Genomic DNA, 54975 nt, shown 5'->3' on the forward strand with positions numbered 1-54975 from the left:
TTGGGCTCGGACATCCGCTAAGCTTCTTTCAATGGTCATGGTTGCGCAAGCAGCGCGAAAAAGAATCGGCACCGTCGGCCTTGATGCTTTCCGTAGCGCACAATAAATGGAACGCGAAGGAAAGGCCAAACCATGTCCTCTGAAATTGATTCCTCGACGCTTCTCTCCCGCGCCAGCCAGCTGATCGATCTCGCCAGGAAGGCGGGCGCCGATGCCGCCGATGCGGTGGTGGTCCGCTCCCGTTCGCAGTCCGTCAGCGTGCGGCTCGGCAAGGTGGAGGAAACCGAATCCTCCGAGAGTGATGATTTCTCGCTGCGCGTCTTCGTCGGCAAGCGCGTCGCCAGCGTCTCGGCCAATCCGGGCTTCGACATGTCGGTGCTCGCCGAGCGCGCGGTCGCCATGGCCAAGGTCTCGCCGGAAGATCCCTTCGCGTGCCTCGCGGATGAGAGCCGGCTCGCCAAATCCTATCCCGACCTGCAGCTGCTCGACAGCACCGAGGTCTCCGCCGATCAGCTGCGCGAGGCAGCGCTTGCGACGGAAGAAGCCGGCCTTGCGGTCAATGGCGTGACCAATTCCTCGGGCGCCGGCGCTTCGGCCGGTCGCGGCGGCATGGTGCTCGTCACCTCGCACGGGTTTGAAGGCAGCTACATGGGCTCGCGCTTCGGCCGCTCCGTCAGCGTCATCGCCGGCGAGGGCACCGGCATGGAGCGCGATTACGATTTCGACAGCCGCATCTATTTCTGCGAACTGGACGATCCCGCGGAGATCGGCCGCCGCGCCGGCGAGCGCGCCGTCAAGCGCCTGAAGCCGCGCCAGGTCGATACCGGCAAGAACGTCACCGTGATCTTCGATCCACGTATCGCCCGCGGCTTCGTCGGCCACATCGCCGGCGCCATCAACGGTGCCTCGGTCGCCCGCAAGACCAGCTTCCTGCGCGACAAGATGGGCGAGCAGGTGCTGAAATCGGGCCTGTCGATCACCGACGATCCGATGATCGTGCGCGGCCCGGCCTCGCGCCCCTTCGATGGTGAAGGTGTTTCCGGCGAGCGCATGGTGATGATCGAGGACGGTGTTCTGAAGCACTGGTTCCTTTCGACGTCGACCGCCCGCGAGATCGGCATGGAAACCAACGGCCGTGGCGTGCGCGGTGGCAATTCCGTGACCCCCGCCTCGACCAACTTGGCGCTCGAGCCCGGCGACATCTCGCCCGAGGACCTGATCCGCGGCGTCGGCAACGGCTTCTACGTCACCGAGCTGATCGGCCAGGGCGTCAACATGATCACCGGCGAATACAGCCGCGGCGCCACCGGTTTCTGGATCGAAAACGGTGAATTGACCTTCGCGGTCTCGGAAGTGACCATTGCATCGAACCTCAAGGAGATGTTCATGCGGGTGACGCCTGCCAACGATATCGACCGCAAGTACGGGGTAGCCGCCCCGACCATCGCGATCGAGGGAATGACGCTGGCCGGACGGTGATCGCGGGCTAAAGCGCGTCGCGATCTTTCAGATTCGCTCGTTGCGCTTTAGGTCTTTCTTTTACCGCATGTCTTCATCGCAAAACCGCTTCACACTTTTGCGCGACATGCTCTAGCCGCTGACGGATTGGAACTTGGGATGAGCGACGTGGACAATGCCCGCTGGCAGAGCGATCTGGACCTGATCGCCGACGCTGCAAAGCGGGCGGGTGCCGTGGCGCTCAGCCATTTCAACCAGTCGCCGGAGGTCTGGTGGAAGAACGAGGGCCGCTCGCCGGTCAGCGCCGCCGATTTCGCCGCCAATGAAATCCTCGAAACCATGCTGCGCGCCGCCCGGCCGGATTACGGCTGGCTGTCTGAGGAGACCGAGGATAGCGCCGATCGCCTGTCGCGCGATACGCTCTTCATCATCGATCCGATCGACGGCACGCGCGGCTTTCTCGCCGGCCAGAAGCTCTGGTGCGTCAGCGTCGCCGTCGTCCACAAGGGCAGGCCGGTGGCAGGCGTGCTCAACGCGCCGGCACTCGATGAGCTCTATGAAGCGGCCGCTGGTGGCATCGCCTTGAAGAACGGCCTGCCGATCCGCGTATCGGAGCCGAAGCCGCCCGTCCGTTTCGCCATTGCCGAGGATGTGCTGAACGGCTTTAAAGAGCCGCTGCGCGGCAGGATCGAGCGCGTCAAGCACGTGCCCTCGCTCGCCTATCGCGTCGCCATGGTGGCCGATGCGGCGATCGACGGCACCTTCGTGAAGCGCAACTCCCATGACTGGGATCTGGCCGCCGCCGATCTCATTCTGGAACGGGCAGGTGGCCGTCTCGTCAATCTCGATGGAACGGCGCTGACCTATAACCGCGCGGATGTGAGACACGGCGAGCTTTGCGCCGGCTCTGAGCCGCTGTTGAATGAATTTCTATCCCCTATCGCCGCGCGCTGAGCGGTTGACGTTTCCGTCAAAATCCCTCAGATGAAACGGCGGAGGAGCAGATGAAGGAAGTAACTGAAATGACCAAGTCGGGTGAAAAGAAGCAACTGTTGCACCTCGTGTTTGGCGGCGAACTGGAAAGTCTCGATGACGTGCAGTTCCGCGACCTCTCTGGCCTCGATATCGTCGGCATCTTCCCTGATTACGCATCTGCACTGACGGCCTGGAAGTCCAAGGCGCAGTCGACCGTTGATAATGCCCACATGCGCTATTTCATTGTCCATATGCACCGCTTGCTTGATCCCGAAGACAAGTCCGGCAAATAATTTTCGGCCGTCGTGGCCCTGTTTTACCCAGCCGCCTGTCATATCCAGGTACAGGGGCGGTTGTTGACGCATTCTGAACAAACTGATCGGTCATTTCGGCCGCAATGATATTTGGGAATGGGTTGATGTCGATCATCGTTGATCGGAGACGTGTTATATGAGCGGCCGGATGGCGCGTTTGGCGCTGGGCGCTTATCAGGCGGTTGGGACGTTGATTACGCCCTTCGTCGGCGGCTACCTGACCTATCGCGCCGCCAAGGGCAAGGAAGACAGGGCCCGGCGGCTTGAGCGCTCCGGTTACGCGAGCGCCGATCGCCCGGCCGGCCCGCTGGTCTGGTTCCACGCCGCAAGCGTCGGCGAGATGAATGCCGTCATCCCGCTTATCCGCGAAATCCGCCGCCGCGACGTCCACGTCATTTTGACGACGGGCACCGTTACCTCCGCCAAGCTCGCCGCCGAGCGTGTCGGCACCGAAGTCATCCACCAATATGTGCCGCTCGACCTGAAGCCCGCCGTCAGCCGTTTCCTCAATTACTGGCAACCCGACTGCGCGCTGATCGCCGAATCCGAGATCTGGCCGGCAACAGTCCTTGAGCTCGGCCGCCGCCGCATTCCGCAGATCCTCGTCAATGCCCGCATGTCCGATCGCTCCTTCGCCCGCTGGACCCGCCGGCAGGCGCTGGCCGAGGCGCTGTTCGAGAACCTGGCGCTTGTCATCGCCCAGTCGGATGTCGATGCCGAACGTTTCCGCGATTTGGGCGCCCGCCAGGTGCTGATGTCCGGCAATCTAAAGGTCGATACCGACGCGCCGTCCTATGATCCCGCCACCTTCGCCCGCTACCAGCAGCAGGTCGGCGACCGCAAGACTTGGGCGGCGATCTCCACCTTCGATGGCGAGGAGAAGGCGGCCGGCATCGTCCACCGCACGCTGAAGGAGCGCAACGGCCAGCTGACCATCATCGTGCCGCGCCATCCCGAGCGCGCCGATGCCATCGAAGCCGAACTGGTCAAGCAAGGGCTGAAGGTCGCGCGCCGCACCCGCGACGATGCGCTGACGCCCGATATCGATGTCTTCCTTGGCGATACGATCGGCGAGATGGGGCTTTATCTGCGCATGACCGAGGTCGCCTTCGTCGGCCGCTCGCTGTTCGGCGAGGGCGGGCAAAACCCGCTCGAGCCGGCCATGCTCGGCTGCGCGGTGCTATCGGGCAGCAATGTCCAGAATTTCCGCGAGGCCTATCAGCGCCTCGCCCGCCGCGGCAGCGCCCGCATGGTGCGCGATACCGAGATGCTGGCCAAGGGCGTGCATTATTTGCTGACCAACGACCCGGCGCGCCGCAATATGATCGAGGCCGGCGCCGCCGCCGTGCAAGAAATGCGCGGTGCGCTGACGGCGACGATGAAGGGTCTCGAGCCCTACATCAACCCGCTGACGGTGAAGGCCAGACTGCTGCCGAAGACGGCGGCGCAACGCTAGAGACGGATAAGGGCATGCAGGCGATCAAGGGTATCCTGTTCGACAAGGATGGCACGCTTCTCGATTATGACGAGAGCTGGCTGCCCGTGAACCGCGAGCTGGCACGCATCGCCGCCAGGGACGACGCCGCACTTGCCGACCGCCTGCTGCTTGCCTGCGGCATGGATCCCGTCACCGGCCATATCGTTCCCGACAGCCTGCTCGCCGCCGGCAACACGCGCCAGATTTCGGATGGCCTCGTTGCCGCCGGCTCGACGGTTCCGGCCGAAGAGCTGACGGTCAGGCTCGACGAACTCTTTTCCCACGCAGCCGATTTCTCCGTGCCGGTCACCGATCTCGCTTCTTTCTTCGCCCGCCTGCATGCGCGCGGCTTCAAGCTCGGCGTCGCCTCCAGCGACAATGAACGCTCGATCCGCCAGACGGCCAAGCGCTTCGGCTTTGCAGAGTACATCGATTATGTCGCCGGCTACGACAGCGGCCACGGCACCAAGCCGGAGCCAGGCATGGTGCTCGGCTTCTGCGCGGCAACCGGTCTCGACCCCTCGGAAGTCGCTGTCGTCGGCGACAACAACCACGATCTGCACATGGGCCGCAACGCGCATGTCGGCCTGACGGTCGCAGTTTTGACCGGCACCGGATCGCGGGAATCGCTCGCCGCCGCCAGCGATTATTGCCTCAACGATATCACCGAACTCGAAGGGCTGCTGCCCGACCTGCAGTTCGCCTGATCGACCAAAGGCTTGCTTTTTCTTGAAAATTGCCTTCTCTTTTCGCCCGGTTAGGGGTGGCGTCCGCGTTGAGCGGACAGGTGGCGCGAAAGGCAGGACGGCAAAGATGGTATCCGAAGCGCCACCGTTCTGGTGGACGAAAGCCGATTGGCGCGCCTGGACGCTTTATCCGATCTCCTTCCTTTACGGCCGTATCTCGGGCTACCGGATGGTCAACGCCAAGCGCGCCTCCGTGCCGGTCCCCGTCATCTGCGTCGGCAATTTCACCGTCGGAGGCGCCGGCAAGACACCGACCGCGATCGCGATTGCCCGTGCCGCCAAGGCCAAGGGTCTGACCCCTGGTTTCCTCAGCCGGGGATATGGCGGCTCGCTCGATGTGACGACCGTGGTCGATGCCGGCCACCACCGCGCCGTTGCCGTCGGCGACGAACCGCTGCTTCTCGCCCGCGAAGCGCTCACCGTCATCTCCCGCCGCCGTGTCGAGGGTGCCAGGCGCCTCGTCAAGGAGGGCGCCGACCTGATCATCATGGATGACGGCTTCCAAAGCGCGCGCCTCGCCATCGACTACGCGCTGCTCGTCATCGACGCCACGCGCGGCCTCGGCAATGGCCACATCGTCCCGGGCGGCCCGGTGCGCGCGCCGATCAAGCTGCAGCTGCGCTACGCAACAGCGCTTCTGAAAGTCGGCGCGGGTGCTGCCGCCGACCAGATCGTGCGCATCGCGGCGCGCGCCGCCAAGCCCTATTTCACCGCCTCCGTCACCGTCTCCGATGGCGCGGACCTCAAGGGCCGGAAGGTGCTCGCCTTCGCCGGCATCGCCGATCCCTCGAAATTCTTCCGCACGGTGGACGGCATCGGCGCCGAAACCGTCGCCCGCCGTTCCTTCGGCGATCACGAGCACCTGACCGACGACGAGATCGACGACATCCTCGAAACCGCCGCCCGCGACGACCTCCAGATCGTCACCACCTCCAAGGACTTCGTGCGTCTCACCGGTCATCACGGCAAGGCCGAGACGCTGGCCGCGAAGTGCCGGGTGATCGAGGTGGAGATGACATTCGAGGACCATCTGGCGCCTGGGCTGATCATCGACCGCGCGCTGGATGCGTGCAGGGAACGACGGCTGAAGGAGATGGCGGCGGGGTAGGGGCGTTAACGGGCGTTCTACCGTGCAATACCCCCCTCTGTCCTGCCGGACATCTCCCCCACAAGGGGGGAGATCGGCTCGCGGCCTGCTCCCCAATCAAACAATGAAGGTATAGCGAGCGGCTGCGCCCAGCAATCTCCCCACCTGTGGGGGAGATGCCCGGCAGGGCAGAGGGGGGTAATCCTCGCTTAGTGCCTGCCGGAGCACCCTTGCGCCACGCCCGCCTGCTGCAACCCGCGCGCGATGCCCACGTCATCACCCCCACCCCACAACACATGTCGGATGCCGTCGCCCCCAATCGTCTCTACAATAGGTTCAACATGGAGGAGACGTCATGCCCCGCTATCTGGTAGCCATTCACCACCCCGACGACTACGACCCCGCCGTTTCGGAAGATGAGGCGATGCATCGGGCGATCGATGCGCTGAACGACGAGATGGTCGCGGCCGGCATCCGGCTCTTCGTCGGCGGCCTCCATCGGGCGGGCACCGCCAAGTCCTTGCGCGCCGATGCCGATGGAACCGTGTCGGTGAGCGACGGTCCCTATCTCAAGACCAGGGAGCATGTCGGTGGTTTCTGGGTGCTGGAGGTTGATGGCATGGACGAGGCGCTGGCCTGGGGCCGCAAGGCTGCTATTGCTTGTCGGGCTCCTGTCGAGGTTCGGGCGTTTCATTAGAGTGCTGTCGAGCCGAGGCGGTGTTGTGCCGCGTGGCGCCCCCCTCTGTCCTGCCGGACATCTCCCCCACAGGTGGGGAGATTGGCTGGGCTTGCCCGCTCGCTCAACCTTCATTGTTTGGCGTAGACCTCACCACTGGCCGATCTCCCCACCTGTGGGGGAGATGCCCGGCAGGGCAGAGGGGGGTAATCCTCGCTCGGCGCCTAAGCCGCTACTCCACCACCCCAAACACCGGCCCATACCCGCCATGCCAGGAAAAATCACTGCGCCCCAATTCGCCGCTATAGAACCCCGCGCCACCCCCGCCATCGAGAAACAGCGCGTCGGCGCATTGCAGGTGATCGCGAAACAGCCGCGCGAAATCGTGGAAATTGACCGGATCATCGCTGACGACAAACCGCACCATCCCATCCGCGCAGACGCCAACGCCGCTCCGCCGCGTCCGGTCGCTGGAGCCGACGATGAAGATCGGGTTGATCTTGTTTGCAATCACCAGCATCGGCCCCGACTGCGTGGCAAGCCGGACGTCGGGGCGCTGCTTCTCGAACGTCGCGGTCGGCAGGATGCCCGCGCCCTTGTCGCCGATATAGAACACGCCATTGGTGCTCTTGTAGAAGTTCGGCACCGGCCCGCTCGCCTTTGGCGCCTTGACGCTCGCGACCGGCCGCAACTCCTGACCATCTTCGACATAGAGCCCGATCGGCGAGAAATCTTCGTGATACATGCCGGCATTGAGCGCGAAGACGAGCGTCTTGCCCTTGGCGGTCACGGCGTCGGCGATACCGGGGAAAGAGCGGTAGGGCGCTCCGTCGTCGCCCTTCCAGAAGAGACGCAGATCCGCCTTGGCGGGATCGACGGTGCAGATGACATAATTGGTGTTCTCGACCGTTTCCGGCGCGCAAGGTCCGGCAAGCGCGGAGCCCGCGGTCCCAAATAAAACACCTAGCAGAATGACCATCCCGGCGAGGGCGGCGGAGAGCAGGCCGGATGAACGGATAGGCACCAGTTCTCGTCCTTTGCGATGTGAGGAACTCGCGGTGCCCCGGTTTAGCTCTTGCGCGCTTCCAGGCGCCGGCGGTCGCGTTCGACCGTCTGGAAGCCCATCGGCGTCAGGCGGAATTGCCGCTTCTGGAATTCGCCGCGGATCTCGACGAAGCCCTGCTGCTCGGCCTCATAGAGCGTCTTCAGCCCCATTTCCTTGGGAGGAGTCTGCCAATCCCGACCGACGGCGCTGTGCAGCAATGCGAGGATCTTGATCATTGTTTTCTCCATGGCCGAGGCGCGGCTTCCACCGTCTCGCCAATGCCTTCACACCAGCGATTAGCGCTTCTGGTTCGGCAGCACGCCGGCGCGCTTGTCGGCCTCGAAGGAGGAGATCGCGTCGGCATAGGGCTCCTGGCGGGCGACGCTCCAGTAGCGCAGTTCGTCGAGCGGGATCTGCTTGCCCGTCATGGCGCAGACGACGTAGGAACCCGGCGACAGGATCTGAAAATCCGCATCGAGATAGCGTATCTTCGCTTCGCGGTTTCCGTTTCCTTCAAACAAGTTCATGCGCTCCAATCCTTAAAGCCAATCCTCAAAACGAGGCCGTCATCGGATTGCCATAACCCGCAACAGCCGCCATTGCCAGCGTTTTCAGCTCCGGCCGAACAGCCGCTCGATGTCGGAAAGCTTGAGCTCGATATAGGTCGGCCGGCCGTGATTGCACTGTCCGGAACCCGGCGTCACCTCCATCTGCCTGAGCAGCGCGTTCATCTCCTCCGGCCGCAGCCGCCGTCCGGAGCGCACCGATCCGTGGCAGGCCATGGTCGCCGCCACATATTCGAGCTTGGCCGAAAGCCCCGAGGCCGTGTCCCACTCGGCAATCTCGTCTGCCAGCTGCCGGATCAACCCGGATGCATCGACCTCGCCCAGCATCGCCGGCGTCTCGCGCACCGCGATCGCCCCCGGCCCGAAGCGCTCGATGCCGAGTCCGAGCTCGCCGAACTCGGATGAAAACTGCATCAGCCGGTCGCAATCCTCTTCCGGCAGGTCGATGATTTCGGGGATCAGGAGCACCTGCGAGGCCAGCCGCTTGGAGTGCAGCGCCTTGCGCATCGCCTCGAACACCAGCCGCTCATGCGCCGCATGCTGATCGACGATCACGAGACCTGTCTCTGTCTGCGCCACGATATAGTTCTCGTGCAGCTGCGCGCGCGCCGCGCCAAGCGGGAAGCGCGACGGCGCCTCGGCTTCCGAAGCGGGCGAAGGCGCCGTCCAGGACGAGGTCTGCACGGTCTCGGCCCGCGCCGCCGGCATTGTCAGCCCATCGAACGAAGCCTGCGGCCTCTCACCGAAACCGTTGCCAACAGGGCGCTGATAGGATGGCGAATAAGAGGAGGAACCGGTCGGCGCGGCGGAGAAAGGCCGCGATGGCGAGGTCTCGGCGCTCCACGGCTGTTGCGGCTGCTGCTGCGGCCGGTAGCCGTTCGGTTGGAAGCCGGGGCGGAAGGCGCGCAGCATGCCGTCGGCGCCTGTGGTCGCCGCCCGGCTGCCGTCGCGCGCCAGGGCCTCGCGGATCGCGCCGACAATCAGTCCGCGCACCAGCTGCGGATCGCGGAAGCGAACGTCGGACTTGGCCGGATGCACGTTGACGTCGACAAGCGCGGGATCGAGGCCGATCGACAACACCGCCACCGCGTAGCGTCCCGAAGGGATCGTCTCGGCATAGGCGCCGCGGATCGCCGAGAGCACCAGCTTGTCCTGCACCGGCCGGCCGTTGACGAAGGCATATTGATGCGCAGCGTTGCCGCGATTGAAGGTCGGCACGCCGGCAAAGCCTGTGAGCGCCACATCCTCGCGCTCGGCATTGATCTCGATCGCGTTGTCGCGGAAATCCTTGCCGAGGATCTGCGCCATGCGCGCCAGATGGTCCTCTCCGGTCGCCGGAAATTCCAAAGTCGTGCGGTCGGTGCCGGATAGCACGAAACGCACTTGCGGGAAGGCGATCGCCATGCGCTTGACGATCTCGGTGATCGCCGCCGCCTCTGCCTTTTCCGTCTTCAGAAACTTCAGCCGCGCCGGCGTCGCGAAGAACAGGTCGCGCACCTCGACGATGGTGCCCGGATTGAGTGCCGAGGGCCTGAGATGCTGTAATTTGCCGCCCGCCACCGAAATCTCCGCCCCGCCATCGCTGTCGCGGCGGCGGCTCGAAATCGTCAGCCGCGCCACCGAGCCGATCGAGGGCAGTGCCTCGCCGCGAAAGCCGAGCGTGGAGATATCGTCGAGCGTATCGGTGATCTTCGAGGTGCAGTGCCGGCGCACCGCTAGCTCCAGATCGCGCTCGTCCATGCCCGAGCCGTTGTCGGTAACGCGCAGCAGGCTCTTGCCGCCGCCGGATGTGGCGATCTCGATGCGCGTTGCGCCTGCGTCGAGTGCATTCTCGATCAGTTCCTTGGCCGCACTCGCGGGCCGTTCGATGACCTCGCCGGCGGCGATTTGGTTGATGAGCGTTTCGGAAAGCTGCTTGATCGACATGCCGCTATTTTCGCGGATTCGACGGGGATAGGGAAGGGTGAAAACGACGATCTCGGGGCTTGTCCAGACCCTAGGATTCCGCTGCTTAATGTTAAGCACGCCTTAAGACTAAACTGGCATTTTGCCGATAATACCCCGCCGCAAATGCAATCCATTCGGACAGATGTAGGACGTGTAAGTATGAGTGCCGGTCGCGATCAAGCGGACACAGCCCCGCAGGAGGGCGCGGTTGAGACCGCGGCTGGCCTCCAGGCGGCGCTGTTCGACGCGGTCTGCGAAAGCCTGTCTTCCGCCTTCATCGTCTATGACAAGACCGATCACATCGTCTTCGGCAGCCGGCAGGTGCTCGATTTCTTCCCGATCTGTGCCGATCTCTTACAGCCCGGAACACGGCTCCGCGATTTCCTCGGCGCCGTCTACGAGACCGGCATCCGCAGCCGCTCTGCGGGCAAGCAGGGTGCGCTCAGCCGCGAAGACTGGCTATCGCAGAAGATCGCCACGCACTGGCGCGAGCGCTATGAGGCGGTCGAACGCTACGGCAACGATTGCTGGGTCGGCTTCCAGAAGCGTCGGCTCGCCAATGGCTATGGCGTCTGCGTCATCTCCGATATCTCGGAGGTGAAGAAGCGCGAGGAGCAGTGGCGGCTCGATCTGGAGCGCGTGCAGCTCACCGAGGATATTCTCGACAACCTGCCGTTCCCGCTCTTCGTCAAGGACCGCAACCTCACCTACGTCGCCGTCAACGTCGCCTTCTGCGAGAAGTACCAGACGACGGCCGATGAGGTGCTGGGCCGCAAGAGCGCCGAACTCTTCTCGCCAGAAGTCGCCGCCCGCTTCGAGGAAAGCGATCGCCATGTCCTCGAAACCGGCGAGATGTCGGTGGTGCGTCAGCGCCAGATCGCCCGCGACGGCTCGGAGCGCGAAATCATCTCGCGCAAGCACCGCATCGGCAAGCCGGGACGCTATTTCCTTGTCTCGACGATGCAGGACCTGCCGCGCGAGGGCGGCGATCTCGAGGAATTCGAGAAGGCATCGAGCGTCACGACATCGGCCAAGAGCACCTACCGCCGCGCCTATGTTCCGATGGACGGCGGCAGCGAGCGTCGCGAGCCGGCCGCCATGGAAGCCATCGTGCCCGAGAATTTCTCCGGCCGCCGTATCCTCGTCGTCACTGGCGATATCGCCGCCGAGACCGCGGCGCTGAGAACCCTGGCCAAATATGGCTTCGAAGCCTGCTCGGTGCGCAATGAGGACGAGCAGGAGCAGTTCCTGGAGATCGCCTCGTCGGCCGGTCTTTCGCTCGATCTCGTCATCATCGACAACCAGATGGGCATGCGCTGCCTGGAGCTTGCCGAGCAGTACGGCATCTCGTCGCTGGTGATGGATGGCTTCCAGATTTCGACCGAGCTCACCTTCCAGATCGCCCGTCATTTCAACCGCAACAATCGCGGCGCCATGACGGACCGGATCGATGGCGACTGGGAGATCAGCACGTCGGACGAGCAGCTTGAGCTCGATGTGCTGGTGGCCGAAGACAACGATATCAACCAGATCGTTTTCTCGCAGATCCTCGAAGGCCTCGGCTACCGCTACCGCATCGCCGCCACCGGCGATGAAGCCGTACGCATGTGGACGGAATACCGGCCAAAGATCGTGCTGATGGATATCTCGCTGCCCGGCTTCAACGGTTTCGAAGCCGCTCGCCTGATCCGCCAGGTGGAAGGCGATGGACCCCGTACTCCCATCATCGGCGTGCTCACCCAGGCCTTCGAGCGTGACCGCGCCGAATGCGCCAATGCCGGCATGGACGACGTGATCATGAAGCCCGTCAGCCCGGATATTCTGGAGACGGTTTTCCAGAAATTCATGCAGCCCGAGGCACAGCGGGCCTCTCTTTAGGTTCTGATGGCGGTCAACTCCCCAATTCTTGGGAGGCAATTCACGATGATCCAGGGTTGTCGAATATCGAATTTTTAAGACTTGCCCGCCATTCTGCCGGGTATTGGGGAAGCTCTGGATCAGAATGATGATGTTGGCGGATATGCCATTGGCGCCGGTGAGCCAGAACGAGCTTCAGACGATGGCTTACACCGACCCGCTGACCGGGCTCGGAAATCGCTATCGCATGCGCGACCGTATCGCCCAGATTTCGGCCGAACGCGCCGACGATCCGGCGCCATTTACCATCGGCATCGCCAATCTCGATAGCTTCAAGCCGATCAACGACCTCTTCGGCTCGGCCGCCGGCGACGAAATTCTCTGCCAGGTCGCCCACCGCCTGAAAGCCTGCATTCCCGATGGCGCCGTCGTCACGCGCCATGATGGCGACGAGTTCGCCTTCGTCCTGCCGCTGGTCTTCGAGCGCGCCAGCGCCGAAAAGTTCGGCCAGATGATCCGAGAGGTCCTCTCGGCGCCCTACGATCTCGGCGACCGCAACGTCCGTCTCTCCGCCTCCTTCGGCTTCGCCATCTATCCCTTCGCGGGCGAGGAGTTCGAGGAATTGCTGAAGAGCGCCGAAACCGCGCTCTATCGTTCTAAGCGCCGCGGCCGCAGCCAGATCACCGTCTATTCGCGCGAGATCGCGCAGGAGATGAAGCGCGCCACGCAGCTCGAGCAGGCGCTTCGAAACGCCATCATCTCCGATGCCATCGACGTGCATTTCCAGCCGATCGTCTCGCTCGCCACCAGCCAGGTCCTCGGCTTCGAGGCGCTGGCCCGCTGGAACGATCCGGATCTCGGCTTCGTCTCGCCTGGTGTCTTCGTGCCGCTCGCCGAAGAACGCGGCTTCATCGATGCGCTGTCGGAAGCGCTGCTGCGCAAGGCGGCCGAAGCGGCACTCTCCTGGCCGCGCGAAATGTTCTTGTCCTTCAACCTCTCATCCGCGCAGCTGATGGACCCCGGCACCAGCGCCAACGTGCTCTCCATTCTCGGCCGCGTCGGCTTCGATCCGCACCGTCTCGAACTCGAGATCACCGAGACCGCCGTCATGGGCTCGGCCGATACCGCCAACCGCATCATCGCCGACCTCAGACAGGCCGGTGTGCGCATCTCGCTGGATGACTTCGGCACCGGCCAGTCCAGCCTCGGGCGCCTGCGCGATTTTATGTTCGACAAGATCAAGATCGACCGAGCCTTCGTCTCGCGCATCAACTCCGACCGCGCCTCCGAGCATATCATCAAAGCGATCCTGACGATGTGCGAAGGCCTCGATCTCGAAGTCGTCGCCGAAGGCATAGAGGATTATTCGGAAGCCGCGAAACTGCGCATGCTCGGTTGCGGCATGGGGCAGGGCTACTATTTCGGCAAGCCGGCCGACGCCATCGCGACGCTCAGGTTCCTGCACGAGAACGAATACGACACCGGCGAACGGGCGATGGCGTAAGCTCCGGCCGTTACTTGATCAGCGCGAAGAGGCCTGCCGTGGCAGCAATCGCCGCGAGCACGACGCCGAGAATGATGCAGACGACATTGATGATCCAACCCTGATCGGGTTTGGAATCGAGCTTGCTGTCGATGCGCGCCAGCTGTCCGAGCACTGTGTTCAGCGTCGAGCGCATGTCATCGGCAATGGCTTTGGCGGCGCGATGTTCCATGCCGTTGATTGTGCCATCTCCGCTGCCCGACAGCAACGATCTCCACCTACCACAAAAGCCGATGGCGCCCTCTCGGACGCCATCGGTTACGCATGCACTGCGACTAACGATGCAGTGTTTACTTGGCTGTCGTGGAGCCGGTTGCGGTGTTGTCCATCGCGCCCGGAGCCGGGGCCTTTTCGGCCGACTGCATCTGCAGCGTCTTGAATTCAGGTGCCGCCTTCAGCGTTTCGGCCGTTTCCGAGGTCGTCAGCTTGACGCTGCCATCCGTGGTGTTCTGCGCCACGGTGATCTTGTCCATCGGCACGGCGACGTTCTTTTCGCCGATGCCAAGGAAGCCGCCGACGCCGATCACGGCTGCGACAAGGCCGCCATCCTTCTTCATGATCAGGTCGTTGACGTTACCGATGCTTTCGTTCGTGCCGTTATAGACGGCCTGACCGATATAGGTGTTGGCGCTGACCTGATCGGCGGACTGCTCCGTCAGATAGGTGCCGCCGCCCGCCTGTGCGGTATCGGTGGTTGCGGCCGGTGCGGGTGCCTGGGCGGCATCACCTGCCGGCTTCATGGCATCCGGCTTCGGCGCTGCCGGGTCGGCCGGTGCCGACATGGACGGTGCGCTCGGCGAGGCCGGCTGGGTCGCGCTCTGCGAGAAAGCGACCGGTGCGAAGGCCGTGGCAAACAGGGCGCCAGCGGCAACGGTGGTGAGAAGTTTGCGTGTCATATCGTACCTACTTTCAGTGTCCTTGGGTGATCTCTGGCCAAGCTTTTCTCTTCTAGCGAGAGCTGTGTCAGCTCGGCCGGTTCGTGAAGTAAATGAATGGGTTGGCTAATAGTTCCCAGAAAAATACACGCAGAAACTGACGGAATTTTCGGAACTTTTCCGATATTCGAGCCACGCTGGCGGAGCAGCGCGGTACCGTCGCAACGCAAAAGGGCGCCCCGAGGGACGCCCTTGAAAACACATCATGGAAGATGCCTTAGAGAATGTAGGCCGCGTCGAAAACGCCGCGGACGCTGACGCCGAGCTCAAGCAGGGCGCCGGCATCCGGCTGGTTGGCGCGGGCTGCGTCGTCCAGGCCTTCCCAGGCGGTGGTGACCGCCAGCCGGTCGGCATCCGGGCCGATGAAGGCAGGGCAGGAGGGCTGTGCAGCGGGCACCTTGTAGCGGGCGATGCGCAGGCCATCGGGGCTGTAGCGATCGACGGTGCCGGCACCCCAGCGCGCGTTCCAGATATAGCCGTCGGCATCGACCACGGAGCCGTCGATCCCGCCGTCTTCCTCCATGCTGTCGACAAGCACGATCGGCTCGCCGGTCGGCAGGCCGGTCTCGCGATCGACCATCACCCGCATCAGCCGGCTGAGATGCGTATCGGTGAAATAGCCGACCGAGCCATCGGGCGAGAAGCAGATCGAGTTTGGAATGGTGATGCCGCCGAAGAGCTTCGTCACCTTGCCGCGCGCCACATGATAGATCGCGCCGGCCTGGGTTTCGGCGCGCTTGCTCATCGTGCTGATCCACAGGCTGCCCGAAGGATGCATGCGCCCGTCGTTGGAGCGGTTTTCCGGCCGGTCGTTTTCGAGTGCGGCGTAAAATGTCAGGCCGCCGCTTTCGGTGTCGCGCACGAACAGGCCCTGCTCGGTCGCGAGCAACTGCCGCTTGGCGTCGATCCGCGCCAGCACGCTCGCCATGACAGGCAGCGTGTGCACCTTCTTCTCTTCGGTCGAGAGGTTCAGCTCATGCAATTCCTTGCCGAGAATGTTGAACCACCAGATGGTATTGGTATCGGGATCGTAGGTCGGTCCTTCGCCCAGCACCGAATTGGTGCGCGACAAAGTCCGCCCCGCGAACTCATGAATGTCGGTCATACGCTCAAGCTCCCACTGCTGCGTCGTATGCGTAAATGGTTGCTTTGGCGCGCTCGGCAACCTCGGCGACAGTCATTCCCGGCTTGTAGATGCTCGTGCCGAGCCCGAAGGCGAGGATTCCGGCCTTGGTGTACTCGGCGAAATTCTTGTCGGAGACGCCACCGACGGCCGCGATCGTCAGTTCCGGCGGCAGGATGGCGCGGATCGCCGTGATGCCGGAGGGGCCAAGCACGCTGGCCGGGAAAAACTTCAGTCCGGTCGCGCCGGCGCGCGCCGCGGCAAGCGCTTCGGTGGGCGTGAAGACGCCGGGCATCGTCACCATGCCGTAGTCGCGGGCGCGGATGATCACGTCAGGCTCGACGTTCGGCGTCACCAGAAGCTTGCCGCCGGCATTGTGCAGGCTATCGACCGCCTCGGTCGTCAGAACGGTGCCGGCGCCGATCAGCACGTCGGCCGGCGCCATCTTGGCGGCGATCTCGATCGACTTGAACGGCTCGGGCGAATTCAACGGAATCTCGATCGCGGTCAGGCCGTTTTCGATCAGCGCGCCGACGACGCCTTCGGTCTCCTCGGGCTTGATCCCACGCAGGATGGCGATCAGCGGGCGCTTCATGGCGGGGAAGGGGATGCGGTTCATCGCTCTGTTCTTTCTTGATTGGGCTTAGTTGGGCCAGATGGCGTTTGCGGCGGCCGAAAGGCCACGAAGCACTGCCGTATCGGCATCGATGGTCGTGACGTTGAGCGAGAGCGCCTTGAAGGCGGTCTCGTAAAGCTTCTGCAGGCGGCCGGAGGCGACGAGCGCGATCGGCGTGTCGTTGGCGGCGTCGGCGAGCGCCCCCGAGATCTCAAGGCCGATCAGCGTGCCCGAAATCCGTGCCTGCGCCGCCGAAGCGCTCATGCCGTGCAGCAATTGGCCGGAGCGGGCCGTGAACAACAGGTTGGTCGCCATCTGCGGCTGACGGAAGGCGGTCGACACCGACGCCTTGAACGCGGAATTATCGGCCGGCGATTGCTCGGCGCCGGCAACCGCATGCGACAGGATCGTATGCTTGGTCATCGCGTCGAAGAGTTCGCCGGTCATGAAGGTGGAGAAACCGATGACCTCGCCTTCCTGCACATGCACCCACTTGGAATGCGTGCCCGGCATGCAGACGGCCTGCGCGCCGGTACTGTCGGGCCCAAGCGTGCCGAGCAGCTGGGTCTCTTCGCCGCGGATCACGTCGGGCGATGCCCGGTCGCGCTGGGCAAGGCCCGGCAGGATGCGGATGTCGCGGCTCTGGCCGGGCACGGGGACGGCGCCGGTCAGTATCGCCGACAGCGACGTGGGTACGTCGACATAGCCGGCCTCGACCCAGCCCTGCTTGGCACCGGCCATGCCGCAGACGATGGCGGGGATATCATCGGGGGCCTCGACCTTGGCCAGATGCTTGGCCAGCACCTCGGCGAAGCCGGTCTTGGCCGCCGTCGTCATGCCCTCGTCGCTGCGGCTTTCATTCAGCACGCTGCCATCGCTGCCGATCAGCCACAGCCGGAAGCTGCTCGTGCCCCAGTCGACCGCGATATATCGGGGTGTTGCCATCAGAAAATGCCTCCATCGACAATAAGGGACTGCGCCGTCACTGCGGAGGCGCCGTCGGATGCTAGAAACAGACAGGGTCCGACAATGGCGTCGGCCTGCAAAACGCGTTTGATGCACTGCCGCTCGATCATGCCGGCGATGCCCTCTTCTGTGAGCCACAGCTTCATCTGCCGCTCGGTGACGATCATGCCCGGCAGGATGCAGTTGACGCGGATATTGTCGGGACCGAGCTTGCCCGCCAGGCTCTTCGTCAGCCCGATGATCGCCGCCTTCGCCGTCGTGTAGGCCGGGAAGTCGGGCATGTTGAGCATGAAGGCGATCGACGACATGTTGATGATCGCCCCGCCGCCGGCCTCCCGCATCGATGGCGCCACCGCCTGCGCCGCGAAGAACACGTGCCGCAGGTTGGTCGCTTGGTTGTTGTCCCAGTATTCGGGTGTCACCTGATCGAAATCATGCCGGTCGTCGCGCGCCGCGTTGTTGACGAGCACGCCGATCGGGCCGGAATGGGCGACGATCGCCTCGATGGTCGCGCGGATCGCCGCGACATCGCGCAGATCGGCATGGTGGAAGCGCACCGGGTGCAGGCTGTCGCGCGACAGGCGGTCGACCAGCGCGTGGCTTTCTTCCTCGGCGATGTCGATGAAGGAGACCTTGGCGCCCTGGCGGGCGAACCCCTCGACGATGGCAGCGCCTATGCCGGAGCCGCCGCCCGTCACCACCACGCTTCGGTCCCTGAATTCGGGATATTGCGCTCCAAGCTCCGCCACCACTATCCTCCCGATAGTTCCATTATTCAGAACTCAATTTGACTATATGGAATTATCGGATTAGCCTTGGGTCTCTGTCAAGGCATGAGGGCCAGCATGGGCGCGACTGATGGCGACATCATGGATAAAAATGAGGCCGCGGACAAACGCGAGACGGGTACGCTCGGCAAGCTGATGGTGCTGCTCGATATCGTCACCCACGCCGACGGCCCGATGCGTTTCACCGATATTTTGGCGGTCGCCGGCCAGCCGCGCGGCACGCTGCATCGCCAGCTTGGCCATCTCACCGAGGAAGGCCTGCTGGAAACGCTGGCCGATGGTCGCTACGCACCCGGCCTGCGTCTTCTCGATCTCGCCTCGCGCAGCTGGGCCCGCAACGAGTTCCGGCTGATTGCCGAGCCACATCTGAACGCCCTGCAGCAGTGGACCGGAGAGACCGTGCATCTCGGGGTCCTGCGCGGCGCCTCCGTCATCTATCTCGACAAGGTCGAGGGCAGCCAGCCGGTCAGGATGTACTCGCAGATCGGCAATGCCTCGCCCATCTACTGCACCGGCGTCGGCAAGGCGGCGCTGTCGGCGTTGCCGGACGATCGGCTGGACGCGATCATATCAAGCGTGTCGTTCCAGCGCTTTACGGAAAACACGCTGACGCCGGAGACGCTGCGCCGCGAGATGACCGACATTCGCCGTTCGGGCAATGCCTTCGACCGCGAGGAACACGAGGTCGGCATCCGCTGTGTCGCGGCCCCCGTCTACTCCGAGGACCTGTCCTTCGTCGGCGGCGTTTCCGTGACCGGACCGGCCTATCGGCTGACATTTGAGCGCTTGGAGGAGTGGACGCTGCCCGTCCGTCGGGCCGCTGAAAGCATCATGAGCGGCATGCGGATCGGCCTTGGCCCGCGCCGCTGACATGCCGCCAATTTGACAATCGTCAAATCCAGGAATGCTTTGTCACCTTTCGTACGGAAATATGCTCATTTTCAGTGGCTGGGCATATTGTGATTTTGTGAAGAATCGTCACAATTGCCAGTTGTCAATCCCCAGTCCTGGGGTGTAGTGCCGTAGGCTATATTGACGGCGATGCTGCCGTCGGCATGCGACCTGAGCAGGCCACTTATGACGTTCCTGATTTTTTGAGCTGATGACACCATGAACCCTTTGCCGCATTCGACTTCCGTGAACGTGTACGTAAACGAGGTATCTGGATTAAACACCCAGTTCGATATCTTTCGTTTCATGAAGAGGCTGACGGAAGCCTACCGGGTTCGCGCCTTCATGGTGCTCAATCTCCCCTCGGCCACTGCACGCGATCTCCAGAGCAACACGGTTATCACCAACTGGCCGGCCGAGCTGCTCTCGGCCTATGATCACGAGGCGCTGCTGACCAACAGTCCTGTTATGGGCAAGCTGCGCTCGTCGACCGTTCCGTTCTTCAACGACCTGTCGAAGGCGAAGCTGGATCGATCGGACGGCAAGTCTGGCATCGTCATGGCTTTGTTCGAGCGCTTCCGGATGATGCGCTGCGCCTATTTCCCGACGCACGACCCCTCCGGCGCCCGCGGCGCGGTGTCTTTCTCCGGCGACCGTGAGCCCTTCGCGCCCGAGGAGATGCTGGAGCTTCATTATATCTCCACGCACGTCTTCGACAGGCTGGCCGAGATCCGCGCGCTCGACAACCGGGTGGTCGACGCCCTGACCGACCGCGAGATCGACTGCCTCAACTGGACCGCCGCCGGCAAGACCAGCGTCGAGATCGCCGATATCCTTGGTCTCTCCGAGCATACGGTCAATCACTACCTCAATCGCGCCACCAAGAAGCTCGATACGGTCAATCGCACGCAGGCCGTTGCCAAGGCGTTGCGCATCGGCCTGATCAAGTAGTGCCCAAATACTGTGCGCTATTGTCGCAGCAGCCTAAAAATTGCGCCAGGGCGCCGGCCATCCAGCCTCTTTTGCTGCGGATAGGGCCAGATTCGGCGCCATTTCGAATTGGCACGCTTTCTGCTTCCTAATTGTCAGCGGTCCAGAGGGGACTTGGCAACGACGCCATATTAAAGGCGCGACCTTCAACCCGCCGCTCGATCCCGGCAGCCTGTGCGCTGGGCATCGAGCGGCGGGTTGTTGTTTTTGGGATACGCCTCCCGGCCTATAAGCGCAGGCTTATGCATTTTTCCCTCAATTCTGACTGGTCTTTCAGATCTGACGCCCTAGAAACCCTTTATCCACTTGGGTGACCGTTGTGCCATCAGGGCGAAAGCCCGGCGGACTTGATGGCTCAGCGGTCTCCTTTGGAAACTCCCCCCTTCTTCCCAGGTTTTTGCCTAGCGCCGATTTTGTTTGGCGATCACTTCGTGCTCCTCTATCTACAGAGCCAGATAAGGGTGTGAGGACGATATGACTGAAGTCACCAAGGAACAGGTGCTGGAAACGCTGGCAACGGTGCGAGGCCCCGATCTCGAACATAATATTGTCGAGCTCGGCATGGTCTCCGATGTGTTCATCTCGGATGGCAAGGTCTACTTCTCCATCACCGTTCCCGCCGAGCGCGCCAAGGAGCTGGAGCCGCTGCGGCTCGCCGCCGAGCGCGTCATCAAGGAAATGCCCGGCGTCAAGGGCGCCCTGGTCGCGCTGACTGCCGACAAAAAGGGCGCTCCATCGGGCGCTGCCGCCTCCCGCACGCCGCCGCAGGCTGGTCACGGCCATGCCGGCCATGGTCATGAAGGTCACGCACACGCGCAGCCGCAGCAGCGCGCCGGCAAGATCGGCGTGCCTGGGATCGGCGCCATCGTCGCGGTCGCCTCCGGCAAGGGCGGCGTCGGCAAGTCCACCACATCGGTCAACCTCGCGCTCGGCCTGCAGGCAAACGGCCTGCGCGTCGGCATTCTCGACGCCGATATTTACGGCCCGTCGATGCCACGCCTCCTGCAGATTTCCGGCCGCCCCACACAGACCGATGGCCGCATCATCAATCCTATGGAGAATTACGGCCTCAAGGTCATGTCGATGGGCTTTCTCGTCGATGAGGAAACCGCGATGATCTGGCGCGGCCCGATGGTGCAGTCGGCGCTGATGCAGATGCTTCGCGAAGTCGCCTGGGGCGAGCTCGACGTTCTCGTCGTCGACATGCCGCCCGGCACCGGCGACGCGCAGCTCACCATGGCCCAGCAGGTGCCGCTCGCCGGCGCCGTCATCGTCTCGACGCCGCAGGATCTGGCGCTCATCGATGCCCGCAAGGGGCTGAACATGTTCAAGAAGGTGGAGGTGCCCGTTCTCGGCATCGTCGAAAACATGAGCTACTTCATCGCTCCCGATACCGGCGCGCGCTACGATATCTTCGGCCATGGCGGCGCCCGCGCCGAAGCCGAGCGCATCGGCGTGCCCTTCCTCGGCGAAGTGCCGTTGACGATCAATATCCGCGAAGCCTCCGACGCCGGCACCCCGCTGGTCGCCAGCGAGCCGAACGGCATCGTCGCCGGCATCTATCGCGACATCGCCGCCAAGGTCTGGGCGCAGCTTGAACAGAAGCCGCAGCGTGCCGCTCCCGCGATCGTATTCGAGTAAAGTGTGCCGTTTCCGGGCGTGCGGCTAGACTCCCAATTGCGGGCAAAATGTGATCAAACAACGCAGTTCACGTAAGATGTCTTGATTCTTGCGTGGGTTTCCGTCATATGGCGCGCCGTCGCCATGAGGGCGGCGTGTGCGAATGCTCGATGATAGCCAGCCCTGCAGCGGCGAATGCCTGCTGCATGTTCGGAGTTCTCTTGTCGATCGAAGGATTGGTGACTGCGATGCGGTTGAGCATAGTGCATACCCGAGCTTCGGCCGGCTATGACGGGATATTGATGAACATTCTTCAGCCGCTTTCGTTAATCTCGAAGACTTGCAGCTTGAGCGCCGTTTTTTCTGGCGCTTCGCGGAAGGTTTTTTGATGCGAACGGCGATGGCCCTCACAGCCCTGGATCACGGGAGAAGCGCCCGGTGATCACTGCCTATTGCTCCAATTGCCAATCGGTCGAGCTCGGTGACCTCACCAAGGTCGAGACCATGCGCGACGATATCGTCTGGATCGACATGATCGAGCCGACGCGCGAGGAAGAGGCCTATGTCGAGAAGGCGCTCGGCATCGAGGTGCCGACCCGCGAGGACCTCAAGGACATCGAGCCCTCAGCTCGTCTCTATACGGAAGGTGACGCCGTCTTCATGACCGCCTCATTGGTCTGGAAGGCCGAGACCGATGCGCCAGTGCTGACGGATGTCGCCTTCATCCTCGCCGGCAAGCGGCTGATCACCATCCGCTACGCACAGCCCAAATCCTTCGCGCTCTTTATCGCAGCGCTCCACCGCATTCCCGCCCACTGGCGCAACGGCGCCTCGCTGCTGGCCAAGCTGTTCGAGACCATCATCGACCGCACGGCGGAAATTCTCGAGATCTCGGTCGCCCGCATCGATATCCTCTCGACCCACGTCTTCGGCGATCGCGCCAAGAAGGTCCGCAAGCCCTCGAACTATCTCGAAGAGAAGCTGCGCGATATCGCCGCCCATCAGCGCCTCGTCAGCAAGGTGCGTGACAGCCTGGCCTCCATGTCGCGGCTGATGACCTTCTTCTACAACGTGCCGGCCGTGCAGCAGGATCGTGCAACGAAGGAACTCTGCCGCACCGTCTCGCGCGATATCCAGTCGCTCAACGAGCACTCGTCCTACATCGCGGGAAACATCACCTTCCTGCTCGATGCATCGCTGGGCCTGATCAACATCGAGCAGAACTCGATCATCAAGATTTTCTCGATCGCATCGGTGGTCTTCTTGCCGCCGACGCTGGTCGCCTCCATCTATGGTATGAATTTTGAATTCATGCCGGAACTGCATTTCGCCCAGGGCTACCCCTATTCGCTCGGGCTGATGCTGGTTTCCGCTGTTATTCCCTTCTTCTTCTTCCGTTGGAAAGGCTGGCTCTGAAGAGCCTGTTTTTGTTTCATGTCCGCAGACAGCCATTCACACGACCAGAATATGAGCCCGCGCAAGCTCTTCTATCTTGCGCTGGGTTCTGTCGGCGTCGTCTACGGTGATATCGGTACCAGCCCGCTCTACGCGTTTCGCGAAGCGCTGAAGCCCGTCGCCGCCGATGGCCTCACCCGTTTTGAGGTCATCAGCGTCGTCTCGCTGATGATCTGGGCGCTGACCATCATCGTCACAATCAAATACGTGCTGCTTCTCTTGCGCGCCGATAACGAAGGCGAAGGCGGCACGCTGTCGCTGCTGGCGCTTCTGCTGAAGACCGCCAATGGCCACACCGCGCTTCTGATGATGCTCGGCCTCGTCGGCGCTGCACTCTTTTTGGGCGACGCGATGATCACGCCGGCGCTGTCGGTTCTGTCGGCCGTCGAAGGTCTGAAGCTCGTCGCGCCGCAGCTGAGCAGCTACATAGTGCCGATCTCGGTCGCCATCCTCGCCGTGCTCTTTGCCGTGCAGTCGCGCGGCACGGGAACGATGGCGCGCTATTTCGGGCCGATCACCGCGCTCTGGTTCATCGTGCTCGCCGTTGTCGGCATCTCGCACATCTCGGACGATTTCGGCATCCTCGCTGCCTTCAACCCCTATTATGCCGTGAGCTTCCTCATGCATGAGGGCTTCTTCGGCGTGATCGTGCTCGGCGCCGTGTTCCTGACGCTGACGGGCGCCGAAGCGCTCTATGCCGACCTCGGCCATTTCGGCCGCCGCCCGATCCAGTGGGCGTGGTTCGTGCTGGTCTTCCCGGCGCTGACATTGAACTATCTCGGCCAAGGCGCGCTGGTGCTCGGCAACCCGCATGCCATGTCGGACCCCTTCTACCTGATGTTCCCGAAGTGGGCGCTGTTGCCGGCCGTTATCCTCGCCACTGCCGCCACCATCATCGCCAGCCAGGCGGTCATCACCGGCGCCTTCTCGTTGATCCGCCAGGCGATCAACCTCGGCTTCCTGCCGCGCATGGAAATCCTCTTCACCTCGGAAACCAACACCGGGCAGATCTTCGTGCCGTCGGTCAATCTGCTCTTGTTCCTCGGTGTGATCTTCCTGGTCATCTCCTTCGGTTCGTCGGATTCGCTGTCGACGGCCTATGGTATCTCCGTCACCGGCGCCATGGTCGTGACCTCCATCATGGCCTTCGAGTTCGTCCGCGTCCGCTGGAACTGGTCGGTGCTGACGGCAACCGCCGTGCTGGCGCCGCTCTTCGTGCTGGAAATGATCTTCCTCGGCGCCAACCTGATCAAGATCCACGATGGCGGCTACATCCCTGTCTTGATCGCCACCGCCTTCGTCGTCGTCATGTGGACATGGCGCCGCGGCTCGGCGCTGCTGATGGAAAAGACCCGCCACACGGATATCCCGCTGGCCTCGTTCATTTCTTCGATCGAGCGCAAGAGTGACCACTCGCCGGCCCATGTGCCCGGTACCGCGATCTTCCTCACCAGCGATCCGGAATCCGCACCGGCCGCACTGCTTCACAATCTGAAGCACAACCACGTCCTGCACGACAAGAACGTGATCCTGACGATCCGCACGGTCAACAAGCCGCGCGTGCCGAGCGCCGATCGCTACAAGGTCGAGCAGATCTCCGAGCGCTTCTCGCGCGTCGAGCTTCTGTTCGGCTTCATGGAATCGCAGAATGTCTCGCAGGCACTGGCGACGTTGCGCAAGACCGGGCTGAAGTTCGACATCATGTCGACCTCCTTCTATCTCGGCCGCCGCAAGCTGGTGCCGGATGCGAAGTCGGGCATGCCCTATTGGCAGGACCGCCTTTACATCGCGCTCGCCAACGCCGCCGCCAACCCGTCGGATTACTTCCGCCTGCCGGCCAACCGCGTGGTCGAACTCGGCTCGCACGTCATCATCTGACGTGGCACTGCATCCTCCAAAAGCCCGGCCCTCGCGCCGGGCTTTTGCGTTTCAGGCTCTATAAGCAAATGCTGTATCAATTGAGGGCGGCGTATTAACCAAGCATCAAGGTTAATGAGACATTTTTATCGGCATGTTCATGCGTCCCATGCCGGAGTCTGGTGTTGCGTCGAAATAGTCGTGTCCCTGGCAAATCATGCACCCCTGGTGCGTCGCGCCGCTTCGATAAGCTGCGCCCCTTGCTGCAAAGATGGAGTTCCCCCGCGCTCTTCGGCGTCTGCGCGTGGCTGATGTTCCCCACCATGGCCTCGCATGCCGATCTGGCAGCGCTTCTGGCCGGCCTCGATCAGGGTCGCGAGAACTGGCGCATGGTACTGACCAACTCGCCCGCCGGCTCCATCCACCAGGCCGAGCTCGCCTTCGCCGATCCCGCTGTCACCGGCGCGATCGCATCCGGCGCCGGGATGGTGCTTCCCGATGGCCGCAAGGTCGCCTTCACCGCCGAGAACAAGGGCCACGAAGACACGCCCGATGAGGATCGCGTCAACCGCGCCACCAAGAAGGGCAGGGTGGTCGCCGTCGAGCAAGTGCAGCCGCCGAAGGATTTCTCCGCCGGCTCGATCCTGCAGCGGACCCGTCTTCTGTTTCAGCCGACCTTCAACCTGAAGGACAAGTCGGCCTTCGTGAAGCCGAAGATCCGCGGCAAGGAAATCGAGATCGCCACCAACTTCTATCGCAAGCAGCCGCCGAAGCCCGCAGCCGACATCTCGCCGATGCTGGCCGATCTCGTCACCAGCAACAAGTCCGACGTGCTCGCAACCGCATTCGCTCCCGCCGCTCCCGATTATGCTCGCCAGTCCCCCTTCGATTCGATCTTGACCGACAAGGCCGACAACGGTCGCTTCGTGCCGCAGATCGGCCCGAAGGATCACGCCTGGGCCGCGAGCATCCTGCCGGCCAGCGTCTTTTCGCCTGCCGAGCAGCAGTGTCTGGCGTCAGGCATCTATTTCGAGGCGCGTGGTGAAACCGTGAAGGGCCAAGCGGCCGTCGCCCAGGTCATCCTCAACCGCGTGCGCAACCCGGCTTACCCGAAGACCATCTGCGGCGTCGTCTACCAGAACGAGGATTGGCGCAACCGCTGCCAGTTCTCCTTCGCTTGCGACAACATCAAGGACCGCGTGAACTCGCAGGCCCATTGGAGAATCGCCCGCGATGTGGCGATGGCGGTCACCGCCGGCCGCATCTGGCTGCCCCAGGTTGGCTCCGCCACCCATTACCACGCCGTCTATGTTCGCCCGAAATGGGCAAAGACCATGGAAAAGGTCGGCCGCATCGGCCTGCACGTCTTCTACCGCACCTATGGTGGCGGCTGGAGCTGACAAAAACCCGGTAAAAGGCGCGTTTTCGCGCCTTATTGCCGCGTCAGCCCGCGGATTCTTTCCCCCGATTCCGCCACAACCCGCCCGTATCGATCTAACCATATGTTTTTGATCGCTTATTTTATGGCTGGACATCGGCCTGCTACGCCTTGACTATGGATTTTGCTAAAACTATGTTGCGCGCGACTTCAAAGCGGGCCGGAAGGTTCTTCAGCCTTGGGGTCGTTGTCCGGTAAACCGGGGTAGCGGCGTAGCGGACGGCGGCAGGCGGAGGAGAGCACGATGGCGGATGACCGCGAGGAGAGTCTGGAAAAGCGCCGTGCGCAACTGGGAGCGGAACTCGCGACCAAGCGCATCGAGGCGGGGAAGGACGAGGCCGACGAAGCCCGCGCCGAGGTAAGCCGCAAGGGCTATGCCCAGGCGATGAAGCTTTCGAGCGAGTTCATTTCCGCGGTCGTGGTCGGCGCTGTCCTGGGCTATCTCTTCGACCGTTTTGTCGGCACTGCGCCTTGGGGATTGATCGTACTTCTTCTTCTTGGATTTGGTGCCGGCGTGCTGAACGTGATGCGCGCTGCGGGCAAGGTTGCGAAACCTGATCTCGATATGCGCGAAAGCGACCGGAAATAGGGCGGAACGTTCAGGCGTTCGATCCAGTGCAATAATCCCGTCTCGTGCGGGTATAAGATATAGAGAGAACAAGCGGTGTCTAACGATCCGACTCATCAGTTCCTGATCCAGAAGATTGTGCCGATCGAAATCGGCGGGATTGATTTCTCGTTTACGAACGCCTCGCTGTTCATGGCGGCTTCCGCTGCCGTGGCCGCCGGCTTCCTCTATTTCTCGACGTCGAACCGCGCCATCGTGCCGGGCCGCTCGCAGTCGGTCGCTGAAATGTCCTACGAGTTCATCGCGGGAATGCTGAAAGAGGGCGCCGGATCCAAGGGGATGAAGTTCTTCCCGCTGGTCTTCTCGCTCTTCATGTTCGTGCTGACGGCAAACCTGCTCGGCATGTTCCCATACTTCTTCACCATCACCAGCCAGATCATCGTCACCTTTGCTCTTGCTCTGCTCGTCATCGGCACGGTTCTGGTTTACGGCTTCTACAAGCACGGCTTCCACTTCCTGAATGTCTTCGTGCCTCAGGGCGTTCCCGGCATCTTGCTGCCGCTGGTCGTCGCCATCGAAATCATCTCGTTCCTGTCGCGTCCGATTTCGCTCTCCGTTCGTCTCTTCGCCAACATGCTGGCCGGTCACATCACCCTTAAAGTGTTCGCGGGCTTCGTTGCCTCGCTTGGAGCCATGGGTGCGGTTGGTATCGGCGGCGCCGTTCTTCCCCTCATCATGACCGTCGCCCTGACGGGTCTCGAGTTCCTCGTCGCCTTCCTCCAGGCTTACGTCTTTGCGGTACTGACTTGCATGTACCTCAACGACGCGATCCATCCGGGTGGCCACTAAGGGATACCGACATTGACGTCCGCGGGCGTCAGTCAATTCGCCGCAACAACCATTTCAAAGGAGTACAACATGGACGCGGAAGCAGCAAAATTCATCGGTGCAGGCCTCGCTTGCTTTGGTATGGCCGGTACGGCTCTCGGCCTCGGCAACATCTTCGGCAGCTACCTGTCGGGCGCCCTGCGCAACCCGTCTGCCGCTGACAGCCAGTTCGGCCGTCTGGTATTCGGCTTCGCCGTTACGGAAGCTCTGGGCATCTTCTCGCTGCTCGTCGCTCTCCTTCTGCTGTTCGCCGTTTAATTTCGGCGCACTGAGGGATCACGGCCTGCGAACAGCGAGCCGTGATCCTTTGTATTTGCAGTACACCTGGAGGTGAGCATGTTTTTTGTGACCCCGGCTTACGCTGAAGAAGCCCCGGCGGGAACCGCAGAAACTGGTGCAGCGACCGGTACAGACGCGCATGCTGCCCCGGCCGCAGGCGAGGTTCATACCGAGACCGGCGTGCCAGCCGAACACCATGGCGGTGTTTTCCCGCCTTTCGATACTTCGACGTATGCGTCCCAGCTGCTCTGGCTGGCGATCACCTTCGTCATTTTCTTCGTGCTCATGCAAAAGGTCATTGCACCGCGCATCGGCGGTATCCTCGAGCAGCGCCACACGCGCATCGCCCAGGACCTCGATGAGGCTGCACGCCTGAAGGCGCAGGCAGACGCGGACGTTGCTGCCTACGAAGCCGAACTCGCAGAAGCCCGCGCCAAGTCGAACGCAATCGGCACGGCAGCGCGCGACGCCGCCAAGCTCAAGGCCGAGGCTGACCGCCGTGCGGTTGAAGCCGCTCTGGGCGAAAAATTGAAGGCTGCGGAAGGCCACATCGCCGATATCAAGGCGAAGGCATTCGCGGATGTCGGCACGATCGCCGAGGAAACGGCAAAGGCCGTCGTCGAGCAGCTGATCGGTGGCACCGCCACCAAGGCTGAAGTCACGTCCGCCGTTACCGCGGCCAAGAAGGGAGCTTGATCGATGGAATTTGCACTGGACGCAACATTCTTCGCATTCGTCGGTCTCGTCCTGTTCCTGGCACTGGTCGTCTACCTCAAGGTTCCCGGCATGATGGCGACGTCGCTCGACGACCGCGCCGATCAGATCCGCAACGAGCTGTCGGAAGCCAAGCGCCTGCGTGAAGAGGCCCAGCACCTGCTGGCCGAATATCAGCGCAAGCGCAAGGAAGCCGAAGCGGAAGCTGCCCATATCCTGGCAGCCGCCGAGCGCGAAGCGGAAATGTTCACCGCCGAAGCCAAGAAGAAGACCGAGGAATTCGTTGCCAACCGCACCGCGGTTTCGGAAGCGAAGATCAAGCAGGCCGAAGCCGATGCGATGAAGGCGGTTCGTTCCGCAGCCGTCGACCTCGCCATCGCCGCCGCTGAAACGGTTCTCGTCAAGAAGGCCGATGCCAAGGTTCAGTCCGAACTCTTCGGTAACGCCCTCGGCCAGGTAAAGACCCGCCTCAACTGAGATCGGTCCTATTACATTTCGAAGCCCCGGTTCGCCGGGGCTTTTTGCGTTTTGGAGGTGTTGTTCGCGGTAGCGCCCGGAAGCCGGCCGAGGTGCCGTCTACTCGCCGTCGGTGACCAGGAACTGCTTGAGCCGCCCGAAGCTCATGCGGTGCAGCGGGCAGGGGCCATGGCTGTCGATGCCGGCGCGGTGGCGCGCGGTGCCGTAGCCCGCATGCGCGGCGAAACCATAGGCGGGGAAGATCAGGTCGGCGCGGGTCATCATCCGGTCGCGCGTGACCTTGGCGACGATGGAGGCGGCGGCGATCGACACGGAGCGGGCATCGCCCTTGACGACGGCCTGGCCGGGGCAATCGAGCCCAGGGGGCACGTCAAGCCCATCGGTCAGCACATAGCTTGCCGGGATGGAGAGGCTGAGGATCGCGCGGCGCATGGCATCGAGGCTCGCCTTGCGGATATCCGTCTCGTCGATGCGACGCGAGCTGGATGAGGCGATCGCGACGGTTGCGGTGGCAAGGATCTGCTCGAACAGCTCTTCCCGTCTCTGCGCGGAGAGCTGCTTGGAATCGTTCAGGCCATCGGGGATGCGCTTCGGGTCGAGAATGACGGCGGCGGCGACCACGGGCCCCGCCAGCGGCCCGCGCCCTGCCTCGTCGGCGCCGGCGACGGGCCAGTGGCCGGCCTTGCGCGCCTTCAGCTCCAGCCGGAAATCCGGAAGCAGCGGGACATCTTCGAAAAGCATGGGAGAATCGGGTGGCGTGCGACGTTTCATGCGGCTGAACTTCGCACGCCAACCCGATTTCCTGCAAGTCCCCGGATCAGGGCGGCGGGCCGGGGACTTGAGAACGGAAGGCCAGGGTCAGCCGTCCGTAAGGGAATGTCCGAGCATGTCGCGCAAAAGTGTGCAGAGGTTTTGCGACAACGACATGCTACAAAACTAGAGCAGCGACAGCTGCACGCCGCTGCCGTTTGGCGGCACGAACAGGTCGTCGCGCAGCGGCATGCTGCGGCGGGTCATGCCGAGCCGCTTCGTGGCCATCTCGAAGCGCCGGGCGATCTGCCAGGCATAGGGACCGGCGCCCTTCATGCGCTTGCTGAAATCGGCGTCGTAATCCTTGCCGCCGCGCATCGAGCGCACCAGCGACATGACGTGCCGGTAACGGTCGGGATAGTGCTGCAGCAGCCAGTCGCGAAACAGCGGCGACACTTCCAATGGAAGACGCAGGATCACATAACCCGCTTCCGTAGCGCCGGCGGCATGCGCCGCATCGAGCACGCGCTCGATCTCATGGTCGTTCAGCGCCGGAATGACCGGGGCCATCATCACCGACGTGCGAATGCCGGCGTCGCTCAGCGCCTTCAGCGCATCGAGCCGCTTCGATGGGGTCGAGGCGCGGGGCTCCATTGTCCGCGCCAGCTTGCGATCCAGCGTCGTCACCGACAGCGAAGCGCGCACGAGGTTCTTCTCCGCCATGCGCTGCAGGATATCGAGGTCGCGCAGGATGAGCGCCGACTTGGTGACGATCGACACAGGGTGGTTCGCCCGCTCCAGCACCTCGAGGATATCCCGCATGATCCGCCATTCCTTTTCGATCGGCTGGTACGGATCCGTATTGGTGCCGATGGCGATCACCCGCGGCTTGTAGCCGGGCTTGGCAAGCTCGCGTTCCAGGAGCTTGGCCGCATCCGGCTTGGCAAACAGCCTGGCTTCGAAATCCAGCCCCGCGGACAGGCCCATATAGGCGTGTGTGGGCCGCGCGAAGCAATAGATACAGCCGTGCTCACAGCCGCGATAGGGATTGATCGAACGGTCGAAGGGGATATCCGGCGATTCATTGCGGGTGATCGCCGTGCGCGGCTTTTCGATCTGCACCTCGGTCTTGAACGGCGGCAACTCTTCCAGCGTCTGCCAGCCATCGTCGAAGCCTTCGCGGCTCTGCGGCTCGAAGCGCCCGCTCGGGTTCAGTCCCGCACCGCGGCCACGCCGGCGGTCGACCTCGATCCTGAGGCCGGAAGAAACGATCATCGCGTCGGCAATATCCGCCGTATTGGCAGGCGCGAATGCGGCCTGCCCTGCAAGGGACTGTTCGTTCATCGGGTTTCTCCGTCGATGGAAGACTCGTCGTCCCCATCCGTTCTGGTGATTAAATTCCTATCGTTGAAATGAGAACAATGCAAGAACAAATTTGGAAAACTGTCGCTGGTAATGTTTTGTGCGTCGCACTATAAATGAGCAATGTTGACTGTCGTATTGGAATGCCGGGATCAGGAACCTGAGCTGGCGCAGACATTATCGGTGTTGGTTGCTGGTGCCGTGGAGGGGCTGGTGAGCGACGTGGTGGTGCTCGACCACGGCTCGCGCGATGGCTCGTCCAAGGTCGCGGACGCTGCCGGCTGCCGCTTCCATCAGCATTGGGATATCAAGGACATACTGCGTTCGGCGCGCGGCGAATGGCTGTTGTTCGTCGAGCCCGGCGCCCGCCCGCAAAGCGGCTGGATCGACGAGATCGCCGAATATGTGGCGCTGAACAAGCTGCCCGCCCGCTTCACCGCCTCGCGTGGTTATCGCCGGCCCTTCTATCAGCGCCTGCGCCGTCTGGCGCCGCTTGAACTTGGCCTGTTGCTGCCGAAAAAACATGCTCTGGCGACGGCGCGCAGCGGCATGCAACTGGCGGAATTCGTCAAGGGGCAGAAGCTGCGCAAGCTATCGGCCGAGCTCATCCCGTCGTGGGTGGCGCGCTCGGCGCGGAACTAGGCTCTAAGCGCCGCGCTTCAGGTGTTCGTCGAGCCTGGGCATGATTTCCACGAAATTGCACGGCATGTGGCGATAATCGAACTGCGCCTTCAAGATGCCGTCCCACGCGTCCTTGCAGGCGCCGGGCGATCCCGGAAGCACGAAGACGAAGGTGGTGCCGATCAGCCCCGCCGTCGCGCGCGACTGCACGGTGGACGTGCCGATCTTGTCCTGCGAGATGCGGTGGAAGACCGCCGAAAAGCCATCCATGCGCTTGTCGAACAGTGGCTCCAGCGTCTCGGGCGTCACGTCGCGGCCGGTAAAGCCGGTTCCGCCGGTGGTGATGATCACGTCGACGTCCGATTGCGCCGTCCACGCCTGCACCTGCGTGGCGATCGCCTGCCTGTCGTCGGGCGCGATGGCGCGCGCGATCAGCCGGTGCCCAGCCTCCGAGATGCGGGCCGCCAGCGTATCGCCCGAGCGGTCGTCCGCAGCCGTGCGCGTGTCTGAAACCGTCAGCACGGCAAATCCCACCGGAATGAACGGACGCGTGTCGTCAACGCCTGTCATCATCATCTCCCGCCAATGTTTCGGTTGCCTCGAAATACCAGTCCGGCCGCTTGCCGTGAAGCGCGTCCGCTGCGGCCTTCGCTTCGTCCGCGCTTGCAAATATGCCGAAGCACGTCGCGCCCGAGCCCGACATCCGCACGAAGCGCGCGCCTTGATCGGAGAGCATATCGGAAATCTCGGCGATCTCGGGCAGCAGCGCGCGCGCCGGCGGTTCGAGATCGTTGCGCGTGGCGCGCAACCCGTCCAGCCAGGAGCGGCCGGGTGCTACCACAAGCGCGCCGTTCGTCTTGGTCGCTAGTCGGCGGAACACCTCGGGCGTCGAAACCCCCTTCAGCGGATTGGCGAGCACCATGGGGAAGATAGGCAAGTCACGCACCGTCTCGATCCGCTCGCCGATCCCGCGCGCAATCAGCGGCCGGCTCGCAAGACACATCGGTACATCGGCGCCGAGCTTGATGGCGATGACGTCGATGGTCGCGGCGGGCAGGGGAGTGCCCCAGAGCCGCATCAGCCCGCGCAGTGCCGCCGCCGCATCTGCCGAGCCGCCGCCGATGCCCGAGGCAATCGGCAAATCCTTGCGCAGGTGGATGCTGACCGGCGGTGCGGTCCCGCCAACGTCGAGGACGGCAAGACGCAACGCGTCGCGCGCCTTCAGCACCAGATTGGTGCCGCCATCTCCAGTGAGCGCGTCGCCAAATCGGCCGGAGATGTGAAACTCATCGGTATCCGCTGGCGCGAAGTCCAGCCGGTCGCCCGCCCGCGTGAACGTCACCAGCATTTCGAGCAGATGATAGCCGTCGTCTCTCTGGCCCGTGACGTGCAGGGCCAGATTGATTTTGGCAAAGGCATCCTCGCTGATCGCAACGCCGTCGGCGAAGCCGAAGCCGGTGTCAGCCATGGATGATCAGGTCTTCTTGTCGGCCGGCTTCGGGTCGACAGGGGCCGGATCGGGCATCTTCTTGTCGACGGTCTTGGCGTCGTCGGTCACGGCAGGCAGGCCGTTGGCGATCTTGTCCTTGATCTTCGGGATCTCGGCGGCCTCGGGTTCCGAGCCCAGCGCCCGGTTCCATTGGTAGACGGCCTCGAGCTTGCGCCCGACGCGCCAGTAGGCGTCTCCCAGGTGATCGTTGATCGTCGCGTCGCCGGCCTTGATCTGTGCGGCGCGCTCCAGCTCCTCGGTGGCGTCGTCGAACTTGCCGAGGCGGAAATAGGCCCAGCCGAGCGAATCGATGATGTAGCCATCGTCGGGGCGCAGATCGACGGCCTTCTTGATCATCTCCAGACCCTCGTCGAGGTTCCGGTTCATGTCGATCCAGGAGTAGCCGAGATAGTTCAAGACCTGCGGTTGGTTCGGGTTAAGGTCCAGCGCCTTGCGGAAGCTCGGCTCGGCCTTGTCCCACTGCTTCAGCCGCTCATAGGCGATGCCGCGCTGGAAGAACACTGTCCAGGTGTTCTTGCCCGGCAGCGGCCCGATAACCTCGACAGCCTTGTCGTAGTTCTCGGCCATCGCCTTGTAGTCCTTGGCGTCGGAGAGAACGCTGCCATACGCGAGATAGCTGCGAATATCCTTCGGGTCCGACTTGATCAGCCCCTGCAGATGCGCGCGGGCTTCCTCGACCTTGCCGCCTTCGGCCAGCGCCAGACCGAGCTGCAGCTCGGAAATGCGGCTCATCGGCGAATTGTCGGGCACTTCCTTGTAGAGCGCGATGGCGCGGTCCAGCTGGTTCTGCTTCTCGGCGATACCACCGAGCATGACCAGCGCGTCGGCGCTGTCAGGATCGAGTGCACGGGCGATCTGCAGGTAGAGCGAGACGATGTCCTCGGCCCCATCACGGTTCAGCGCGCCGGCAAAGGAGAACAGAACGCCGGCCGCACCCTGCTTGGCGTTGGTGATCTGCTGCACCTGCTTTTCGCCATTGGTGATGCTCTGGCGCAGCGCGTTGAGCGGCGCGTAGTTGGGCAGCAGGTTGTCGCCGACCGAAACCGTGTCGAGCGCCTTCTGCTTGTTGCCCTGCGTCGCTTCCAGGCGGGCGAGCGCCATGATGGCGCGCATGAAGGTATCGGGCGCAGTCGCAGCGCCATCCTTGTCGAGCACGGCGTCGTTCAGGTGCTTGCGCGCAGAGCGCACATCGCCGTTGACGATGGCGATCGCGCCGGCATTGTAGTTCTGGAAGATGGCGAGCCACTCCGGCCCCTTCAGCTTCTCGACCTGCGACAGCGCATCCTTGCCCTTGCCGGCGCCAAGTCGCGCCCAGGCGGCCATCAGGTCGTTCATGACGCGGTCGAGATCGGTCGGGCCGGTGGTCTTCAGCGCGCTCTCGGCCGTCTTGTATTCGCCGCGGCGGATCGCGTCGGCGCCGCGCACGATGGTCGAGAGGCGCTCGATGCTCGGATCGTTCTTCAGCTCGTTGGCGTAGCGCACACTGTCCTTGATGTCGCCATTGAGCAGCAGCGAGATCATCAGGCGCTGGCGGATCTCCGGATTGCCGGGCTCGATCTGCAGCGCCTTCTTGTAGAGCTCGATCGCCGTTTCGTAATCGTGGTCGACATCGGCGGTGCGGGCGGCAAGCAAAGCGCCGGAGAAGGTGTTGACGCTATCAGGATCGAAGATCACGGTCGCGCTGGCGTCGTCCTTCTTGGCCGCGTCTTCGGCATTGGCGCCGCCGAGCACGCTCAGCGACAGAACTGCCGCAAGCGACGCGCTCGAAAGAAGACGTATGGCAAATTTCCGCCGCATTAGAAAACCTTTCGTGAGAACAGCCCACCAGCGTCGACTGCAAAATCAGTTGAGAAGACTGATTCACGACAGGATGGCTTTTTTGAAGCGACCCCGCAAGAAAATCAGCCTTGGACCAATGATCGTCGGTTAATTGACGCGCTCGATGCAGAAGTCGATGACTTCCATCAGTGCGGATTTCCATGCCGTATCGGGAAGCGGCGCCAGTGCATCGCGTGCAATCGTGCCATAATGGACCGCCCGACCAATGGTATCGTTCAGCGTTCCGTACTTGGTGATCAGGCCAAGTGCCTTTTCGAGGTTCTGATCGTTGCTTTCGCCACCCTCGATCGCCTTGCGCCAGAAGGCGCGTTCTTCCTCGGTGCCGCGCCGATAGGCGAGGATGACGGGAAGCGTGATCTTGCCCTCGCGGAAGTCGTCGCCGACATTCTTTCCGAGATCGGCTGCCTTGCCGCCGTAATCGAGCACGTCGTCGACCAGCTGGAAGGCGAGGCCAAGGTTCATGCCGTAGGACTTCATCGCGTTGCGGCCGGCCTTGCCGGCATCCGCCACGATCGGTCCGACTTCGGCAGCCGCCGCAAACAGCGCCGCGGTCTTGGCGCGGATGACCGAGAGATAGTCGTCCTCGGTGGTTTCCATGTTCTTGGCGACGGAAAGCTGCAGCACTTCGCCTTCGGCGATCACGCAGGCGGCGGAAGAGAGCACGTCGAGCGCATCGAGCGAGCCGACATCGACCATCATGCGGAAGGCCTGGCCGAGCAGGAAGTCGCCGACCAGCACGCTTGCCTGGTTGCCCCAGATCATGCGGGCGGTGGACTTGCCACGGCGCAGGTCGCTTTCATCGACGACGTCGTCGTGCAGCAGCGTTGCCGTATGCATGAACTCGACCGCGGTCGCGAGCTTGATGTGGTTTTCGCCCTGGTAGCCGTAGAGCGCGGAGGAGGCGAGCGTCAGCATCGGTCGCAGGCGCTTGCCGCCGGACGAGATCAGATGGTTCGCCACTTCGGGGATCATCTGCACGTCTGAACCGGCCTTAGAAAGGATCAACTGGTTGACCCGCTCCATGTCCGCCTTGGTTAGATCCACCAAAGGCTTGACGGATGCCAGTTTGTTTTTGCTTTCTTCAAGCGGTATGACCACGCCCAACGACCCGGACTCCTGTTCACTCATTGGATTTGACAATAGAAAGGGGCGGCTTGAGCGGCAAGAGGCGAAATTGCCACGTCGCGGAAAATTGAAAGGGATTTCACGGTAAATGCATGAACTTATCCGCGCCAACGATCCCGTGCTGCTCTCCTTCGCTGAAAGCCTGATGAAGGATGCCGGCATCCATTGCTTCATCGCCGATCAGGGCATGAGCATATTGGAAGGCTCGCTCGGCATGCTGCCGCGCCGCCTGCTGGTCGAGGACGACCAGGCCGACCGCGCCCGCGGCATCCTCATCGACGCCGGCCTTGGCGACGAACTGCGTGAGCAGAAGTGAGCGACACCGTGACCAGCGAGCCCACGCCCGATCAGCCCGTAACCGAAACCATCGACGCCTTCCATCGCGGCGCCTTTCATATTCTCCAGCCGAAGGGCAGGGGGCACCGCTCCGGCATGGACGCCATGCTGCTTGCCGCATTGGTGGATGACGAGAGAGAGGTAAAGGTCGCTGACCTCGGCGCCGGCGCCGGTGCGGCCGGTCTCGCCGTCGCCTCGCGGCTGCCGAAGGCCGAGGTCGTGCTCTTCGAGCGCTCCGTCGAGATGGCGGACTATGCCCGCCGCAGCCTCGATCTCGCGGAAAACGCCCACATGCTGGGCCGCGTCACCGTCATCGAGGCGGATGTGACGCTGAAGGCAAAGGCGCGCAACGACGCCGGCCTCGTCGACGAAAGCTTCCACCACGTCATCCTCAACCCGCCCTTCAACGATCCCGGCGACCGCAAGACGCCGGATGCGCTGAAGGCGGAGGCGCATGCGATGACGGAGGACCTGTTCGAAAGCTGGCTGCGCACGGCCGGCGCCATCATGATCCCTGGCGGCCAGCTGTCGCTGATCGCCCGCCCGGAATCGATCGCCGAGATCATCGACGCCTGCGGCCGTCGCTTCGGCGGCATCGAAATCACCGCCATCCACCCGCGTGAAGGCGAAAACGCCGTTCGCATTCTGGTGACCGCGATCAAGGGCTCACGCGCCCGGCTGTCGCTGCGCGCGCCGCTGATCATGCACGAAGAGGGGAGCCACAAGTTCTCCCCCTTTGTCGACGACCTCAACAACGGCCGCGCGGCTTACTCCAGGCGTTAGCCGATCACAAAGTCGAACAACAGCTTGATGTTCAGCCCGGCGATGATGATGGCGATCGTGTAGGCGATGGCGGACAGCCAGCGCGGTGCCACGAGGTCGCCCATCTTTGCCTTGTTGGCGGTGAACATCACCAGCGGGAAGACCGCGAAGGAAAGCTGCAGGCTGAGCACGACCTGCGTCAGGATCAAGAGCTCGGCGGTGCCCGCGTCGCCATACCAGATGGTCACGAAACCGGCCGGCACGATGGCGATGGCGCGGGTGATCAACCGCCGGATCCAGGGCTGCAGCCTGATCTTCAGGAAACCTTCCATGATGATCTGTCCGGCCATGGTCGCCGTCACCGTCGAGTTCAGGCCGCAGCACAAAAGCGCGATGCCGAACAGCGTCGGCGCCAGCGCAAGCCCGAGTAGCGGCGCCAAGAGCGAGGAGGCTTCGCCGAGTTCAGCGACGTCGGTGCGTCCATTGGCATGGAAGGCTGCGGCGGCGAGGATCAGGATCGAGGCATTGATCAGAAGCGCGAAGCAGAGCGCCACGGTGGAATCGATCGTCGCATAGGTCAACGCCTCGCGCTTTTCCGGCACGCTGTGGCCGTAATCGCGGGTCTGCACGATGCCCGAGTGCAGGTAGAGATTATGCGGCATGACCGTGGCGCCGAGAATGCCGAGCGCCAGATAGAGCATCTCCGGATTGGAGACGATCTCCGTGGTCGGGAAGAAGCCGCGGATCACATCGCCCCACTGCGGATCGGCCATGAAGATCTGCACGCCGAAGCAGACGGTGATGATCCCGAGCAGCGCGATCACGAAGGCCTCGACCCAGCGGAAGCCGATCTTCTGCAGATAGAGGATGAGGAACACGTCGAGCGCGGTGATGAGGACGCCGAGTTCAAGCGGAATGCCGAACAAAAGGTTGAGGCCGATCGCCGTGCCGATCACCTCGGCGATATCGGTGGCGATGATCGCGATTTCAGCAAACAGCCAGAGCGGGATCGATACCCAGCGCGGGAAGGCATCGCGGCAGGCCTGCGCCAGATCGCGGCCGGAGCCGATGGCAAGGCGCGCACAGAGCGATTGCAGCACGATCGCCATCAGGTTGGACAGTAGTGCCACCGTGAGCAGCGTGTAGCCGAACTTCGAGCCGCCGGCGAGCGAGGTCGACCAGTTGCCGGGGTCCATGTAGCCGACTGCCACCAGATATCCGGGGCCGACGAAAGCGATGGCGCGGCGCCAGCGCGAGGCGTGCTTCTGCGTTCCGATCGAACGGTGGACATCGGCCATCGACGCCTCCTCGCGCTCGTGGCGCCAGCCCGTCTTGGCCTTGGGTGTCATAATGTCCATGCAGCATCCGCCTGTTCTATCAATAAGAGCAATATGGCTGATTAGAATGATAATGCAAGTCATTCGCAACAAGAAAATACTGAGGCGGATCATTTGCGGCCCAGCCATTGCGTTTGCCGTTGCGACGCATACATGGAGGTGACGTTTCACCGAGTTCGCACGAAGGAATGGGAATGGCCGGATTTTTGAGAAAACTGATGCCGAAGCGCTTCCGCACGGAGGGCATCGTGATCCCGGTCGTCAGGCTCCAGGGTGCGATCATGACCGGCGGCAGCCAGTTCCGCCCGGCGCTGAACCTTGCCTCGACCGCGCAGGTGCTCGAAAAGGCCTTCGGCTTCAAGGACACGCCCGCCGTCGCCATCTCCATCAATTCCCCTGGCGGTTCGCCGGTTCAGTCGCGGCTGATCTTCACCCGCATCCGCGAACTGGCGCGCGAGAAGCAGAAGAAGGTCATCGTCTTCGTCGAGGACGTGGCGGCCTCCGGCGGCTACATGATCGCGCTTGCGGGCGACGAGATCATCGCCGACCCGACCTCGATCGTCGGCTCGATCGGGGTCGTCTCCGGCGGCTTCGGCTTCCCCGAGCTTCTGAAGAAGATCGGCGTCGAGCGCCGTGTCTATACCGCGGGCGAAAACAAGGTGATCCTAGACCCCTTCCAGCCGGAGAAGGAAAAGGACATCGAATATCTGAAGACGCTGCAGCTGGAGATCCACCAGGTCTTCATCGCGATGGTGCGCGAGCGCCGCGCCGGCAAACTGAAGGATGACACGACGGTCTTCTCCGGCCTTTTCTGGACCGGCACGCGCGGCTTGGAACTCGGCCTTATCGACGGTCTCGGCGACATGCGCCAGGAACTGAAGAAGCGTTACGGCTCGAAAACCAAGCTCGAACTCGTAACCCCTGCAAGGGGGCTTTTCGGACGCCGCATTCCCGGCATATCATCATCGCTCGAAGGAGCCGCCTCCGGCTTCGCGGCCGGTCTTGTCGAGACGGCCGAAGACAAGGCATTGTGGAGCCGATACGGGCTCTAGGGAGTAAAAAGGACGACATGCCGCAGCTTTTGATCATGGGTGTGCTCGTCCTGGGCGCCTGGCTCCTCTACCGCCGCTTCGTGGCCGAAGCCAAGCGCCTGCAGGAAAAATCCCGCCGCGCCCAGAGGGAGCAGCAGACCGGAGCGATCGGCACGCTGGTGAAGGACCCGGTGACGGGCGAGTATCATTTGAAGAAGGATGATGATTGAGGGGGAGGGCTTTGATCAGCCTCGTTCCCGAACCCGCGCCTGCCAATCCGCTCCGCCATAGCTGATGCAGAGAACAAAGACGGATTGGGTTTCGTCATTGACGGTAAAGCAGACGGTCGCTTTATCCGATGCGGGAATCGCGCGCAGATGCGGGTGAAAGTCGCTTCGGATGGTACCGATATGAGGAAAGTCGGCAAGAGAGTGGAGCTTTTGCTCAATCAGGTCGATTTTATCCTCGGCAACTTCATAGCCGGCGTACTCACCAACCAGCATGGTGATGTCGAGAAGATCGTTCTTAACGAGAGGATGGCGGGTAACCCTATACGCCATACTTTCTCGTTGCTTTACGTTCGCGGATGAATGCTCTCACTTCATCGAACATGGTGTCGCCATCCAGCGGTATCCGCTGATCCTCGGGCAACTCCATTCGGCGCCGGATCTCGTCGGCCATTCCCGCAAGAGGATCGCTTGAGGCATCGCGTTTCCTCATCCGCGCCAGCCCTTCTTTAACGACGTCCGACACGCTCGCAAACCGCCCGTCCTCGACGAGCTTCTCCGCGTAACGAAGATCCTCATCCGATAGCATCACGGCGTTCTTGGCGTTCATAATCGTCTCCAAGGCAAGGTCTGTAGTTACTATAAGGCAACCGACACCGCTTGTCCTCCCTGCAAACTGTGGGGAAGAGGCCGGATAGCTTACTTTGGCGCTCCCATTGCTGTGTGATACGGTGTGAGCGGTTCACGTCGGAGCGCGCCATGCGGATTGTCAAATTCGAAGACGGTCTCGGAGTCTGCATCTCACAGGCAATTGTGGATGAACTCGGGTTGAAGGAAGGCGACGACATCGCGGTTCGCGTCGGTACTGATCGCAATACTGAACTAGCCACAGCAGATGCCCGGTCGAAGGCGTTTGAACGGATCAGGGCATTCAAGCTGCAGCTGCCGCCGGATTGGAGATTTGATCGCGACGGTGCGAACAACCGATAAGTCCCGAAACCCTTGACCCTCATCGCCGCTCGTGGCACCTGTCGCCCACCGAACCAATTGAATGGCGACTAACCTCATGTCTGCACCCAGCATCCCCGACCACATGAACCCGAAGCGCTCGTTTCAGGCGCTGATCCTGACGCTGCACAGCTACTGGGCGGACAAGGGTTGCGCGGTGCTGCAGCCTTACGACATGGAAGTCGGCGCCGGTACGTTCCATCCGGCGACCACGCTGCGCGCGCTTGGCCCCAAGCCCTGGAAGGCCGCCTACGTGCAGCCCTCGCGCCGCCCGTCCGACGGTCGCTACGGCGAAAACCCGAACCGTCTGCAGCATTATTATCAGTACCAGGTCATCCTGAAGCCGAACCCGCCGAACCTGCAGGAGCTCTACCTCGGCTCGCTCGCCGCGATCGGCCTCGATCCGCTGCTGCACGATGTCCGCTTCGTCGAGGACGATTGGGAAAGCCCGACGCTCGGCGCCTGGGGGCTCGGCTGGGAGTGCTGGTGCGACGGCATGGAAGTCTCGCAGTTCACCTATTTCCAGCAGGTCTGCGGCCTCGAATGCTCGCCTGTCGCGGGCGAACTGACTTATGGCCTTGAGCGCCTAGCCATGTATGTCCAAGGCGTCGACAACGTCTACGACCTGAACTTCAACGGCCGCGAGGGCGACGAGAAGATCAGCTATGGGGATGTCTTCCTGCAGGCAGAGCAGGAATATTCGCGCCACAACTTCGAATTCGCCAACACCGAGATGCTGCATCGCCACTTCATCGATGCCGAGAAGGAATGCCAGGCGCTGCTCGCCGCCGGCGCCCCTGGTGATACCGATAACCAGAAGCTGCACAAGTGCGTCTTCCCGGCCTATGACCAGTGCATCAAGGCCAGCCACGTCTTCAATCTGCTGGATGCGCGCGGCGTGATATCTGTGACGGAACGCCAGAGCTATATCCTTCGCGTGCGCACGCTCGCAAAGGCCTGCGGCGAAGCCTTCCTTCTGACCGACGCCGGTGGCGTCAATCTCGCCAGCAAGGCTGCCTGATCAATCAGCGGCGTCTGTCTGCCTTGATCTCTACGGTGCGCGCTGCCGGACGCGGCGCGCCCTTGAGCATGAAGAACGATGAGATGGCAAGCATGTTGAGCAGGAAGATGGCTGCGCTCATGGCTGATTGATCCCCGTGACCTTGTTCGGATCCCGCCGCCGTCGGCCGATCCATGGTCAAGATAGGCCCTATCCGGCCACCGCGGTATCGCGAGATCTTGGGATGCGCCAGATTGCAAAAGGCGGGAGATGACAAGCGTCGCCAAGCCGCATAGTCTCCCGGCCGACCTTGCGTCGTAACGGGGGATTCGCGATGTATATTATTCTAGGCCTCATCGTCCTGATCGCGCTTTATGCGGTCTTCGTCTACAACGGCCTCGTGCGCGCCCGGCAGATGGCCGAGGAGGCCTGGTCCGGCATCGACGTGCAGCTGAAGCGCCGCGCCGATCTGATCCCCAACCTGATCGAAACGGTGAAGGGCTACGCCACCCACGAAAAGACGACGCTCGAAGAGGTCGTCAAGCTCCGCAACCAGGCGCAGACCGTTCCGGCAGGCGATGTCGCCGGCCGTGCGCAGGCGGAAGGTTTGCTGGGTGCCGCACTCGGCCGCGTCATGGCGCTCGCCGAAGCCTACCCGGATCTGAAGGCCAACGAGAATTTCCGCGAGCTGCAGACCTCGCTCGAAACCATGGAAAGCGAGATCCAGATGGCACGCCGCTATTACAACGGCTCCGCCCGCGATCTCAACGTCAAGGTCGAAAGCTTCCCCTCCAACCTCGTCGCCAACCAGTTCGGTTTCACCAAGCGCGAGTATTTCGAGATCACCAACGAGGCCGATCGCGCTGTCCCGAGCGTAAAGTTCTGATCCCGAAGTTCTGAGAACAGCCATTTGCCTTTGCTGAAAAGCTGCTATGAGCAGGGCAAGATCGCGGCCGGATAGGGCCAGCGGATAAGACGCAATGAGTAAAGACAAGCCCATGAGTAAAGACAAGCTCACCATCATCCCGGCGGCCAAGCCGCTGTCCGGCCGCGCCGTGCCTCCCGGCTCGAAGTCGATTACCAATCGCGCGCTGCTTCTGGCAGGTCTCGCCAAGGGCACCAGCCGGCTCACCGGCGCGCTGAAGAGCGACGACACGCGCTATATGGCCGAAGCTTTGCGCGCCATGGGCGTGACGGTGGATGAGCCCGACGCGACCACCTTCGTCGTCACCAGCTCCGGCGAGCTCAAGGCGCCCGCAGCCCCGCTCTTCCTCGGCAATGCCGGCACCGCCACCCGCTTCCTCACGGCAGCGCTCGCGCTCGGCCATGGCCGCTATGTCGTCGATGGAGACGAGCATATGCGCAAGCGCCCGATCAAGCCGCTGGTCGATGCCCTGAAGTCGCTCGGCGTTTCGATCGAAGCGCCCACCGGCTGCCCGCCGGTGACGATCGACGCCAACGGCCGTTTTGCGAACAACAAGGTCGTCATCGATGCCGGCCTCTCCAGTCAGTATGTCTCCGCCCTGCAGATGGCGGCGGCCTGCGGCTCCGAGCCGTTCACCATCGAGCTTGCCGGTGCCGATATCGGTGCGCGCGGCTATATCGACCTGACGCTCGCTGTCATGCGCGCCTTCGGCGCCAAGGTCACGCAGCCGACGCCGTCCTCCTGGGTGATCGAGCCGACCGGCTACACCGCAACCGATTTCGTCATCGAGCCGGACGCCTCCGCCGCCACCTATCTCTGGGCCGCCGAAGTGCTGACCAAGGGCGCGATCGACCTCGGTGTCGCCAATGAGGACTTCACCCAGCCGGACGCGAAGGCTTACGACGTTATCAAGCAGTTCCCGCATCTGCCCGCAGAAATCGACGGCTCGCAGATGCAGGATGCGGTGCCGACCATCGCCGTGCTGGCCGCCTTCAACGAAACGCCGGTGCGCTTCGTCGGCATCGCCAATCTGCGCGTCAAGGAATGCGACCGCATCCACGCGGTCTCGACCGGCCTCAACAACATCCGCGCAGGCCTTGCGACCGAGGATGGTGACGACCTGATCGTCTCCTCCGACCCGGCGCTGGCTGGCCAGCACCTGCCGGCGGATATCGACACCTTCGCCGATCACCGCATCGCCATGAGCTTCGCGCTCGCCGGCCTGAAGATCGACGGCATCACCATTCTGGACCCGGATTGCGTCGGCAAGACCTTCCCGGATTACTGGAAGGTGCTGTCCTCGCTCGGCGTCGCGATAAAGGACGAGTAACCGGCAGCAAATCTCGCCGGGCAATCCGAAGAGACAATTCTGAAAAGACAAGGGGGAGAATGTCTTGATGCGTTGGTTGTCCGGTCTCGTTGCCGCTCTGTTGTTTCTGCTGGCGGCATCTTTTGCCGCCGCAAACGAGCGCATCACCTCCTATCATTCGGAAGTCGAGGTCGCCAAGGATGGCGACCTCACCGTGACCGAGACGATCTCGATCGTCGCCGAAGGGTTCAAGGTCAAGCGCGGCATCTTCCGCGACTTCCCGCTTACCATGCTGGATGGCGAGGGACGCACCATCCGCGTCGGCTTCGATCTCCTCTCCGTCACTCGCGACGGCCAACCCGAGCCCTACAAGACCGAAAGCATCGACGGCGGCATCCGCATCTATGCCGGCTCCAGCGACACCATCGTGCCTGAGGGTGAGCACACCTATGTCTTGACCTACAAGGCCGATCGCATGATCCGCTACTTCCCGGATCACGACGAGGTCTACTGGAACGTCACCGGCACCGGCTGGCAGTTCGCCATCGAGCAGGCCTCGGCGCGCATCACCATGCCATCGGGCGAGGTGACGAGGCTTGCCGCCTACACCGGGCCGTTCGGCTCGCGAGCCACGAATGCCACGTCGCGCATCGAGGGCAACCAGGCGATCTTCGCCACCACCCGCATGCTCGGGCAGAACGAGGGCCTGACCGTCGTTGCCGGCGTGCCGAAGGGCGTCATCGACCCGCCGTCGACAGCTCAGCTTCGCGCCTGGTGGCTGCGCGACCACATGGCCGATGTCATCGCCGTCGCCGGCCTTCTCCTCGTCGCGCTCTACTATGTGTTCTTCTGGGTGAGGGTAGGGCGTGATCCGGCCCGCGGTGTCGTCGTGCCGCGCTGGGACCCGCCGGAGGGGCTCTCGCCGGCGCTGGTCAACTATATCGACAACAAGGGCTTCAACGGCGCCGGCTGGCCGGCCTTTTCGGCCAACGCGCTCGACCTCGCCGTCAAGGGATACGTCACCTTCGACGATATCGGCTCCAGCATCACGGTCACCCGAACCGACAAGCCGCTGCCGAAAGCCCTGCCTGCCGGCCAGGCTGCATTCTTGTCTCTCGTTGGCCGCTCCGGCCAGAGCTTTTCGATCAGCAAGTCGAATGGCGAAAAGGTGCGCGACGCCGGCCAGAAGTTCCGACAGGCGATCGAAGGCGAACATCGCGGCAAGTACTATCACTCGAACGCGCTCTACATGGTCGGCGGCATCGTCCTCAGCGTTATCTTCATCATCGCGGTTCTGGCCTTCGGCGAAATCGATGCCGATCTCGGCGGCTTCATCGCCGCCACGGTTTTCTCGGCGGTATTCCTGGGCATCCTGTCGTCGCGCCTCGGTCTCAGTTTCCGCAAGGGGGCGTCGCTGCGCAGCAAGATCGGCGGCGTCATCATCGGCGGCTTCTTCGGCTTCACGCTTCTCTCCATCCTCGCCGGCATCGTCACCGCCGCCGTCGAGCAGTTGACGGCAGCCGACCACTGGCCCGTCATCGTCGCCGTCGGCGGCATCGTCATGATCAATGTGGTGTTCTTCTTCCTGATGGGCGCCCCGACGCCGCTCGGCAGCCGGCTGATGGACCATATCGATGGCCTGCGCCGCTACCTGACGGTTGCCGAAAAGGACCGCATGAATATGGCCGGCGCGCCTGCCATGTCGCCGCAGCATTTCGAAACACTGCTGCCCTATGCGGTGGCGCTCGGTGTCGAGAAACCCTGGAGCGATGCCTTCCAGACCTGGCTGGCAACCGCTGCAGCAGCAGGAGCGGCGGCAGCCGCCTATTCGCCCATTTGGTATCCGACCCATTCCGGCAGTTTCGGCGACAGCATCGGCGGCTTCTCCTCCTCGATGGCCTCCACCATCGCCTCGACACTCCCCGCACCCGTAACCTCGACCTCGTCGGGCTTTTCCGGCGGCGGCGGTGGCTTCTCGTCCGGCGGCGGGGGTGGTGGTTTCTCCGGCGGTGGCGGCGGCGGCGGTGGCGGCGGCGGTTGGTAGCCTTTAGGCTTGACCTTTCCGCTCCAGCCCCTTAACCGCCACTCACAAACTGGAAAGGGACGGGCATGAAGGTTCTGTTGATCGGATCGGGCGGACGCGAGCACGCATTGGCCTGGAAGCTGGCGCAATCGCCCGAACTCACCACGCTCTACGCCGCCCCCGGCAATCCAGGGATCGCCGAGCACGCGACGCTCGTCCCCGTCAACACCGAGGACAACGACGCCGTCGTATCCTTCTGCAAGGACAACGCGATCGATTTCGTCGTCGTCGGCCCGGAAGCGCCGCTGGTTGCCGGCGTGGCCGATCGTCTGCGCGCCGAGGGCTTCGCCGTATTCGGTCCGTCGGCAGCGGCTGCCCAGCTCGAAGGCTCCAAGGGTTTCACCAAGGATATCTGCGCCCGCTACGATATCCCGACTGGCGCCTACCAGCGTTTCAACAACGCCCCCAAGGCCAAGGCCTATATCCGCGAGCAGGGCGCCCCGATCGTCGTCAAGGCCGATGGTCTTGCCGCCGGCAAGGGCGTGACCGTTGCGATGACCGTCGATGAAGCCCTTGCCGCCGTCGACGATTGCTTCGAGGGCGCGTTTGGCGCTGCCGGTGCCGAAGTCGTGGTCGAGGCCTATCTCGATGGCGAAGAGGCAAGCTTCTTCTGCCTGAGCGACGGCAAGCACGCGCTGGCGCTCGCCACCGCCCAGGATCACAAGCGGGTGGGCGAGGGCGATACCGGCCCGAACACCGGCGGCATGGGCGCCTATTCTCCAGCCCCCGTCATGACGCCTGAGATGGTCGAGCGCACGATGAAGGAGATCATCGAGCCCACCATGCGCGGCATGGCCGAGAGTGGCTATCCCTTCTCCGGCGTCTTCTTCGCCGGCCTGATGATCACGAAAAAGGGCCCAGAGCTGATCGAATACAACGTTCGCTTCGGCGATCCCGAATGCCAGGTGCTGATGATGCGCCTGAAGAGCGATCTCCTGCCGATCCTTTATGCGACCGCCACCGGCACGCTGGACAAGGTGACCGCCGAATGGAGCGATGACCCGGCGCTGACCGTCGTCATGGCCTCCAAGGGCTATCCGGGTTCCTACGACAAGAACACCCCGATCAAGTCCATCCCCGAAGCGGGCGAGGGCGCCAAGGTGTTTCATGCCGGCACAGCGCTGAAGGATGGCGCGCTGGTCGCCACCGGCGGTCGCGTTCTGAACGTCACTGCGACGGGCAAGACGGTCGGCGAGGCCCAGGCCCGCGCCTATGCGCTGCTCGACAAGGTGGAGTGGGACAACGGTTTCTGCCGCCGCGACATCGGCTGGCAGGCGATCAAGCGCGAAAAAGCGTGATCCGATATCGAAATCGGATCAGTTCTCTAAATTTTTACCCTTTCCCCTGACGGGATGGAAATAAAGCCGCGTTAAACCTGTGTTCAAGGTAAGACGGAGTGTTTCCATGCGTCAGGTTTCTGCGGTTGTTTTGGGTGTCGTTGCTGCGTTGATGGCGGGTTCCGCCATGGCGTCGTCGATCGACGTGGTCGGCGCCGATGCGGCCTCGACCGACAGCAGCATCCTCAAGATGACCTGCACCACATGCCCGCCGCTTCAGGTCGTGGAAACCAAGAAGGAATATATCGTCCCGACGCTCGCCGATGGCGCGCTCGAGCACTCGCAGATCCGCGACGTCGACGGCGAAAAGAAGCTGTTTCGCACCGAAGGCTGGATGGGCGGCTCGCCCGTCGTGTTCGTGACCAAGGCGCCGGCTACGGTGGCTGTTGCCGCTGCCCCAGCCGCCGTCGACGGTGTCGATACAGCGACGACGTCGGCCGTCATCAGCGCTGATACCAAGCCCGTCGTTGCAGGTGCTGCAGGCCAGCCGGCGGAACAAACGCGCCCGCTCGACGTTTCTAATTTCAAGCTTAGGCCTTGATTTAAAGTTCCCTGCCCCTCCCGTCCAAAGTTTTGGTCATCCGGGGCTCCACCTCAAAAGGGTGGTGAAATGCGCTCCTGAAGAGAAGCAGGGGCGCATTTTCTATTTTATACTTCGCCGGTCCACGCTGGCACCGCGCTTGGACCCACTTCGTGTTTGGGACATCATCTAGTCCTTGGTTAAGTGTTTCTTATAAAAAACAGGCCATTTCTAGCTGCGACCGGTAGCCGCATGTCGTTTTCGCAGCAGTACCAGCGTCGGGCGCAGTGGCGCCGACGCATACGCGGTAGGATACCGCGCCGGATGATCTCACCAGAGCTCCGTTGCGAGGCCAAATGAAGAATCTTAGAATTTCCAGGCAGTTGTTTTTGCTCGTCGCCGGCTTGATGGTGGCCTTCTGTGCCGCCTCCTCCCTGCAGATACGCTCCTCGACCAATGCGATCTATCATGAGCGCAACGAGATGCTGCGCACGCAGGTTGAATCCGGCCTGTCCATCATGCAGCAATATTACGACCGCGAGAAATCCGGCGAGTTGACCCGCGAGCAGGCACAGGCGCTGGCATACAAGCAGCTTTCGTCGATCCGCTACGAGCCCAACGGCTATTTTATCGGCTACGACTACGACGTCGTCATGCGCATCACCTACGATACGCCGAAGCTCGGCAAGAGCAGCAAGGGCTCGCCCGACAGCCGCGGCAAGCCTTACCGCGACGAGATCGTAAAGGTTGGTCGCGCCGGCGGTGGCATCGTCGATTTCTATGGCCCGAAGCCCGGCCAGCCGGCCGATGCGCAGTTCCGCAAGGCCGTCTACACCAAGGCATTCGAGCCCTGGCAGGTGGTGGTCGCCACCGGCGTCTATCTTGACGATCTCGACGCGCAGGTTCGCTCCGACGTGCTGAAGGCGCTGTCTGGCGGCCTCGTCGTGCTGCTCTTGGGCGCCGCCGCCGCCTTCTACGTGGTTCGCAGCATTTCCGGCCCGTTGACGCGCATCCACACCGCCCTCCAGGCTGTCGCCGAAGAAAACGTCACGATCGCCATTCCCCACACCGACATGAACAACGAGGTGGGCATGATGGCCAAGGCCACGAAGGCGCTGCAGGAAAAGGTCCGCGAGCGCCACGCCATGTCCGAGCGCGAGGCCGCCCAGCAGATGGCGCTCGACGACGAGCGCGAGAACAACCAGCGCATGCAGCGTGACGAAACCGCGGTGCAGGCCCATGTGGTCTCCACCATCGGCCAGGCGCTCGAGCAGATCGCCCGTGGCGACCTCACGGTTCGCTGCGCCGATCTCGGCCAGAAATATGCCACCCTGCGCGACAACTTCAACGATGCGCTCGGCCATCTCGAGGCCGCCATGTCAAAGGTGTCGGTCAAGGGCGGCGACATCGCCGTCAGCAAGGAAGAGATCCGCCGCGCTTCCAACGAGCTGTCGCAGCGCACCGAGCGCCAGGCCGCAAGCCTGGAAGAGACCTCGGCCGCGCTCGACGAGCTCAGCGTCGCCGTGCGCCAGACCGCCGAAGGCGCGCATGAAGCAAGCCAGCGCGTCCACTCGGTGAGCTCCGAGGCCAACCGCAGCGACGCCGTGGTCACCCAGGCGATCGAGGCTATGGGCGGGATCGAGAAGTCTTCCGAGGAGATCGGCAAGATCATCGGCGTCATCGACGACATCGCCTTCCAGACCAACCTGCTCGCGTTGAACGCCGGTGTCGAAGCCGCGCGCGCCGGCGAAAGCGGCAAGGGCTTCGCTGTCGTCGCCCAGGAAGTCCGCGAGCTGGCCCAGCGCTCGGCGGCCGCCGCCAAGGAGATCAAGGACCAGATCGCCCGCTCCTCCGGCCAGGTCGAACAGGGCGTCCGCTTCGTCGGCGAGGCCGGCGAGGCGCTGAAGCGCATCTCCGACCAGATCAAGGCCGCCAACGACATCGTCTCGAAGATCGCCCACAGCGCCTCCGAGCAGGACACGACGCTGCGCTCGATCACCTCCTCGATCAACCAGCTCGACGCCGCCACCCAGCAGAACGCCGCCATGGCCGAAGAGACCACCGCATCGGCGGAATCGCTCGCCAGCGACACCGACGAACTCCTCAACCTCATCCGCGGCTTCCGCGTCGGCACCCAGGCTGAGTACGGGGCAGCGCAGGCTCGACGCGCGGCGTAAGGCTTTCGGGAAGAGCGATAGATGAAGGCAGCCGCCGGAGCGATCCGGCGGCTGTTTGTGTTTTGCGGGCGCGAGCGTGATCGGTGGTGCGGCTTGGCGTGAGAGCCATTCACGTTGCATTCCTGGAGACGTGCTCAGATCCTCGGCACGAGGCCGAGGATGACGTCGAGAATTTGGAAGCCTTTTGTTTTCAATGGCTTAACGAGGCGTTCCGCACCCGCCGACGTCATGCTCGGGCTCGTCCCGAGTATCTGCTGCCGTGTCGGTTAGCTCGACGTGAATGGACCTTGCGGAGAACAGACTCCCCAGTACACAGCACCGCCGTCAGCTGTTTCCTGCGCTACTTCCGGCTCATCTTCTTCGCAGCGACCAATTCGTCGCCGGCATCTGGTTCGCTATCGGGAACGCCGTCGAGGATGGCGAGCGCCGCGCTCACATCGCCCCGTTCCGCGCGCTTCTTCAAGCTCATGATCGCCCGCCGGTGGCCGATGCCGTCGGCGATGAAGGCGGAAAGCAGCTGGTTCAGCGATACATTGTCCTCCGCCGCCGCGCGCTTGGCTTCTTCCATCACATGATCGGCTATTCTGAGAGGATAGGTGCTCATGTCTCTTGTCTCCTTTGCGCGATGAAATTTCCAGCGCTCATGACTGACATGCCAAAGGCGCTCACTGCGGGATGCCGGAAATGGCGGTCGTTGCTGATGATCAGGGTGGCTCCGGCTGCCAGGGCGCACTCGATGTAGATGTCGTCCTTCGGGTCGGCGAGGAACGGCCTGAAGTGAAACCACGGCGAGACGGGCTCGGCCTTGCTGACCACCGCATCGAGCACGATGTCGATCTTGCTCTCGTTGAGCCAGGGAGCCTTGCCGAGAATGCCCGGCCGCTTCAGCACATCTTCATACTCCAGCGCCACCGCCGGCGACAAAGCGAAGGCGACACCACCAGTAAGCATCTCGCGCACAAGCTGATGCGAGGCGCCTTTCGAGGATCGCAAAGCCGAAACCATGACATTAGCATCAACGACGATCATGGCGGTTATATGATATCGCATGTGATATCATGTCAAGACATGCCGATCTCGCCATTCAGCGGCCTCAACGCTTGTGCCCAGCCCCGCAACATGATCATGAAAACCCAAACGCTACCCGTCGCCATTCGAAAGCCCCACCATGCAGACCACCGAGCCCAGCGCGACATGACCACGCTTGCAGCCTATGCAGGCCTCTTCGCCATCTCGCTGATCGCGGCCACCATCCTGCCCGCGCAGTCGGAGGCGGGGCTCGTCGCGCTCATTCTATCCGGGCAATATTCCACGCTGCTGCTCGTCATCGTCGCCAGCGTCGGCAACATCCTCGGTTCGCTGGTCAACTGGCTGCTCGGCATCGGCATCGAGCGTTTTCGCCACAGGCGGTGGTTTCCGGTGGGGGAGGTGGCGCTCGATCGGGCGCAGCGCTGGTATCGGCGGTATGGGAAATGGTCGTTGCTGGCAAGCTGGCTGCCTGTCGTCGGCGATCCCATCACCGTCGTCGCCGGCGTCATGCGTGAGCCGCTGCCGGTCTTTCTGCTTTTCGTGACGATCGCCAAGACCGCGCGTTACGCGGTCCTGGCGGTGATCACCTTGGGCATCATCGGCTGAAAGGGATCAGCCGGCGATCTTCGAGAAGTCGGCGACGGTGCCGGTGGCTTCGCGGATGAGGCGCAGCAGCGCCAGGCGGTTGGCGCGGATCGCGGCGTCCTCGTCGTTGACGAGCACGTCGGTGAAGAAGCGGTCGACAGGCGCGCGCAGCGTCGAGAGAGCGGCCATCGCCGAGCGGAAGTCTTCCTTCTCGATCGCGCCGGATGCCTCGGCCGAAACCGTCTTGATCGCCGCGAAAAGCTCCGTCTCGGCGTCGAGCTTCAGGAGCGCCTCGGAGACGCCGTCGGCGACCACGGTACCCTTCTTCTCTTCCGCGGCCAGCAGTTGCACGGCGCGCTTGGTGCCGGCGAGCAGGTTCTTGCCGTCCTCGGAGCTGACGAAGGCCGTGAGAGCCTCGACGCGGCGGGCGACCATACGAAGATCGTCGGTCTCGGGCGTCAGCACCGCGTCGATCAGGTCGTGGCGGGCGCCCTGGTCGCGCAGATAGACCTTCAGGCGGTCATGGAAGAAGGATAGCAGGTCGAGCTGGCGCGACATGTCGTCGGCGGCAACGGTGTTGCCGATATCCATGTCGATGCGCGCCATGTGGCTGACGATGCGCGGAAGCAGCGTCAAATGCACGCCGCGCTCAAGGATGATGCGGATGACGCCGAGCGCGGCGCGGCGCAGCGCGAAGGGGTCCTTGGAGCCCGTCGGCTTCTCGTCGACGGCCCAGAAGCCGATCAGCGTGTCGAGCTTGTCGGCGAGCGCCACCGTGATCGCCACCTTGTCCTGCGGCAGCTGGTCGGATGGGCCCTGCGGCTTGTAGTGCTCCTCGATCGCGGTCGAGACCACGGCCTCTTCGCCCTGCAGAACGGCATACTTGCGGCCCATTACGCCCTGCAGCTCGGGGAACTCGCCGACGGCCTCGGTGCGCAGATCCGCCTTGGCGAGAACCACGGCGCGATCGACCAGCTTGTAGTCGGCGCCGGCGGGGAAGGCGACCTTGGCGGCCATGGCGCGGATGCGCTCCACGCGCTCGCCCTGCGTGCCGAGCTTGGCATGGAAGGTGACGTTCAACGCATCGAGCTTGGCCATGCGCTGGTCGAGCGGCTTTTTGAGGTCGAGGCTGAACTTCTTGGCCGAAGCCTCCAGCGTTTCCAGATCCGGCAGATCACCCTGGTCGCGCTTCCAGAAGTGCAGCGCGTCGGAAAGACGGGCGCGCACGACCTTGCCGTTGCCGTGGATGATTTCCTTGCCGCCATCCGTCGCTTCGATGTTCGATACGAGGATGAAATTGTTCGAAAGCGTCTCTTCGCCCGGTTTGCGGGTGACGAAGCACTTCTGGTTGGTCTTGATCGTCAGCCGGATGATCTCGGACGGGATCGAGAGATAGGCTTCCTCGAAGCTGCCCATCAGCACCTGCGGCCATTCGACAAGACCGGAGACCTCTTCCAGCAGGCCTTCGTCCTCGACCAGTTCGAGGCCGTTGGCGAAGGCGACGTCGCGGGCGTCGTGCACGATGATATCCTTGCGGCGCTCGGCATCGAGAATGACCTTGGCCTTCTCAAGGCTCGCGACATAATCGTCGAAGCGCTTGACGGTGATCGCCTCGGGCGCATGGAAGCGGTGGCCGTAGGTGACGTTGGAGGCAACGATGCCGGAGATTTCGAACGGAATGACCGTCGTTTCCTCATGCTCGGTGCCAAACAGGCAGACGATCGACTGCAGCGGCCGCACCCAGCGCAGCGAACCCGGCTGCGACGAGGCCTTGCCCCAGCGCATCGGCTTCGGCCAGGGGAAATCGCGAATGATACCGGGCATCACCTCGGCAACGATCTCCTCGGCGCTGCGGCCGGTCTTGGAGATGATCGCGACGTAGAAATCGCCCTTCTTCGGGTCGCTCTGCACCTGCGCCTCGGAAATCGAGGACAGCCCGGCCGCGCGAAGAAAACCTTCGATCGCCTTTTCGTTGGCGTCGGTGCGCGGTCCCTTGCGTTCCTCGCGCACATCGGCGGAGCGGGCGGTCAGCCCGCGAATGTCGAGTGTCAGGCGGCGCGGCGTCCAGTATTCCCGCGCCCCCTCATAGGAAAGTCCCGCCTCGACGAGCGCGTCGGTCACAAGCTTCCTCAGATCGCCAGCAGCCTTGCGCTGCAGGCGGGCCGGGATCTCTTCGGAGCGGAGTTCTAACAGCAGATCGGGCATGTCACTTTCCTTGCCTCCACGGGGAAGGCGCTACCTTGCGGGTCTGAAAACGGTCGCCTCTGCTAGCAAAGAATGGCGCAGGTTTACAAGCTGCAAAAGCGGGATGCAGCGGGCGGGGAGGGGATTTGGGTAGCCGGAGTGTCTTTCGGCAGCCTTAGATGTTCAGAAATAGGTTTTTCATCCGGTCGACTATCAATGTCGTCTATCGGCCGGCCCATTGCGGTCATTGACGAATTGATCCTGACATCTGCGGCCATGATGAAATTGCACGAGGAGACACATTCCGAAATCGAAATGGCTCACCTCCTCCTAAAAGCTAAAGTGTTGAGACTGTTTGCAAACGTCGCTGTTGCGCCAAGCCTTTGATATTTATTGCCATCCAGCATCTTGTCAGAATATCTACTCAACCAAGGCAGTAAGGTTCCCACGTCCTGAGAAGAAATGCGGTCCTTCGTGATGGACATTTGCATCGATGATATTGAGACGGAGCTGTCAAAAAAGCGAGCAATGTTTGCGGACGTTATTTGTCGCACACTCGACGGATCATCGAGATTCACAAACGCCGCCATGATCGGATATTGACTCGGCGAAAGTTGAATTG

At 62.8% G+C, this 54975-nt stretch carries 58 protein-coding genes (2 of these 58 running past the window's edge); 34 read left to right on the forward strand and 24 right to left on the reverse strand.

The annotated features are described in order from the left end of the window. A protein-coding gene (locus ACODTZ_RS23535; RefSeq protein ID WP_489028544.1) for a monovalent cation:proton antiporter-2 (CPA2) family protein crosses the window boundary here: on the reverse strand, positions 1-14 show its beginning. The gene continues 1795 nt to the left of window position 1, outside the view; the window shows 14 of its 1809 coding nt (coding positions 1-14); the start codon lies at positions 12-14; its stop codon lies beyond the left edge, outside the window. 118 nt (positions 15-132) lie between these two features. Between ACODTZ_RS23535 and ACODTZ_RS23540 the strand changes: the two genes are divergently transcribed. The 7 genes from ACODTZ_RS23540 to ACODTZ_RS23570 all read left to right on the forward strand — a co-directional run bounded on the left by ACODTZ_RS23540 (position 133) and on the right by ACODTZ_RS23570 (position 6754). Beyond that, entirely contained in the window at positions 133-1479 is a 1347-nt protein-coding gene (locus tag ACODTZ_RS23540; protein ID WP_489028546.1) for a TldD/PmbA family protein, read from the forward strand. Positions 1480-1617: 138 nt separating this feature from the next. Next, positions 1618-2412, forward strand: a complete 795-nt coding sequence (locus tag ACODTZ_RS23545; RefSeq protein ID WP_489028548.1) for a 3'(2'),5'-bisphosphate nucleotidase CysQ — start codon at positions 1618-1620, stop codon at positions 2410-2412. A gap of 68 nt (positions 2413-2480) precedes the next feature. Next, complete coding sequence (locus tag ACODTZ_RS23550; RefSeq protein ID WP_026283020.1) at positions 2481-2726, forward strand: DUF4170 domain-containing protein; 246 nt, start codon at positions 2481-2483, stop codon at positions 2724-2726. Positions 2727-2883: 157 nt separating this feature from the next. Next, positions 2884-4203 carry a lipid IV(A) 3-deoxy-D-manno-octulosonic acid transferase gene (waaA, locus tag ACODTZ_RS23555; protein WP_489028550.1) on the forward strand — a complete coding sequence of 440 codons (1320 nt, stop codon included), beginning with the start codon at positions 2884-2886 and terminating at the stop codon, positions 4201-4203. 14 nt (positions 4204-4217) lie between these two features. Next, positions 4218-4931 carry an HAD family hydrolase gene (locus tag ACODTZ_RS23560; RefSeq protein ID WP_489028552.1) on the forward strand — a complete coding sequence of 238 codons (714 nt, stop codon included), beginning with the start codon at positions 4218-4220 and terminating at the stop codon, positions 4929-4931. Positions 4932-5037: 106 nt separating this feature from the next. Next, the gene (gene lpxK / locus ACODTZ_RS23565; RefSeq protein ID WP_489028554.1) at positions 5038-6078 is read left to right on the forward strand and encodes a tetraacyldisaccharide 4'-kinase; all 1041 of its coding nucleotides are present in this window, start codon (positions 5038-5040) and stop codon (positions 6076-6078) included. A 334-nt stretch (positions 6079-6412) separates the two neighbouring features. Then, positions 6413-6754 (forward strand): YciI family protein, encoded by a 342-nt coding sequence (locus ACODTZ_RS23570; RefSeq protein WP_489028556.1) that lies wholly within the window; start codon positions 6413-6415, stop codon positions 6752-6754. A gap of 211 nt (positions 6755-6965) precedes the next feature. Here ACODTZ_RS23570 and ACODTZ_RS23575 read toward each other — a convergent pair whose 3' ends face one another. The 4 genes from ACODTZ_RS23575 to mutL all read right to left on the reverse strand — a co-directional run bounded on the left by ACODTZ_RS23575 (position 6966) and on the right by mutL (position 10270). Further along, on the reverse strand, positions 6966-7712 hold the full coding sequence (locus ACODTZ_RS23575) for a phosphodiester glycosidase family protein (protein WP_489028724.1): 747 nt from the start codon (positions 7710-7712) through the stop codon (positions 6966-6968). 89 nt (positions 7713-7801) lie between these two features. After that, the gene (locus tag ACODTZ_RS23580) at positions 7802-8014 is read right to left on the reverse strand and encodes a hypothetical protein (RefSeq protein ID WP_113010083.1); all 213 of its coding nucleotides are present in this window, start codon (positions 8012-8014) and stop codon (positions 7802-7804) included. 60 nt (positions 8015-8074) lie between these two features. Further along, entirely contained in the window at positions 8075-8305 is a 231-nt protein-coding gene (locus ACODTZ_RS23585) for a DUF2093 domain-containing protein (RefSeq protein WP_018898598.1), read from the reverse strand. 84 nt (positions 8306-8389) lie between these two features. Next, the gene (gene mutL, locus ACODTZ_RS23590; RefSeq protein ID WP_489028558.1) at positions 8390-10270 is read right to left on the reverse strand and encodes a DNA mismatch repair endonuclease MutL; all 1881 of its coding nucleotides are present in this window, start codon (positions 10268-10270) and stop codon (positions 8390-8392) included. A 180-nt stretch (positions 10271-10450) separates the two neighbouring features. Here mutL and ACODTZ_RS23595 point away from each other — a divergent pair, with 180 nt between their 5' ends. Together ACODTZ_RS23595 and ACODTZ_RS23600 are read left to right on the forward strand one after the other, a co-directional pair. Then, positions 10451-12169 carry a response regulator gene (locus ACODTZ_RS23595; protein WP_489028560.1) on the forward strand — a complete coding sequence of 573 codons (1719 nt, stop codon included), beginning with the start codon at positions 10451-10453 and terminating at the stop codon, positions 12167-12169. Positions 12170-12293: 124 nt separating this feature from the next. After that, positions 12294-13652, forward strand: a complete 1359-nt coding sequence (locus ACODTZ_RS23600) for a putative bifunctional diguanylate cyclase/phosphodiesterase (RefSeq protein ID WP_018898601.1) — start codon at positions 12294-12296, stop codon at positions 13650-13652. 10 nt (positions 13653-13662) lie between these two features. Here the strand turns inward: ACODTZ_RS23600 and ACODTZ_RS23605 are convergent, their stop codons facing one another. From ACODTZ_RS23605 to ACODTZ_RS23630, 6 genes are all read right to left on the reverse strand, one after another. Next, positions 13663-13899, reverse strand: coding sequence for a hypothetical protein (locus ACODTZ_RS23605; RefSeq protein ID WP_489028562.1), 237 nt, complete (start codon positions 13897-13899; stop codon positions 13663-13665). A gap of 82 nt (positions 13900-13981) precedes the next feature. After that, positions 13982-14587, reverse strand: a complete 606-nt coding sequence (locus ACODTZ_RS23610) for a PRC-barrel domain-containing protein (RefSeq protein ID WP_489028564.1) — start codon at positions 14585-14587, stop codon at positions 13982-13984. A 256-nt stretch (positions 14588-14843) separates the two neighbouring features. Then, positions 14844-15731: an SMP-30/gluconolactonase/LRE family protein gene (locus ACODTZ_RS23615; protein ID WP_489028566.1), complete on the reverse strand. Its 888-nt coding sequence runs from the start codon at positions 15729-15731 to the stop codon at positions 14844-14846. A gap of 4 nt (positions 15732-15735) precedes the next feature. Beyond that, a complete protein-coding gene (locus ACODTZ_RS23620) occupies positions 15736-16368 on the reverse strand; it encodes a 2-dehydro-3-deoxy-6-phosphogalactonate aldolase (RefSeq protein WP_047508095.1) in 633 nt (210 codons plus the stop codon). A gap of 24 nt (positions 16369-16392) precedes the next feature. Continuing rightward, positions 16393-17310: a 2-dehydro-3-deoxygalactonokinase gene (locus tag ACODTZ_RS23625; RefSeq protein ID WP_489028568.1), complete on the reverse strand. Its 918-nt coding sequence runs from the start codon at positions 17308-17310 to the stop codon at positions 16393-16395. Then, positions 17310-18080 carry an SDR family NAD(P)-dependent oxidoreductase gene (locus ACODTZ_RS23630; RefSeq protein ID WP_047508090.1) on the reverse strand — a complete coding sequence of 257 codons (771 nt, stop codon included), beginning with the start codon at positions 18078-18080 and terminating at the stop codon, positions 17310-17312. The genes ACODTZ_RS23625 and ACODTZ_RS23630 overlap by 1 nt, the downstream gene beginning before the upstream one ends. 120 nt (positions 18081-18200) lie before the next feature. Here ACODTZ_RS23630 and ACODTZ_RS23635 point away from each other — a divergent pair, with 120 nt between their 5' ends. The 11 genes from ACODTZ_RS23635 (at position 18201) to ACODTZ_RS23685 (ending at position 29296) form a co-directional block, all read left to right on the forward strand. Beyond that, positions 18201-18989 carry an IclR family transcriptional regulator gene (locus tag ACODTZ_RS23635; RefSeq protein ID WP_489028726.1) on the forward strand — a complete coding sequence of 263 codons (789 nt, stop codon included), beginning with the start codon at positions 18201-18203 and terminating at the stop codon, positions 18987-18989. A gap of 240 nt (positions 18990-19229) precedes the next feature. Then, the gene (locus tag ACODTZ_RS23640) at positions 19230-19961 is read left to right on the forward strand and encodes a helix-turn-helix transcriptional regulator (RefSeq protein ID WP_047508087.1); all 732 of its coding nucleotides are present in this window, start codon (positions 19230-19232) and stop codon (positions 19959-19961) included. Positions 19962-20474: 513 nt separating this feature from the next. Continuing rightward, positions 20475-21641 (forward strand): iron-sulfur cluster carrier protein ApbC, encoded by a 1167-nt coding sequence (apbC, locus tag ACODTZ_RS23645; protein ID WP_018898610.1) that lies wholly within the window; start codon positions 20475-20477, stop codon positions 21639-21641. A gap of 417 nt (positions 21642-22058) precedes the next feature. After that, positions 22059-23036, forward strand: coding sequence for a magnesium/cobalt transporter CorA (gene corA, locus ACODTZ_RS23650; protein ID WP_018898613.1), 978 nt, complete (start codon positions 22059-22061; stop codon positions 23034-23036). Between the two features lie 18 nt (positions 23037-23054). Beyond that, positions 23055-24953 carry a potassium transporter Kup gene (locus tag ACODTZ_RS23655; protein ID WP_018898614.1) on the forward strand — a complete coding sequence of 633 codons (1899 nt, stop codon included), beginning with the start codon at positions 23055-23057 and terminating at the stop codon, positions 24951-24953. 290 nt (positions 24954-25243) lie between these two features. After that, the gene (locus ACODTZ_RS23660) at positions 25244-26332 is read left to right on the forward strand and encodes a cell wall hydrolase (protein ID WP_489028572.1); all 1089 of its coding nucleotides are present in this window, start codon (positions 25244-25246) and stop codon (positions 26330-26332) included. A gap of 282 nt (positions 26333-26614) precedes the next feature. After that, the gene (locus ACODTZ_RS23665) at positions 26615-26959 is read left to right on the forward strand and encodes an AtpZ/AtpI family protein (protein WP_018898616.1); all 345 of its coding nucleotides are present in this window, start codon (positions 26615-26617) and stop codon (positions 26957-26959) included. Positions 26960-27034: 75 nt separating this feature from the next. Next, entirely contained in the window at positions 27035-27787 is a 753-nt protein-coding gene (locus ACODTZ_RS23670) for a F0F1 ATP synthase subunit A (RefSeq protein WP_018898617.1), read from the forward strand. Positions 27788-27856: 69 nt separating this feature from the next. Then, positions 27857-28084, forward strand: a complete 228-nt coding sequence (locus ACODTZ_RS23675; RefSeq protein ID WP_015338972.1) for a F0F1 ATP synthase subunit C — start codon at positions 27857-27859, stop codon at positions 28082-28084. A gap of 78 nt (positions 28085-28162) precedes the next feature. Next, entirely contained in the window at positions 28163-28801 is a 639-nt protein-coding gene (locus ACODTZ_RS23680) for a F0F1 ATP synthase subunit B (protein WP_018898618.1), read from the forward strand. Positions 28802-28804: 3 nt separating this feature from the next. Then, positions 28805-29296, forward strand: a complete 492-nt coding sequence (locus tag ACODTZ_RS23685; protein WP_018898619.1) for a F0F1 ATP synthase subunit B — start codon at positions 28805-28807, stop codon at positions 29294-29296. A gap of 99 nt (positions 29297-29395) precedes the next feature. Here ACODTZ_RS23685 and rnhB read toward each other — a convergent pair whose 3' ends face one another. Beyond that, on the reverse strand, positions 29396-30067 hold the full coding sequence (gene rnhB / locus ACODTZ_RS23690; protein WP_209189329.1) for a ribonuclease HII: 672 nt from the start codon (positions 30065-30067) through the stop codon (positions 29396-29398). A gap of 165 nt (positions 30068-30232) precedes the next feature. Further along, a complete protein-coding gene (locus ACODTZ_RS23695) occupies positions 30233-31390 on the reverse strand; it encodes a PA0069 family radical SAM protein (protein ID WP_018898622.1) in 1158 nt (385 codons plus the stop codon). 141 nt (positions 31391-31531) lie between these two features. Here ACODTZ_RS23695 and ACODTZ_RS23700 point away from each other — a divergent pair, with 141 nt between their 5' ends. Continuing rightward, on the forward strand, positions 31532-32050 hold the full coding sequence (locus ACODTZ_RS23700) for a glycosyl transferase (protein WP_047508072.1): 519 nt from the start codon (positions 31532-31534) through the stop codon (positions 32048-32050). Positions 32051-32053: 3 nt separating this feature from the next. On the opposite strand, the gene moaB is transcribed toward ACODTZ_RS23700, so the two are convergent. The 4 genes from moaB to ACODTZ_RS23720 all read right to left on the reverse strand — a co-directional run bounded on the left by moaB (position 32054) and on the right by ACODTZ_RS23720 (position 36482). After that, positions 32054-32599, reverse strand: coding sequence for a molybdenum cofactor biosynthesis protein B (gene moaB / locus ACODTZ_RS23705; protein WP_113010087.1), 546 nt, complete (start codon positions 32597-32599; stop codon positions 32054-32056). After that, entirely contained in the window at positions 32586-33497 is a 912-nt protein-coding gene (locus ACODTZ_RS23710) for a 4-(cytidine 5'-diphospho)-2-C-methyl-D-erythritol kinase (RefSeq protein ID WP_489028576.1), read from the reverse strand. Before ACODTZ_RS23710 ends, moaB begins: the two co-directional genes overlap by 14 nt. 6 nt (positions 33498-33503) lie before the next feature. Beyond that, entirely contained in the window at positions 33504-35336 is a 1833-nt protein-coding gene (locus ACODTZ_RS23715; RefSeq protein ID WP_489028578.1) for a tetratricopeptide repeat protein, read from the reverse strand. Between the two features lie 129 nt (positions 35337-35465). Next, positions 35466-36482 (reverse strand): polyprenyl synthetase family protein, encoded by a 1017-nt coding sequence (locus ACODTZ_RS23720; protein WP_018898627.1) that lies wholly within the window; start codon positions 36480-36482, stop codon positions 35466-35468. Between the two features lie 109 nt (positions 36483-36591). Between ACODTZ_RS23720 and ACODTZ_RS23725 the strand changes: the two genes are divergently transcribed. Continuing rightward, entirely contained in the window at positions 36592-36819 is a 228-nt protein-coding gene (locus ACODTZ_RS23725; RefSeq protein WP_489028580.1) for a putative signal transducing protein, read from the forward strand. Next, on the forward strand, positions 36816-37622 hold the full coding sequence (locus tag ACODTZ_RS23730; protein WP_489028582.1) for a tRNA1(Val) (adenine(37)-N6)-methyltransferase: 807 nt from the start codon (positions 36816-36818) through the stop codon (positions 37620-37622). The genes ACODTZ_RS23725 and ACODTZ_RS23730 overlap by 4 nt, the downstream gene beginning before the upstream one ends. On the opposite strand, the gene ACODTZ_RS23735 is transcribed toward ACODTZ_RS23730, so the two are convergent. After that, positions 37619-38959, reverse strand: a complete 1341-nt coding sequence (locus ACODTZ_RS23735; protein WP_477927124.1) for an Nramp family divalent metal transporter — start codon at positions 38957-38959, stop codon at positions 37619-37621. The genes ACODTZ_RS23730 and ACODTZ_RS23735 overlap by 4 nt on opposite strands. Before the next feature lie 173 nt (positions 38960-39132). Here ACODTZ_RS23735 and ACODTZ_RS23740 point away from each other — a divergent pair, with 173 nt between their 5' ends. Beyond that, on the forward strand, positions 39133-39990 hold the full coding sequence (locus ACODTZ_RS23740; RefSeq protein ID WP_489028584.1) for a S49 family peptidase: 858 nt from the start codon (positions 39133-39135) through the stop codon (positions 39988-39990). Between the two features lie 17 nt (positions 39991-40007). Then, a complete protein-coding gene (locus ACODTZ_RS23745; protein ID WP_209232815.1) occupies positions 40008-40199 on the forward strand; it encodes a hypothetical protein in 192 nt (63 codons plus the stop codon). 15 nt (positions 40200-40214) lie between these two features. Here ACODTZ_RS23745 and ACODTZ_RS23750 read toward each other — a convergent pair whose 3' ends face one another. Together ACODTZ_RS23750 and ACODTZ_RS23755 are read right to left on the reverse strand one after the other, a co-directional pair. Beyond that, a complete protein-coding gene (locus ACODTZ_RS23750; RefSeq protein WP_489028586.1) occupies positions 40215-40529 on the reverse strand; it encodes a type II toxin-antitoxin system RelE/ParE family toxin in 315 nt (104 codons plus the stop codon). Continuing rightward, positions 40519-40806, reverse strand: a complete 288-nt coding sequence (locus ACODTZ_RS23755) for a ribbon-helix-helix domain-containing protein (protein WP_112944518.1) — start codon at positions 40804-40806, stop codon at positions 40519-40521. The genes ACODTZ_RS23750 and ACODTZ_RS23755 overlap by 11 nt, the downstream gene beginning before the upstream one ends. Before the next feature lie 149 nt (positions 40807-40955). Here ACODTZ_RS23755 and ACODTZ_RS23760 point away from each other — a divergent pair, with 149 nt between their 5' ends. The 8 genes from ACODTZ_RS23760 to ACODTZ_RS23795 all read left to right on the forward strand — a co-directional run bounded on the left by ACODTZ_RS23760 (position 40956) and on the right by ACODTZ_RS23795 (position 50555). Beyond that, on the forward strand, positions 40956-41186 hold the full coding sequence (locus tag ACODTZ_RS23760) for an AbrB/MazE/SpoVT family DNA-binding domain-containing protein (RefSeq protein ID WP_489028588.1): 231 nt from the start codon (positions 40956-40958) through the stop codon (positions 41184-41186). Positions 41187-41262: 76 nt separating this feature from the next. Continuing rightward, positions 41263-42225 carry a glycine--tRNA ligase subunit alpha gene (locus ACODTZ_RS23765; protein ID WP_489028590.1) on the forward strand — a complete coding sequence of 321 codons (963 nt, stop codon included), beginning with the start codon at positions 41263-41265 and terminating at the stop codon, positions 42223-42225. A 313-nt stretch (positions 42226-42538) separates the two neighbouring features. Further along, entirely contained in the window at positions 42539-43090 is a 552-nt protein-coding gene (locus ACODTZ_RS23770; protein WP_111561839.1) for a LemA family protein, read from the forward strand. A 112-nt stretch (positions 43091-43202) separates the two neighbouring features. Further along, on the forward strand, positions 43203-44459 hold the full coding sequence (locus ACODTZ_RS23775) for a 3-phosphoshikimate 1-carboxyvinyltransferase (RefSeq protein WP_489028592.1): 1257 nt from the start codon (positions 43203-43205) through the stop codon (positions 44457-44459). Between the two features lie 67 nt (positions 44460-44526). Further along, positions 44527-46482 carry a DUF2207 domain-containing protein gene (locus ACODTZ_RS23780; protein WP_489028594.1) on the forward strand — a complete coding sequence of 652 codons (1956 nt, stop codon included), beginning with the start codon at positions 44527-44529 and terminating at the stop codon, positions 46480-46482. Positions 46483-46547: 65 nt separating this feature from the next. After that, positions 46548-47819, forward strand: a complete 1272-nt coding sequence (purD, locus tag ACODTZ_RS23785; RefSeq protein ID WP_489028595.1) for a phosphoribosylamine--glycine ligase — start codon at positions 46548-46550, stop codon at positions 47817-47819. Positions 47820-47925: 106 nt separating this feature from the next. After that, a complete protein-coding gene (locus ACODTZ_RS23790; protein ID WP_489028597.1) occupies positions 47926-48399 on the forward strand; it encodes a plant virulence effector HPE1-like domain-containing protein in 474 nt (157 codons plus the stop codon). A gap of 335 nt (positions 48400-48734) precedes the next feature. Continuing rightward, positions 48735-50555 carry a methyl-accepting chemotaxis protein gene (locus tag ACODTZ_RS23795; protein WP_489028598.1) on the forward strand — a complete coding sequence of 607 codons (1821 nt, stop codon included), beginning with the start codon at positions 48735-48737 and terminating at the stop codon, positions 50553-50555. Between the two features lie 340 nt (positions 50556-50895). Here the strand turns inward: ACODTZ_RS23795 and ACODTZ_RS23800 are convergent, their stop codons facing one another. Both ACODTZ_RS23800 and ACODTZ_RS23805 read right to left on the reverse strand, forming a co-directional pair. After that, positions 50896-51159: a hypothetical protein gene (locus ACODTZ_RS23800; protein WP_289728805.1), complete on the reverse strand. Its 264-nt coding sequence runs from the start codon at positions 51157-51159 to the stop codon at positions 50896-50898. Further along, complete coding sequence (locus ACODTZ_RS23805) at positions 51156-51605, reverse strand: putative toxin-antitoxin system toxin component, PIN family (RefSeq protein WP_489028600.1); 450 nt, start codon at positions 51603-51605, stop codon at positions 51156-51158. The genes ACODTZ_RS23800 and ACODTZ_RS23805 overlap by 4 nt, the downstream gene beginning before the upstream one ends. Positions 51606-51749: 144 nt before the next feature. On the opposite strand from ACODTZ_RS23805, the gene ACODTZ_RS23810 reads away from it, so the two are divergent. Continuing rightward, entirely contained in the window at positions 51750-52190 is a 441-nt protein-coding gene (locus ACODTZ_RS23810; protein ID WP_489028602.1) for a YqaA family protein, read from the forward strand. A gap of 6 nt (positions 52191-52196) precedes the next feature. Here ACODTZ_RS23810 and glyS read toward each other — a convergent pair whose 3' ends face one another. Together glyS and ACODTZ_RS23820 are read right to left on the reverse strand one after the other, a co-directional pair. Continuing rightward, positions 52197-54374, reverse strand: coding sequence for a glycine--tRNA ligase subunit beta (gene glyS, locus ACODTZ_RS23815; RefSeq protein ID WP_489028604.1), 2178 nt, complete (start codon positions 54372-54374; stop codon positions 52197-52199). A 299-nt stretch (positions 54375-54673) separates the two neighbouring features. Further along, positions 54674-54975, reverse strand: the final stretch of a protein-coding gene (locus ACODTZ_RS23820; protein ID WP_489028606.1) for a hypothetical protein. Its footprint extends 379 nt past the window's final position; only the last 302 of its 681 coding nucleotides appear in the window; its start codon lies beyond the right edge, outside the window; the stop codon is at positions 54674-54676.

The organism is Rhizobium sp. FG113 (assembly GCF_057809895.1).

Bases quoted from the DNA above. Each gene is read 5' to 3' on its own strand.
- ACODTZ_RS23540 (WP_489028546.1), top strand. From the start codon at position 133: ATGTCCTCTGAAATTGATTCCTCGACGCTTCTCTCCCGCGCCAGCCAG.
- ACODTZ_RS23580 (WP_113010083.1), bottom strand. From the start codon at position 8,014: ATGATCAAGATCCTCGCATTGCTGCACAGCGCCGTCGGTCGGGATTGG.
- ACODTZ_RS23780 (WP_489028594.1), top strand. From the start codon at position 44,527: ATGCGTTGGTTGTCCGGTCTCGTTGCCGCTCTGTTGTTTCTGCTGGCG.
- ACODTZ_RS23575 (WP_489028724.1), bottom strand. From the start codon at position 7,712: ATGGTCATTCTGCTAGGTGTTTTATTTGGGACCGCGGGCTCCGCGCTT.
- lpxK (WP_489028554.1), top strand. From the start codon at position 5,038: ATGGTATCCGAAGCGCCACCGTTCTGGTGGACGAAAGCCGATTGGCGC.
- ACODTZ_RS23665 (WP_018898616.1), top strand. From the start codon at position 26,615: ATGGCGGATGACCGCGAGGAGAGTCTGGAAAAGCGCCGTGCGCAACTG.
- ACODTZ_RS23635 (WP_489028726.1), top strand. From the start codon at position 18,201: ATGGATAAAAATGAGGCCGCGGACAAACGCGAGACGGGTACGCTCGGC.
- ACODTZ_RS23740 (WP_489028584.1), top strand. From the start codon at position 39,133: ATGGCCGGATTTTTGAGAAAACTGATGCCGAAGCGCTTCCGCACGGAG.
- ACODTZ_RS23545 (WP_489028548.1), top strand. From the start codon at position 1,618: ATGAGCGACGTGGACAATGCCCGCTGGCAGAGCGATCTGGACCTGATC.
- ACODTZ_RS23655 (WP_018898614.1), top strand. From the start codon at position 23,055: ATGTCCGCAGACAGCCATTCACACGACCAGAATATGAGCCCGCGCAAG.
- ACODTZ_RS23585 (WP_018898598.1), bottom strand. From the start codon at position 8,305: ATGAACTTGTTTGAAGGAAACGGAAACCGCGAAGCGAAGATACGCTAT.
- ACODTZ_RS23700 (WP_047508072.1), top strand. From the start codon at position 31,532: ATGTTGACTGTCGTATTGGAATGCCGGGATCAGGAACCTGAGCTGGCG.
- ACODTZ_RS23685 (WP_018898619.1), top strand. From the start codon at position 28,805: ATGGAATTTGCACTGGACGCAACATTCTTCGCATTCGTCGGTCTCGTC.
- ACODTZ_RS23745 (WP_209232815.1), top strand. From the start codon at position 40,008: ATGCCGCAGCTTTTGATCATGGGTGTGCTCGTCCTGGGCGCCTGGCTC.
- ACODTZ_RS23600 (WP_018898601.1), top strand. From the start codon at position 12,294: ATGATGATGTTGGCGGATATGCCATTGGCGCCGGTGAGCCAGAACGAG.
- ACODTZ_RS23595 (WP_489028560.1), top strand. From the start codon at position 10,451: ATGAGTGCCGGTCGCGATCAAGCGGACACAGCCCCGCAGGAGGGCGCG.
- ACODTZ_RS23710 (WP_489028576.1), bottom strand. From the start codon at position 33,497: ATGGCTGACACCGGCTTCGGCTTCGCCGACGGCGTTGCGATCAGCGAG.
- ACODTZ_RS23620 (WP_047508095.1), bottom strand. From the start codon at position 16,368: ATGAACCGCATCCCCTTCCCCGCCATGAAGCGCCCGCTGATCGCCATC.
- ACODTZ_RS23550 (WP_026283020.1), top strand. From the start codon at position 2,481: ATGACCAAGTCGGGTGAAAAGAAGCAACTGTTGCACCTCGTGTTTGGC.
- ACODTZ_RS23760 (WP_489028588.1), top strand. From the start codon at position 40,956: ATGCGGATTGTCAAATTCGAAGACGGTCTCGGAGTCTGCATCTCACAG.
- rnhB (WP_209189329.1), bottom strand. From the start codon at position 30,067: ATGAAACGTCGCACGCCACCCGATTCTCCCATGCTTTTCGAAGATGTC.
- ACODTZ_RS23640 (WP_047508087.1), top strand. From the start codon at position 19,230: ATGAACCCTTTGCCGCATTCGACTTCCGTGAACGTGTACGTAAACGAG.
- ACODTZ_RS23680 (WP_018898618.1), top strand. From the start codon at position 28,163: ATGTTTTTTGTGACCCCGGCTTACGCTGAAGAAGCCCCGGCGGGAACC.
- ACODTZ_RS23610 (WP_489028564.1), bottom strand. From the start codon at position 14,587: ATGACACGCAAACTTCTCACCACCGTTGCCGCTGGCGCCCTGTTTGCC.
- ACODTZ_RS23810 (WP_489028602.1), top strand. From the start codon at position 51,750: ATGACCACGCTTGCAGCCTATGCAGGCCTCTTCGCCATCTCGCTGATC.
- ACODTZ_RS23750 (WP_489028586.1), bottom strand. From the start codon at position 40,529: ATGGCGTATAGGGTTACCCGCCATCCTCTCGTTAAGAACGATCTTCTC.
- ACODTZ_RS23570 (WP_489028556.1), top strand. From the start codon at position 6,413: ATGCCCCGCTATCTGGTAGCCATTCACCACCCCGACGACTACGACCCC.
- ACODTZ_RS23770 (WP_111561839.1), top strand. From the start codon at position 42,539: ATGTATATTATTCTAGGCCTCATCGTCCTGATCGCGCTTTATGCGGTC.
- ACODTZ_RS23800 (WP_289728805.1), bottom strand. From the start codon at position 51,159: ATGAGCACCTATCCTCTCAGAATAGCCGATCATGTGATGGAAGAAGCC.
- ACODTZ_RS23715 (WP_489028578.1), bottom strand. From the start codon at position 35,336: ATGCGGCGGAAATTTGCCATACGTCTTCTTTCGAGCGCGTCGCTTGCG.
- glyS (WP_489028604.1), bottom strand. From the start codon at position 54,374: ATGCCCGATCTGCTGTTAGAACTCCGCTCCGAAGAGATCCCGGCCCGC.
- ACODTZ_RS23660 (WP_489028572.1), top strand. From the start codon at position 25,244: ATGTTCCCCACCATGGCCTCGCATGCCGATCTGGCAGCGCTTCTGGCC.
- ACODTZ_RS23805 (WP_489028600.1), bottom strand. From the start codon at position 51,605: ATGCGATATCATATAACCGCCATGATCGTCGTTGATGCTAATGTCATG.
- ACODTZ_RS23755 (WP_112944518.1), bottom strand. From the start codon at position 40,806: ATGAACGCCAAGAACGCCGTGATGCTATCGGATGAGGATCTTCGTTAC.
- ACODTZ_RS23795 (WP_489028598.1), top strand. From the start codon at position 48,735: ATGAAGAATCTTAGAATTTCCAGGCAGTTGTTTTTGCTCGTCGCCGGC.
- waaA (WP_489028550.1), top strand. From the start codon at position 2,884: ATGAGCGGCCGGATGGCGCGTTTGGCGCTGGGCGCTTATCAGGCGGTT.
- ACODTZ_RS23735 (WP_477927124.1), bottom strand. From the start codon at position 38,959: ATGGACATTATGACACCCAAGGCCAAGACGGGCTGGCGCCACGAGCGC.
- mutL (WP_489028558.1), bottom strand. From the start codon at position 10,270: ATGTCGATCAAGCAGCTTTCCGAAACGCTCATCAACCAAATCGCCGCC.
- ACODTZ_RS23560 (WP_489028552.1), top strand. From the start codon at position 4,218: ATGCAGGCGATCAAGGGTATCCTGTTCGACAAGGATGGCACGCTTCTC.
- ACODTZ_RS23725 (WP_489028580.1), top strand. From the start codon at position 36,592: ATGCATGAACTTATCCGCGCCAACGATCCCGTGCTGCTCTCCTTCGCT.
- ACODTZ_RS23790 (WP_489028597.1), top strand. From the start codon at position 47,926: ATGCGTCAGGTTTCTGCGGTTGTTTTGGGTGTCGTTGCTGCGTTGATG.
- ACODTZ_RS23775 (WP_489028592.1), top strand. From the start codon at position 43,203: ATGAGTAAAGACAAGCTCACCATCATCCCGGCGGCCAAGCCGCTGTCC.
- apbC (WP_018898610.1), top strand. From the start codon at position 20,475: ATGACTGAAGTCACCAAGGAACAGGTGCTGGAAACGCTGGCAACGGTG.
- ACODTZ_RS23765 (WP_489028590.1), top strand. From the start codon at position 41,263: ATGTCTGCACCCAGCATCCCCGACCACATGAACCCGAAGCGCTCGTTT.
- ACODTZ_RS23695 (WP_018898622.1), bottom strand. From the start codon at position 31,390: ATGAACGAACAGTCCCTTGCAGGGCAGGCCGCATTCGCGCCTGCCAAT.
- ACODTZ_RS23625 (WP_489028568.1), bottom strand. From the start codon at position 17,310: ATGGCAACACCCCGATATATCGCGGTCGACTGGGGCACGAGCAGCTTC.
- ACODTZ_RS23615 (WP_489028566.1), bottom strand. From the start codon at position 15,731: ATGACCGACATTCATGAGTTCGCGGGGCGGACTTTGTCGCGCACCAAT.
- ACODTZ_RS23675 (WP_015338972.1), top strand. From the start codon at position 27,857: ATGGACGCGGAAGCAGCAAAATTCATCGGTGCAGGCCTCGCTTGCTTT.
- purD (WP_489028595.1), top strand. From the start codon at position 46,548: ATGAAGGTTCTGTTGATCGGATCGGGCGGACGCGAGCACGCATTGGCC.
- moaB (WP_113010087.1), bottom strand. From the start codon at position 32,599: ATGACAGGCGTTGACGACACGCGTCCGTTCATTCCGGTGGGATTTGCC.